The 57,671-nt window shown below is 67.5% G+C and carries 46 protein-coding genes and 1 tRNA gene (2 of these 47 running past the window's edge); 14 read left to right on the top strand and 33 right to left on the bottom strand.

The window, feature by feature from the left end; translation table 11 throughout:
• The 3 genes in view from HWY45_RS01000 to HWY45_RS01010 are tightly spaced (each overlapping or abutting the next) and all read left to right on the top strand, a layout consistent with a single transcriptional unit that may run on beyond the window.
• Nucleotides 1–3,206 carry the 3' portion of an efflux RND transporter permease subunit gene (locus HWY45_RS01000; protein WP_059884259.1) on the top strand. It extends 55 nt beyond the left edge of the window, so 3,206 of the gene's 3,261 nt are visible here — the last part of the coding sequence; its start codon lies beyond the left edge, outside the window; its stop codon occupies nucleotides 3,204–3,206.
• The gene (gene irlR / locus HWY45_RS01005; protein WP_059563553.1) at nucleotides 3,187–3,870 is read left to right on the top strand and encodes a heavy metal response regulator transcription factor IrlR; all 684 of its coding nucleotides are present in this window, start codon (nucleotides 3,187–3,189) and stop codon (nucleotides 3,868–3,870) included. The genes HWY45_RS01000 and irlR overlap by 20 nt, the downstream gene beginning before the upstream one ends.
• On the top strand, nucleotides 3,867–5,261 hold the full coding sequence (locus HWY45_RS01010; protein ID WP_059884260.1) for a heavy metal sensor histidine kinase: 1,395 nt from the start codon (nucleotides 3,867–3,869) through the stop codon (nucleotides 5,259–5,261). Before irlR ends, HWY45_RS01010 begins: the two co-directional genes overlap by 4 nt.
• Before the next feature lie 28 nt (nucleotides 5,262–5,289).
• Here the strand turns inward: HWY45_RS01010 and HWY45_RS01015 are convergent, their stop codons facing one another.
• Complete coding sequence (locus HWY45_RS01015; protein ID WP_059884261.1) at nucleotides 5,290–5,565, bottom strand: DUF4148 domain-containing protein; 276 nt, start codon at nucleotides 5,563–5,565, stop codon at nucleotides 5,290–5,292.
• Nucleotides 5,566–5,882: 317 nt separating this feature from the next.
• On the opposite strand from HWY45_RS01015, the gene HWY45_RS01020 reads away from it, so the two are divergent.
• The 3 genes from HWY45_RS01020 to HWY45_RS01030 all read left to right on the top strand — a co-directional run bounded on the left by HWY45_RS01020 (nucleotide 5,883) and on the right by HWY45_RS01030 (nucleotide 8,138).
• Entirely contained in the window at nucleotides 5,883–6,083 is a 201-nt protein-coding gene (locus HWY45_RS01020; protein WP_059563550.1) for a hypothetical protein, read from the top strand.
• A 64-nt stretch (nucleotides 6,084–6,147) separates the two neighbouring features.
• Nucleotides 6,148–6,615 carry a cupin domain-containing protein gene (locus HWY45_RS01025; protein ID WP_059884262.1) on the top strand — a complete coding sequence of 156 codons (468 nt, stop codon included), beginning with the start codon at nucleotides 6,148–6,150 and terminating at the stop codon, nucleotides 6,613–6,615.
• Between the two features lie 134 nt (nucleotides 6,616–6,749).
• A complete protein-coding gene (locus tag HWY45_RS01030; RefSeq protein WP_059884263.1) occupies nucleotides 6,750–8,138 on the top strand; it encodes a uracil-xanthine permease family protein in 1,389 nt (462 codons plus the stop codon).
• 128 nt (nucleotides 8,139–8,266) lie between these two features.
• Here HWY45_RS01030 and HWY45_RS01035 read toward each other — a convergent pair whose 3' ends face one another.
• Entirely contained in the window at nucleotides 8,267–11,272 is a 3,006-nt protein-coding gene (locus HWY45_RS01035) for a GH92 family glycosyl hydrolase (protein ID WP_230946919.1), read from the bottom strand.
• 68 nt (nucleotides 11,273–11,340) lie between these two features.
• Nucleotides 11,341–13,776, bottom strand: coding sequence for a GH92 family glycosyl hydrolase (locus HWY45_RS01040; RefSeq protein ID WP_059884487.1), 2,436 nt, complete (start codon nucleotides 13,774–13,776; stop codon nucleotides 11,341–11,343).
• Between HWY45_RS01040 and HWY45_RS01045 the strand changes: the two genes are divergently transcribed.
• Nucleotides 13,760–14,062 carry a hypothetical protein gene (locus tag HWY45_RS01045; protein WP_150998208.1) on the top strand — a complete coding sequence of 101 codons (303 nt, stop codon included), beginning with the start codon at nucleotides 13,760–13,762 and terminating at the stop codon, nucleotides 14,060–14,062. The genes HWY45_RS01040 and HWY45_RS01045 overlap by 17 nt on opposite strands.
• Nucleotides 14,063–14,186: 124 nt before the next feature.
• Here the strand turns inward: HWY45_RS01045 and HWY45_RS01050 are convergent, their stop codons facing one another.
• From HWY45_RS01050 to fdnG, 11 genes are all read right to left on the bottom strand, one after another.
• Nucleotides 14,187–15,116 (bottom strand): catalase family peroxidase, encoded by a 930-nt coding sequence (locus tag HWY45_RS01050; protein WP_063895658.1) that lies wholly within the window; start codon nucleotides 15,114–15,116, stop codon nucleotides 14,187–14,189.
• A gap of 118 nt (nucleotides 15,117–15,234) precedes the next feature.
• A complete protein-coding gene (locus HWY45_RS01055) occupies nucleotides 15,235–16,692 on the bottom strand; it encodes an aldehyde dehydrogenase family protein (protein ID WP_059884265.1) in 1,458 nt (485 codons plus the stop codon).
• Between the two features lie 12 nt (nucleotides 16,693–16,704).
• On the bottom strand, nucleotides 16,705–18,360 hold the full coding sequence (locus HWY45_RS01060) for a GMC family oxidoreductase (protein WP_059884266.1): 1,656 nt from the start codon (nucleotides 18,358–18,360) through the stop codon (nucleotides 16,705–16,707).
• A gap of 150 nt (nucleotides 18,361–18,510) precedes the next feature.
• Nucleotides 18,511–19,554, bottom strand: coding sequence for a LysR family transcriptional regulator (locus HWY45_RS01065; RefSeq protein WP_230946918.1), 1,044 nt, complete (start codon nucleotides 19,552–19,554; stop codon nucleotides 18,511–18,513).
• A gap of 148 nt (nucleotides 19,555–19,702) precedes the next feature.
• A tRNA-Sec gene (locus HWY45_RS01070) sits at nucleotides 19,703–19,798 on the bottom strand.
• A gap of 19 nt (nucleotides 19,799–19,817) precedes the next feature.
• Nucleotides 19,818–21,743 carry a selenocysteine-specific translation elongation factor gene (gene selB, locus HWY45_RS01075; protein ID WP_059884268.1) on the bottom strand — a complete coding sequence of 642 codons (1,926 nt, stop codon included), beginning with the start codon at nucleotides 21,741–21,743 and terminating at the stop codon, nucleotides 19,818–19,820.
• Nucleotides 21,740–23,179 carry an L-seryl-tRNA(Sec) selenium transferase gene (gene selA, locus HWY45_RS01080; RefSeq protein WP_059884269.1) on the bottom strand — a complete coding sequence of 480 codons (1,440 nt, stop codon included), beginning with the start codon at nucleotides 23,177–23,179 and terminating at the stop codon, nucleotides 21,740–21,742. The genes selB and selA overlap by 4 nt, the downstream gene beginning before the upstream one ends.
• A 66-nt stretch (nucleotides 23,180–23,245) precedes the next feature.
• Complete coding sequence (gene fdhE / locus HWY45_RS01085) at nucleotides 23,246–24,178, bottom strand: formate dehydrogenase accessory protein FdhE (protein WP_175038303.1); 933 nt, start codon at nucleotides 24,176–24,178, stop codon at nucleotides 23,246–23,248.
• A 108-nt stretch (nucleotides 24,179–24,286) separates the two neighbouring features.
• Nucleotides 24,287–24,913 carry a formate dehydrogenase subunit gamma gene (locus tag HWY45_RS01090; protein ID WP_059808447.1) on the bottom strand — a complete coding sequence of 209 codons (627 nt, stop codon included), beginning with the start codon at nucleotides 24,911–24,913 and terminating at the stop codon, nucleotides 24,287–24,289.
• Nucleotides 24,910–25,824, bottom strand: coding sequence for a formate dehydrogenase subunit beta (gene fdxH, locus HWY45_RS01095; RefSeq protein WP_059808450.1), 915 nt, complete (start codon nucleotides 25,822–25,824; stop codon nucleotides 24,910–24,912). The genes HWY45_RS01090 and fdxH overlap by 4 nt, the downstream gene beginning before the upstream one ends.
• A gap of 10 nt (nucleotides 25,825–25,834) precedes the next feature.
• On the bottom strand, nucleotides 25,835–28,906 hold the full coding sequence (gene fdnG, locus HWY45_RS01100) for a formate dehydrogenase-N subunit alpha (protein ID WP_081069873.1): 3,072 nt from the start codon (nucleotides 28,904–28,906) through the stop codon (nucleotides 25,835–25,837).
• Nucleotides 28,907–29,057: 151 nt separating this feature from the next.
• Between fdnG and HWY45_RS01105 the strand changes: the two genes are divergently transcribed.
• A complete protein-coding gene (locus tag HWY45_RS01105; protein WP_059884488.1) occupies nucleotides 29,058–29,978 on the top strand; it encodes a YihY/virulence factor BrkB family protein in 921 nt (306 codons plus the stop codon).
• Between the two features lie 420 nt (nucleotides 29,979–30,398).
• On the top strand, nucleotides 30,399–31,574 hold the full coding sequence (locus tag HWY45_RS01110; RefSeq protein ID WP_059884271.1) for a porin: 1,176 nt from the start codon (nucleotides 30,399–30,401) through the stop codon (nucleotides 31,572–31,574).
• 818 nt (nucleotides 31,575–32,392) lie between these two features.
• Here the strand turns inward: HWY45_RS01110 and HWY45_RS01115 are convergent.
• Nucleotides 32,393–32,839 carry an HU family DNA-binding protein gene (locus HWY45_RS01115; RefSeq protein ID WP_059563534.1) on the bottom strand — a complete coding sequence of 149 codons (447 nt, stop codon included), beginning with the start codon at nucleotides 32,837–32,839 and terminating at the stop codon, nucleotides 32,393–32,395.
• Between the two features lie 257 nt (nucleotides 32,840–33,096).
• Between HWY45_RS01115 and HWY45_RS01120 the strand changes: the two genes are divergently transcribed.
• Nucleotides 33,097–34,215 carry an acyltransferase family protein gene (locus tag HWY45_RS01120; RefSeq protein WP_059884272.1) on the top strand — a complete coding sequence of 373 codons (1,119 nt, stop codon included), beginning with the start codon at nucleotides 33,097–33,099 and terminating at the stop codon, nucleotides 34,213–34,215.
• A 59-nt stretch (nucleotides 34,216–34,274) separates the two neighbouring features.
• On the opposite strand, the gene HWY45_RS01125 is transcribed toward HWY45_RS01120, so the two are convergent.
• The 3 genes from HWY45_RS01125 to HWY45_RS36575 form a co-directional block, all read right to left on the bottom strand.
• Nucleotides 34,275–34,430: a hypothetical protein gene (locus HWY45_RS01125; RefSeq protein WP_155631923.1), complete on the bottom strand. Its 156-nt coding sequence runs from the start codon at nucleotides 34,428–34,430 to the stop codon at nucleotides 34,275–34,277.
• A gap of 130 nt (nucleotides 34,431–34,560) precedes the next feature.
• Nucleotides 34,561–35,448, bottom strand: coding sequence for a UTP--glucose-1-phosphate uridylyltransferase GalU (gene galU / locus HWY45_RS01130; protein WP_059884489.1), 888 nt, complete (start codon nucleotides 35,446–35,448; stop codon nucleotides 34,561–34,563).
• A gap of 231 nt (nucleotides 35,449–35,679) precedes the next feature.
• A complete protein-coding gene (locus tag HWY45_RS36575; protein ID WP_017329973.1) occupies nucleotides 35,680–35,823 on the bottom strand; it encodes a hypothetical protein in 144 nt (47 codons plus the stop codon).
• 216 nt (nucleotides 35,824–36,039) lie between these two features.
• Here HWY45_RS36575 and HWY45_RS01140 point away from each other — a divergent pair, with 216 nt between their 5' ends.
• A complete protein-coding gene (locus HWY45_RS01140) occupies nucleotides 36,040–37,221 on the top strand; it encodes an acyltransferase family protein (protein WP_059884273.1) in 1,182 nt (393 codons plus the stop codon).
• A gap of 251 nt (nucleotides 37,222–37,472) precedes the next feature.
• Here HWY45_RS01140 and HWY45_RS01145 read toward each other — a convergent pair whose 3' ends face one another.
• The 4 genes from HWY45_RS01145 to HWY45_RS01160 all read right to left on the bottom strand — a co-directional run bounded on the left by HWY45_RS01145 (nucleotide 37,473) and on the right by HWY45_RS01160 (nucleotide 44,079).
• Nucleotides 37,473–39,938: a glycosyltransferase family 4 protein gene (locus HWY45_RS01145; RefSeq protein WP_059884274.1), complete on the bottom strand. Its 2,466-nt coding sequence runs from the start codon at nucleotides 39,936–39,938 to the stop codon at nucleotides 37,473–37,475.
• Complete coding sequence (locus HWY45_RS01150; protein WP_059884275.1) at nucleotides 39,935–41,404, bottom strand: oligosaccharide flippase family protein; 1,470 nt, start codon at nucleotides 41,402–41,404, stop codon at nucleotides 39,935–39,937. Before HWY45_RS01150 ends, HWY45_RS01145 begins: the two co-directional genes overlap by 4 nt.
• Before the next feature lie 36 nt (nucleotides 41,405–41,440).
• Complete coding sequence (locus HWY45_RS01155; RefSeq protein ID WP_059884276.1) at nucleotides 41,441–43,633, bottom strand: NHL repeat-containing protein; 2,193 nt, start codon at nucleotides 43,631–43,633, stop codon at nucleotides 41,441–41,443.
• 101 nt (nucleotides 43,634–43,734) lie between these two features.
• On the bottom strand, nucleotides 43,735–44,079 hold the full coding sequence (locus tag HWY45_RS01160; protein WP_170304013.1) for a hypothetical protein: 345 nt from the start codon (nucleotides 44,077–44,079) through the stop codon (nucleotides 43,735–43,737).
• Between HWY45_RS01160 and HWY45_RS01165 the strand changes: the two genes are divergently transcribed.
• The 3 genes from HWY45_RS01165 to HWY45_RS01175 are packed head-to-tail and all read left to right on the top strand — an operon-like array spanning nucleotide 44,065 to nucleotide 47,158.
• Complete coding sequence (locus HWY45_RS01165) at nucleotides 44,065–45,144, top strand: acyltransferase family protein (RefSeq protein ID WP_059884277.1); 1,080 nt, start codon at nucleotides 44,065–44,067, stop codon at nucleotides 45,142–45,144. The two genes, HWY45_RS01160 and HWY45_RS01165, sit on opposite strands and share 15 nt — an antisense overlap.
• 30 nt (nucleotides 45,145–45,174) lie before the next feature.
• Nucleotides 45,175–46,218 (top strand): GDP-mannose 4,6-dehydratase, encoded by a 1,044-nt coding sequence (gene gmd / locus HWY45_RS01170; RefSeq protein WP_059884278.1) that lies wholly within the window; start codon nucleotides 45,175–45,177, stop codon nucleotides 46,216–46,218.
• Nucleotides 46,205–47,158, top strand: a complete 954-nt coding sequence (locus HWY45_RS01175; protein ID WP_059884279.1) for an NAD-dependent epimerase/dehydratase family protein — start codon at nucleotides 46,205–46,207, stop codon at nucleotides 47,156–47,158. Before gmd ends, HWY45_RS01175 begins: the two co-directional genes overlap by 14 nt.
• A gap of 41 nt (nucleotides 47,159–47,199) precedes the next feature.
• Here the strand turns inward: HWY45_RS01175 and HWY45_RS01180 are convergent, their stop codons facing one another.
• The 11 genes from HWY45_RS01180 to truA form a co-directional block, all read right to left on the bottom strand.
• On the bottom strand, nucleotides 47,200–48,390 hold the full coding sequence (locus tag HWY45_RS01180; protein WP_059884280.1) for an O-succinylhomoserine sulfhydrylase: 1,191 nt from the start codon (nucleotides 48,388–48,390) through the stop codon (nucleotides 47,200–47,202).
• 234 nt (nucleotides 48,391–48,624) lie between these two features.
• Complete coding sequence (purF, locus tag HWY45_RS01185) at nucleotides 48,625–50,157, bottom strand: amidophosphoribosyltransferase (RefSeq protein WP_059563523.1); 1,533 nt, start codon at nucleotides 50,155–50,157, stop codon at nucleotides 48,625–48,627.
• A gap of 55 nt (nucleotides 50,158–50,212) precedes the next feature.
• Nucleotides 50,213–50,707, bottom strand: coding sequence for a CvpA family protein (locus HWY45_RS01190; RefSeq protein ID WP_059563522.1), 495 nt, complete (start codon nucleotides 50,705–50,707; stop codon nucleotides 50,213–50,215).
• A 6-nt stretch (nucleotides 50,708–50,713) separates the two neighbouring features.
• Nucleotides 50,714–51,559, bottom strand: a complete 846-nt coding sequence (locus HWY45_RS01195) for an SPOR domain-containing protein (RefSeq protein ID WP_059884281.1) — start codon at nucleotides 51,557–51,559, stop codon at nucleotides 50,714–50,716.
• A 29-nt stretch (nucleotides 51,560–51,588) separates the two neighbouring features.
• Complete coding sequence (gene folC / locus HWY45_RS01200) at nucleotides 51,589–52,899, bottom strand: bifunctional tetrahydrofolate synthase/dihydrofolate synthase (protein ID WP_059884282.1); 1,311 nt, start codon at nucleotides 52,897–52,899, stop codon at nucleotides 51,589–51,591.
• Nucleotides 52,900–53,006: 107 nt separating this feature from the next.
• Nucleotides 53,007–53,879: an acetyl-CoA carboxylase, carboxyltransferase subunit beta gene (gene accD / locus HWY45_RS01205; RefSeq protein WP_059563519.1), complete on the bottom strand. Its 873-nt coding sequence runs from the start codon at nucleotides 53,877–53,879 to the stop codon at nucleotides 53,007–53,009.
• A 63-nt stretch (nucleotides 53,880–53,942) separates the two neighbouring features.
• Nucleotides 53,943–54,758: a tryptophan synthase subunit alpha gene (gene trpA / locus HWY45_RS01210; protein ID WP_059884283.1), complete on the bottom strand. Its 816-nt coding sequence runs from the start codon at nucleotides 54,756–54,758 to the stop codon at nucleotides 53,943–53,945.
• Nucleotides 54,759–54,799: 41 nt separating this feature from the next.
• Nucleotides 54,800–55,651, bottom strand: a complete 852-nt coding sequence (locus tag HWY45_RS01215; RefSeq protein WP_017329989.1) for a DNA-methyltransferase — start codon at nucleotides 55,649–55,651, stop codon at nucleotides 54,800–54,802.
• 9 nt (nucleotides 55,652–55,660) lie between these two features.
• Nucleotides 55,661–56,854, bottom strand: coding sequence for a tryptophan synthase subunit beta (trpB, locus tag HWY45_RS01220; RefSeq protein ID WP_059884284.1), 1,194 nt, complete (start codon nucleotides 56,852–56,854; stop codon nucleotides 55,661–55,663).
• A 57-nt stretch (nucleotides 56,855–56,911) separates the two neighbouring features.
• Entirely contained in the window at nucleotides 56,912–57,604 is a 693-nt protein-coding gene (locus HWY45_RS01225; protein WP_059884285.1) for a phosphoribosylanthranilate isomerase, read from the bottom strand.
• A protein-coding gene (gene truA, locus HWY45_RS01230; protein ID WP_059563515.1) for a tRNA pseudouridine(38-40) synthase TruA crosses the window boundary here: on the bottom strand, nucleotides 57,601–57,671 show its end. The gene runs 742 nt beyond the window's last position; 71 of the gene's 813 nt are visible here — the last part of the coding sequence; its start codon lies beyond the right edge, outside the window; the stop codon is at nucleotides 57,601–57,603. Before truA ends, HWY45_RS01225 begins: the two co-directional genes overlap by 4 nt.

The raw sequence follows: 57,671 nt of genomic DNA on the forward strand, positions 1-57,671 counted from the left end.
CGATCGCCGCCGCGGCGGCACTTGGCGTGTTCAGCTACCAGAAGCTGCCGATCGACGCCGTGCCCGACATCACCAACGTGCAGGTGCAGATCAACACGTCCGCGCCCGGCTATTCGCCGCTCGAGGCCGAGCAGCGCATCACCTACCCCGTCGAGACCGCGATGGCCGGGCTGCCGAACCTCGAGCAGACGCGCTCGATCTCGCGCTACGGCCTGTCGCAGGTCACGGTGATCTTCAAGGACGGCACCGACATCTACTTCGCGCGCCAGCTCGTCAACGAGCGGATCCAGGAGGCGAAGGACAAGCTGCCGCCCGGCGTGTCGCCGGCGATGGGGCCGACGTCGACCGGGCTCGGCGAAATCTACCTGTGGACCGTCGAGGCCGAGCCGGCCGCGCGCAAGCCGGACGGCACGCGCTACACGCCGGCCGACCTGCGCGAGCTGCAGGACTGGGTGATCAAGCCGCAGCTGCGCAACGTGCCGGGCGTCACCGAGGTCAACTCGATCGGCGGCTACGTGAAGGAATTCCGGGTCGCGCCGAACCCCGCGAAGCTGATGTCGTACGGGCTGACGCTCGCCGACGTCGTGCGCGCGCTCGAGCGCAACAACGACAACGTCGGCGCCGGCTACATCGAGAAGCGCGGCGAGCAATACCTGGTGCGCGTGCCGGGGCAGGCGCGCACGGTCGACGACATCGCCAACGTCGTGCTCGCCAACGTCGGCGGCGTGCCGGTGCGCATGAAGGATCTGGGCGAGGTCGACGTCGGCCGCGAGCTGCGCACCGGCGCGGCCACCGCGAACGGCGAGGAAGTCGTGCTCGGCACGGTGTTCATGCTGATGGGCGAGAACAGCCGCACCGTCGCGAAGGCCGTGGCCGCGCGGATGGACGACGTGAACCGCACGCTGCCGGCCGGCGTGCGCGCGGTGCCCGTATACGACCGCACCGTGCTCGTCGAGAAGGCCGTCGCGACGGTCAGGAAAAACCTGCTCGAAGGCGCGATCCTCGTGATCGCGATCCTGTTCCTGTTTCTCGGCAACATCCGCGCGGCACTGATCACCGCGCTCGTGATCCCGCTGTCGATGCTGATGACGTTCACCGGCATGGTCAACGCGAAGGTCAGCGCGAACCTGATGAGCCTCGGCGCGCTCGATTTCGGGATCATCGTCGACGGCGCGGTGGTGATCGTCGAGAACTGCATCCGCCGCCTCGCGCACGCGCAGGCCGCGGCCGGCCGGCCGCTCACGCGCGACGAACGCTACGCCGAGGTGTTCGCCGCGTCGCAGGAGGCCCGCCGCGCGCTGATCTTCGGCCAGCTGATCATCATGGTCGTGTACCTGCCGATCTTCGCGCTGACGGGGGTCGAAGGGAAGATGTTCCACCCGATGGCGATCACGGTCGTGATGGCGCTCGCCGCCGCGATGGTGCTGACCGTCACCTTCATCCCGGCCGCCGTCGCGCTGTTCATCGGCAATCGCGTGCAGGAAAAGGAAAACCGCCTGATGGGCTGGGCGAAGCGGCTCTACGCGCCCGCGCTCGACCGCTTCATGACGCGCCCCGCGCGCGTGCTCGCCGGCGCGGTCGCGATCGTCGCGGCGACGCTGCTGCTCGCCGCCCGGCTCGGCAGCGAGTTCATCCCGAGCCTGAACGAAGGCGATCTCGCGGTGGCCGCGCTGCGGATTCCCGGCACGAGCCTGTCGCAATCCGTCGCGATGCAGCGGGCGATCGAGAAGACGCTGAAGCAGCGCTTCCCCGAGATCGACCGCGTGTTCGCGCGCACCGGCACTGCCGAGATCGCCGCGGACCCGATGCCGCCCAACCTGTCGGACGGCTACATCATGCTGAAGCCGGTCGACCAGTGGCCGGACCCGAAGAAATCGCGCGACATGCTGAAGGAGGAAATCGAGGCCGCGCTCGCCGACCTGCCCGGCAACGCGTACGAGTTCTCGCAACCGATCCAGCTGCGTTTCAACGAGCTGATTTCCGGCGTGCGCAGCGACGTCGCGGTGAAGATCTTCGGCGACGACATGGCGCAGCTCAACGATACCGGCACGCGCATCGCGGCCGCGCTGCAGAAGGTGCCGGGCGCATCCGAGGTGAAGGTCGAGCAGACCAGCGGCCTGCCCGTGCTGACGATCCAGCTCGACCGCGAGAAGCTCGCGCGCTACGGCGTGAGCGTCGGCGACGTGCAGGACGCGGTGGCCGCGGCGGTCGGCGGGCAAAAGGCCGGCACGCTGTTCCAGGGCGATCGCCGCTTCGACATCGTCGTGCGGCTGCCGGACGCGCTGCGCTCGGACGTCGAGGCGATCAAGCGCCTGCCGATCGCGCTGCCGTTCCAGGCCGCCGGCGGCGCGGCCGGCGCGATCGGCGCGAGCGGCCCGCTGGTGCAGGCGCCCTACGTGCCGCTCGCCGAGCTCGCGACGGTCGACGTCGCGCCGGGCCCGAACCAGATCAGCCGCGAGGACGGCAAGCGCCGCGTGGTGGTCAGCGCGAACGTGCGCGGCCGCGACATCGGCTCGTTCGTCGCCGACGCGAAGGCGCAGATCGGCCAGGACGTGCAGGTGCCGGCCGGCTACTGGCTGTCGTGGGGCGGGCAGTTCGAGCAATTGCAGAGCGCCAGCGAGCGGCTCAAGATCGTCGTGCCCGTCGCGCTGCTGATGGTGTTCGTGCTGCTGTTCGTGATGTTCAACAACGTGAAGGACGGCCTGCTGGTGTTCACCGGCATTCCGTTCGCGCTGAGCGGCGGCGTCGTGTCGCTGTGGCTGCGCGGCATCCCGCTGTCGATCACCGCGGCAGTCGGCTTCATCGCGCTGTCGGGCGTCGCGGTGCTGAACGGCCTCGTGATGATCTCGTTCATCCGCAACCTGCGCGACGAGGGCGTCGAGCTCGGCACGGCCGTGCGCGAAGGCGCGCTCACGCGCCTGCGGCCGGTGCTGATGACCGCGCTCGTCGCGTCGCTGGGCTTCCTGCCGATGGCGTTCGCGACCGGAACCGGCGCCGAAGTGCAGCGGCCGCTTGCAACCGTCGTGATTGGTGGCATCCTGTCGTCCACGGCGCTGACGCTGCTCGTCCTGCCCGTCCTGTACCGCGTCGCGTATTCGGTATCGATCCGGACGGCGCTCGGCGGCTGGCTGGCGCGACTGACACGCGGCGGCGCCGCACCTTCCGGGCAACCCAAGGCAACTCCCGATGCGAATCCTGATCGTTGAAGACGAACCCAAGACCGGCACCTACCTGCGCAAGGGCCTGACCGAAGCCGGCTTCGTCGCCGACTGGGTCGAGGACGGCATCACCGGCCTGCACCAGGCCACCACCGAGGATTACGACCTCGTGATCCTCGACGTGATGCTGCCCGGCAAGGACGGCTGGACCGTGCTGGAACACCTGCGCCGCACGCGCGAGACGCCGGTGCTGTTCCTCACCGCGCGCGACGACGTCGGCGATCGCGTGAAGGGGCTCGAGCTCGGCGCGGACGACTATCTCGCGAAGCCGTTCGATTTCGTCGAGCTGGTGGCCCGCGTGCGCTCGATCCTGCGGCGCGGGCAGCCGCGCGAATCGACGGTGCTGAAGGTGGCCGACCTCGAGCTCGACCTCACGCGGCGCAAGGCGACCCGCCAGGGCGACACGATCCTGCTGACCGCGAAGGAGTTCTCGCTGCTGTGGCTGCTGATGCGCCGCGAGGGCGAGATCCTGCCGCGCGCGACGATCGCGTCGCAGGTGTGGGACATGAACTTCAACAGCGACACCAACGTGGTGGATGCCGCGATCCGGCGGCTGCGCGTGAAGGTGGACGATCCGTACGAACCCAAGCTGATCCATACCGTGCGCGGCATGGGCTACGTGCTCGAACTGCGCGGCGCCGGCGGCCGATGATCGCGCGCGCCCTGCCCCGCACGCTGCGCGCGCGCCTGACGCTGCTGATCGTGCTGTCGACGTCGGCGGTGCTCGCGCTGAGCGGGTTCGCGCTGTACCGCGCGCTGTACAACCGGATCGAGAGTTCGTCCGCGCAGGAAATGGCCGTCACGATGAGCGCGCTGCAGGCGCATCTGGCCGCGATCCGCTTCGTCGACGAGATCCCGCGCCATGCCGACATCTGGATCGACCAGCTGCACGGCCACCAGAACATGGATCTCGCGATGTACGACGCGGCCGGCGCGCTGCTGCTGGCCACGTCCGGCTACGTGCCCGGCGCGCGCGCGACGGGCGGGCCGGCCTCGCAGACGCCCGTCGCGATCGCCGCGCCGGATTCGACGCTGCACTATCTCGTCGCGAGCGCGCCGCTCGACGGGCCCGGCGGCCTGCGCGTGCGCGTCGTGATCCAGCGCGACGCGCGAAGCGATCGCGCGCTGCTGCACGCGTATGCGTGGACGATCGTCGTGATCGAGGTGCTCGGCGTGGTGCTCGCCGCCGCGCTGGCGTACGGCATCGCGATGCTCGGGCTGAGCCCGCTGCGGCGGCTCGTCCGGCGCGCGGAGGAGATGTCGACGAGCCGCCTCGCTCAGCCGCTGCAGGGCCTCGATACGGCCGGCGAGCTGAAGGAGCTGGAGCATGCGTTCAACGGCATGCTCGCGCGGCTCGATGAGTCGTTTACGCGGCTGAGCCAGTTCTCGTCGAATCTCGCGCACGACATGCGCACCCCGCTCACGAACCTGGTTGCCGAGGCGCAGGTGGCGCTGTCGCGGCCGCGCAGCGCCGGGGAATACCGCGAGGTGATCGAGTCGGCGATCGACGAATACCAGCGGCTGTCGCGGATGATCGAGGACATGCTGTTCCTCGCGCGCGCGGACAACGCGGAAAGCCATCTGGCGATCCGCACGCTCGACGCGTTCGACGAGACCGAGCGCGTCGCCGGCTACTACGAGCCGATGGCGGACGATGCGGGGGTCACGATCCGGGTCGACGGCGCGGGCACCGTGCGCGCCGACGTGCTGCTGTTCCAGCGTGCGCTCAGCAACCTGCTGAGCAACGCGATCGCGCATGCGCCGCGCGACACGACGATCCATATCGATTGCACGCAGACCGACGACGCGACCACGATCACCGTATCGGACGCGGGGCCCGGCATCGCCGAAGCGCACCGCGAACGGATCTTCGAGCGCTTCTACCGGGTCGATCCGGCGCGGCACAACTCGGCGTCCGGCACCGGCCTCGGCCTCGCGATCGTCAGGTCGATCATGCAGAGCCACGGCGGCGAGTGCGGCGTCGAAAGCGAGCCGCACGTGCGCACCGCGTTCTGGCTGCGGTTTCCGGCGGCCGCGCGCTGAGCGCGCGCCGCCGCTCGCACGACCGGGCTCAGCGCGTCGCGAGCCGGCCGTCGTGCGCGTCCAGGCCCGCCGCCTTCTCGTTCCCGTGGACGGATATCCCGTGCAGCACCTTGTTGCGGTCGACCTGCTGCGGGCCGGGCGGATAGTCGTGCTTGTTGGACGGGATCGTGCCGTCGTGCTGCGCCTGCACGAGTTCCTGGCGCACGTCGGCGCGCGTCTTGCCCTGCGCGAAGGCGTTCGGCGCGATGCCGCCCGCGGCCAGGATCGCGGCGACGAGACAGGTCGATAGTTTTGCGACGTTCATCTGGAGTGCTCCTTGTGAGAAGACTGCCGGTCGGCAGGTGCTTCCAGTCTCGTTCAGCGACGGTACGCGCCCGTGAGCACGGGATGACAAATCCGTCATCGACGGCGCGCGGCCGCCGGGCGCGCAGATGACGGATTTGTCATGCGCCGATCACGGCGGCGATGCGGCCGCTGCCTAAGATCGCTGCCTGAGTGGCCCGCTCCGGGCCCTCGACCACGCGACGCGCACGGGCGGCGAGTAGCCCGGCTGCGCCTTGTCCCGGACACCTTGCGTGTCCGGGGCTCTTTTCCCTTCCATGTGTACGCACCGCCAGGATCTTGAAAGCACGCCTCGTCACCTTCGCCGTTCCGTTCCTGCTCGCCGGCTGCGCGCTGGGCAATGCGGACCCGGCCGCCTCGCCGGATCAGCCGCGCGCCGCGCCAGCATCGAGCAGCCGGTTGGTCGACTATGCGGGGCATCCGTGCGGCAACCAGAACCTGCACGTGAAGACGCATCCTTGCGTCTTTCCGCGGCGATAAAGGCGCGCGGCACGCCTACAATCGACGTCGTGCGCATTGCCCGCGCGACCTCGAGGAGCCGCCCATGCCCAGGATCGACATCGCCCACGTCCCCGAACGCAAAGGCACGGGCTATCCGGCGCCGTTCGATGCGCGTTGCGCCGAGCGCATACGCCAGCGGCTCGGCGATGCGGGCGGGCTCACCGATTTCGGCGTCAACCTGATGCGCCTGCCGCCCGGCAACTGGTCGAGCCAGCGTCACTGGCATTCGGCCGAGGACGAATTCGTGTTTATCCTCGAAGGCGAAGTGACGCTGATCGAGGACGGCGGCGAAACGGTGCTGCGCGCCGGCGACTGCGCGGCCTTCCCGAAAAACAGCGGCAACGGCCATCACCTGGTCAACCGCTCGGCGGCGACGGCCGTCTATCTCGAAGTCGGCTCGCGCTCGCCCGCCGACGTCATCACCTGCTCCGACGTCGACATGATGAGCCCCAGCGCCGACGGCCGCTTCCTGCACAAGGACGGCACGCCGTATCCGGCGCCCGGCGCGTGACGGAGGGCACCCGGCGCCGGTGCGCCGGAGCGCCTGTCGCCCCCTTCCGACCCCGCTTCAGACTCGCCGGCGGCGGCGGCGGCCGCGTCTTCCCGTAAAATTCCGCACTTTCCATCCCGACCGGCCCTTTCGTCATGCAACCCGCCTCCGCCACCCAACCCGCCGCCCATGGCGCCGACGACGCCGACACCGCCCGCGACCTGGTCTACGGCCCCGACGACCGGCCCGCGCCGACGGTCGCCTTCGTCGCGGCCCTGCAGCACCTGCTGGCGATCCTGGTGCCGATCGTCACGCCCGGCCTGCTGATCTGCCAGGCGCTGGGCGTGCCCAGCCGCGACACCACGCTGATCGTGTCGATGTCGCTGGTGATCTCCGGCATCGCCACGTTCGTCCAGTGCCGCCGCTTCGGCCCGCTGGGCGCCGGCCTGCTGATCGTCCAGGGCACCAGCTTCAACTTCGTCGGCCCGCTGATCGCCGGCGGCAGCCTGATGGTCAAGCAAGGCACGCCGGTCGAGACCGTGATGGCCGCGATCTTCGGCGTCGTCATCGCCGGCTCGTTCGTCGAGATGGGCGTGTCGCGCATCCTGCCGTTCGTCAAGCGGCTCATCACGCCGCTCGTCACCGGCATCGTGGTGCTGCTGATCGGCCTCACCCTCATCAAGGTCGGCCTCGTCAGCATGGGCGGCGGCTACGGCGCGATGGCCAAGGGCAGCTTCGCGAGCGTCGAGAACCTCACGCTGTCCGGGCTGGTGCTCGGCACGATCATCCTGCTCAACCGCGTGCCGGTCGTGTGGGTGCGCAGCACCGCGCTGGTGATCGCGCTGGCGATCGGCTATCTCGCGGCCGCGTTCCTCGGCCGCCTGGATTTCACCGGCGCGCGCGAGGCCGCGCTGTTCCAGATCCCGACGCCGCTGCACTTCGGCCTCGGTTTCTCGTGGTCGCTGTTCGTGCCGATGCTGATCATCTACCTGGTCACGTCGCTGGAGGCGATCGGCGACGTCACCGCGACCAGCAAGATCTCGAAGCAGCCGGTCGAGGGGCCGCTGTGGATGCAGCGCATCAAGGGCGGCGTGCTGGTCAACGGCGCCAACTCGCTGCTGGCCGGCGTGTTCAACACCTTCCCGAGCTCCGTGTTCGCGCAGAACAACGGCGTGATCCAGCTCACCGGCATCGCGAGCCGCCACGTCGGCCTGTGGATCGCGGGCATGCTCGTGGTGCTGGGCCTGTTCCCGCCGGTCGCCGGCGTGCTGCAGGCCGTGCCCGAGCCCGTGCTCGGCGGCGCGGCGATGGTGATGTTCGGCGCGGTGGCCGCGTCCGGCATCAACATCCTCGCCGGCATCCGGCTGGATCGCCGCGCGCTGCTGATCATCGCCGTTTCGCTGGCGCTCGGCCTCGGCGTGTCGCAGGTGCCGGACATCCTGACCCACCTGCCGCATGCGCTCAAGAACGTGCTGGAATCGGGCGTCGCGACGGGCGGCATCTGCGCGCTGGTGATGAACTGGTTTTTGCCGGAAAGGCATTGATGCGGGCGTGATCCGGCATGCATGTTCCGACAGCACCGGGACAGCACAAAGAAACCGGGAGGCCGATGCCTCCCGTCGCCCGGCTAAAGTCCGGATGAATCGTCGCTAGCCGCAACGAAACACAGCGATCAACCGCCCACGGCCATCGCAAACACATGCTGACGCCCGCTGCTGACCTGATACGGGAACGTGACGCTCTTCACGGCCCGGGTCGGATCGATGGCCTGCGTCCACTGGAACACCTTGGCCGGGACGTTATCCGCGCTGCCATCCATCTGCACGCGCGTCGGCGTCGACAGCGCAACCGTGTTGTAGGCGCCCGGCTGCCTGCTGCCGCCGTTCAGCGTCCAGTCGTCGAAGGTCAGATCGTACACCGCCTGCGTGCCGTCGACATAGGTGACGGTCAACCTGCCGGTGGACGGGCCATTGGTCGCGCTACCGAGCAGCGACAGCGACCTGCCGCGCACCGGTGTCGAAAACGTGATCGTCTGCCCCTGGACGACCATGTTGTCCAGCCCCATCCTGCCGTCCGGCCACGCGAACGTCAGACCGTTGAACGCGAGCTGCGCACCCGGCGCCGCGCCGGCCGCGGCGAGCGCCTCCCGTGAATATCGCCATCCCGATCCGTCGAACGTATAGCCTTCGGCGGCGAGGTCCGGCCTCGAACCGTTCGCGCCGACGCCGGTGTTGTTGAGCGCATCGGCGATGCCGGCGAATCCGTCGAGGCCATAGGACGGCAATTTCCCGGTGCCGGACGCGCCCCATTTCGACGGCTCGCTGCCCATCGCGACATCGAGTCTCGCCACCTTGCGAAGATCGTCCTGCAGCCAGACCCACGGCACGTCGAGCACGGCGCCGTTCAGCGAAGCGCTCTGGATATAGCGCGAGTCGGGGCCGGCGCCGCTCGCGTTGATGACCAGTTGCTTCGTGCCGTCCGCCCAGCGCACGACGGCCTTCGGAAACACGGGCGCGTGCAGTGCGAGCCCGCCGACGGACGGGATGGCCGGGTACGCCCCGAGCGCGGCCCATACGTACCACGACGATACCGCGCCGAGATCGTCGTTGCCGGGCAGCCCGCCGGGGCCGTCGCTGAACACGGCGGCGATGTTCTCGCCCGGATTGCCGTTGACGATGTCGCGCACCACCTTCTGCGTGCGCCACGGGGCGCCGGCCCAGTTGTAGTGCCACGGCGACGCGAAGCTCGGCTCGTTGCCGATATAGAAATTCGGCGGCGACATGCCGGCGTTCAGGTTGGAAAAGTACGCATCCAGCCGCTTCACGACAGCGTCGTTGCCGCCCATCAGCGCATATAGTTCGCGCGTGTCGTGCAGCGTCATCCACGTATATTGCTCGGCGTTGCCCTCGACCATGTCCTGGTTCGCGATCGGCGCAAGTTTCCAGCTGCCGTCATCGAAGCGCGGCAGGATCTGCTTCTGCTGCGCGTTGAACATGTTCTTCCACTGCGCGGCGCGCGCGAGGAACTGGCGATAGGCCGGTTCGTTGCCGAGCGATTTCGCGAACGACGCAATCGCGAAGTCGACGGCGCTGAATTCGGGGGTCAGCGAGCCGGCCCACCACCCCCGGTTGAGCGACACGAAGCCGCGCGTCAGGTGATCGCTCATCCGGTCGTCGCCGTCGCGCGGAATCGTGTTGCCGCAGCGCGCCACGCGCTTGTTGCCGGCCAGCCTCATGTACTTCAGTGCGCCCGCGGTATCGAAGGCCGTGGCGCCGAACGCATGGCCGCCGACGATCACGGGCACGCCGGAGTCGCCCGGCATGATGCCCTGGTCGACGTTGATCGGCGACCAGCGCGGAATCGCGCCGCACTGGTCGGCGTCGGTCACCAGCGACTGCAGCATGTCGCTGGTCTCGCGCGGGAACAGCATGCCGAGCAGCGGCATCAGGCTTCGATACGTGTCCCAGTTCGAATAGTTCACGTATTGCGTACGGCCGCTCTCGACCCGGTGAACCTTTCTGTCGAAGCCGATGTAATCCCCGGTGACGTCGCTGTTGACGTTCGGCGACAGCATCGAGTGATACAGCGCCGTATAGAACTTGCGCTTGTCGACGAGCGATCCGCCCTCCACCTGGATCGTATTCAGCCGATCGTTCCAGGTGTCGTCGGCGGCCTTGCGCACGGCGTCGAAATCCCAGTTGGGCGAGGGATTCTCCGCGTCCAGGTTCCGCTTCGCGTTGTCGATGCTGACGTACGACAACGCCACCTTCATCTGGATCGGCGCGTTTGTCGCGGCAAAGCGCACTTTCGCGTTGCCGTTGCCGAGGTCGGTCGCCGTCTTGTCGATGTTGCGGTCGAACCGAATGTAGAAATAGACCGTGTAGTTCGGCGCGCCGCAGAAGCCACCGCCCACCGTCGAGCCCTGCAGCGCGTCGTTGCCCGCATAGCCGATGCTGCCCGCCGTCGACGCCTTGGTGTTCGTGCGCGTGGCGTCGATCACGAGCGCCGGCGCCCGCGCGCTGTCGGGAAAGGTGAAACGCCCGAAGCCGGTGCGCGTCGTCGCGGTCAGTTCCACCTTGATGCCGTCGTTCAGCGCGACGCGGTAGTAGCCCGGCGACGCGGTTTCGTTCTCATGCCTGAAGTTCGGCACCGGCTTGACGAGGTTCGAGGCCACGGTGGCCGGATCGAGCGCCGGCATGACCGGGAGTTCGCCGGAATTGCCGTCGCAGCCCGCGCCGCTCATCTGCGTGAGCGGGAAGCCGATGATCGTGTTCTCCGTATAGACATAGCCGACCGGCGTGTCCTTGCCGCCGCCGGGCTTGATGCTGGGCGTCATCGGCGTCCACTGCACCATGCCGAACGGCATGGTGGCGCCGGGGAACGTGCCGCCGCGCTCGCCGGCCGGCACCGGGTCGGTCGCCCGGACACTGGCGTTGGCCGTGCCGATGAACGGATTGACGTACTGGGTCAACGACGCCCGCACGTATGATTCCTCGGGGACGACGGTCGTGTCGGCCGATGGGCGGATCGTGCTGCCCGGGCTTCCCGTCCCGGGCCGCGCGGCAGCCGCGGCCGCCGACGAAACCCTGGACGACGACATGCCGTCGTCCCCGTTGCAGCCGACGAGCAGCACGCTCGTCAGGAGTGCAGTCAATCCGGCGTTGTATCGTCTCTTCATGCGTCCTCCTTTGATGTGCAGTAGCGGAATCCGACCGCGTCGCGCAGCCGCCTCGACTTGCGACAGGATCAACGCGACGGTTTCGCGACGGCCTTCGTGTAGTCCGCGCCGGGGCCGGACGGCGGCGCCAGCGCGGCGCCCGTTGCCCAGTCGGTCGGCGTGGACGACAACGTGTAGGTCAGCGTGCCGCCGTCGGCAATGGCCGCGAGCGGCAGCCACGATCCCGGGTAGGCCTTTCCGTTGAGCTGCACGGACTTGATGTACGGCTTGCCGTTCAGCAGCGCCTCGTCGTCGGACTCGATGCGCAGCTTCTTCGTGCCGTCGGCGAGCCAGACCGTCATGCCCTTGAACTGCGGCGTCGACATCGCGAGGCCGGGCGCCGACGGCACGACCGGATAGAGGCCGAGGCTCGCCCACAGGTAGAAGCCGGACGTCGCGCCGAAGTCGTCGTTGCCGGGCAGGCCGCCGGGTGCGTTGAAGAAGGTCTTCGTCATCACGATCGGGATTACGCGCTGCGTGAGCTGCGGCCTGCCGGTCCAGTTGTACGCCCACGGCGTCTGCAGCGACGGCTCGTTGCCGATATACAGCGTGCTGCCCGATTCGCCGCTGTTGAGCGTCGACGCGCTCGGCAACGGGCCGTCGAACGGATCGGCCTGGCTGAGGCCGAACAACGTGTTCAGGCGCGCGATGGCCGCGGCGTTGCCGCCCAGTTGGCTGATCAGCTCCGTGTAGTCATGGCCGATCGTCCAGATGTAGTTCGGCTCGGTCGATTCATGGAAGCCGCGATTGTTGTTGAGACTGAAGTCCCATTGTCCGCTCGAGTTCTTCGTGACGAGCCCCTTCGTTTCACCGTAGTAGTCGTTTCCGGGCGGAATGTTCGCGTTGAAGATGTTGAGCCAGTTGCGGCCGCGCTTGCGCAGCGCAGCGACGGTGCTTGCGTCGTCGGCACGGCCGAGCGCGGCGAGGAAGTTGCCGATCGACGTGTCCGTCGCGGTCAGTTCCAGCGTCATCGAGCCCGCGTGATGGTTCCCGGCAACCTCGGTCGACACATAGCCGTTCTTCAGATAGAAGTCGCCGACCGTGTTCACGCCGGCGCCGTCGTCGACGCTGCCCATGTCGTTGCAGGCGCCCTCGACGAACGGGCTGCCCGGCCCGCCCGTGCCGAACGCGGATTGCAGCATGTACTTGCGCGCGCTGCCGGTATCGAAGCCGCGTGCGCCGAACGCATAGGCACCCGCGATTACGTTCGGTGCGTGGTCGCCTTCCATCGGCTTGGTGTCGTCGCTGCCGTCCACCCAGTGCGGAAACGCGCCGCACTGCTTCGCATCGGCCACGAGCGATTGCATCATGTCGCCCGTCTCGCCCGGGAACATCAGCGCCTGCAATTGCGTCAGCGAGCGGTACGTATCCCACAGCGAGAATCCCGAATAATGCGTACGGTACGCATTCGGATTGCCGGGCACCGGATACTGCGACACGTTGGCCGTGTCGCGCCGGGGCGCGGTGTTCGGCGGATCGGCGAGATTGGCCTGGCGCATGCCGCGATAATCGCCGTTGACGTCGCTGTAGACCGTCGGTCCTGCCATCGCGTGATAAAGCGCCGTGTAGAACTGCGTGACGTAATCCTTCGCAGTCCTGGCTTGCGCATCCCCAAGGCTTCCCGTCGCGCCCGGCTGGGCGAGATCGAGCTGGATCGTGTTGAGCCGGCTGTTCCAGGCTGCATCCAGCTTGCCCCTGACCTTGTCGAACGACCAGCCGGGGTTTTCCGTCGTCAGGTTCAGCCTGGCATTCGCCACGCTGACGGATGAAATGCCGGCCTTCAGCTGCACGGTCGTCTTGCCGCCACCGGCCTTGGGCACGAACACGAGCGTTGCAACACCGTTGGCGACTTGGGTTGCCTTCGGATCGAGCGGGGTATCGAACGTGATGTAGAAGTTCACCGGCTTGTACCAGGTGCCGCCGCAGAACGCGCCGACCACCGCCGTGCCGGACACGACGCCCGCCCGCGCATCGACAGCGATGTTGACCGGGTCCGGTATCAGCGTGGTCGGCACGCCCGACTTCATGCCGTTGCTGCGCAGCGCATTGATGACGAGGGTCGGCGCCGAACCGGACGGATAGGTGAGGCGCGCCATCCCGGTACGCGTCGTTGCCGTGAACTCGCTGAGAATGCCATTGCCGGTCCTCACGCCGTAATAACCGGGCGACGCCACCTCGTCATCGTGCGAGAACGACAGCGAACCGCCGCCTGGAATCATTGCAACCGCGCCCTGCCCGCGGCAACCGGGGCCCGCCAGATGGGTCAGGCTGAAAAAGTCGATGGTCGTATCGGAGTAGTAATAGCCGCCGGAACCGTTACCCCATGGCGCCCTGCTGCCGGGCGTATCGGGACCGAAGCTGACCATGCCGAACGGCGCTTGCGCCGCCGGATTCAGGTTGCCGGGGAAAAGGCCGCCCGCCTTGGGCGCGCCCGTGCCGATGAATACGTTGACGAACTTCGTCAAGCCGGCGATATCGGTTCGCTTCACGACGGCGGACGCGTTGGCGCCGTCGCCGGTCGTCGCGGGATTCATGCCGGCAGATTCGCCATTTCCTGGAGGACTGGCCACGGCTTCCGAAACGGCAGGCGTGGCGGGTGCGGACTCCACCGAATCGCCGCCGCATCCTGAAGTCATCAACGCTGCCGTGATGGCGGCGGCCGCAGCCCAATGCGCCCTTCCATTCATTCAGGCCTCCATATCGTGGATTTCGCGAACATGGCACTTCATTGTTCGCGTCAGTTTGCCCTGAAGAAACGCGTGCCTGCCATCAGGAAGTTTCCCTCATTTTTATTGTTTTTATCTAAACAGCCTATATTCAAAGCAACTGTTCCGATCAAGCCGATATCGTCGACGCGCATCGCGCGTCATTCGCGCTATTCCACCCCACTATCCCCACGCGCCAACGCGCGGCGTCGCGCGAACGAATTGGCATAGGCCCGGTGTCGAACCGCCAGCATCGGATCGCCCGCGTGTTCAATGCCGGTCGTCAGGCGTGCGGGATCGAAAGCGACGCGCTCCTGGGCCGTCTCGTCCGTCGTCACGTCGGTCAATGCGATTTCTCCAAGATCAACGCGCGGCCGGTCGTCCGGCCAGGCGGCCGAGATATCGTCGAGCCGATCGCCCGGGCCGGCGACCTGCAGCGTTAATTTCATGCGCGCCTGTCCGCGCGCGACGCGCGTTCGAATATCCCGTTTCAGAAAATCCGCCGGCAACGCCGCTGCCCTTTCGTCGCTCCAGTGCTCGACCTCGGTTTCCGGTTCCACGATGTAGCGGCCCGCCGTCCTGCCCCCGTCGAGGCCAGTGAAGACAAACGCGTGCATTGCATGAAATTGCTCGGTCAAATAGCTGCGCGGGGTCGCCAGCGGCAGCGCGACAAAGCGCCTCGCCGCTTCGTGCGCGACGAGATGGCGTTCAAGGAACTCGGGCTGGGTGTCGGCCCGATTGACCGCGTGCAGGAACGCGAGAAATTCGGCCGGTGTGCGGGCGGGAAACCCGTTCGCGGAATGAGCGACGAGATCGGTCGTCGCGCCGCCCGGCAGCATGAAGCGAATCGCGAGTCCGCGCGGATTCGCGTGCGGCGCGTTGTCGGGGACATCGGGTGCGCCGCCGAAATTGGAAAACCGAATCAGGATCGGAATCCGTTGCCCCTGAAAGTGCGACGCGACGCTCAGCCGCGCGGCGTGCCGGGTGGCGACGAAGTGGCCTCGCAGCAATATCCCTTTTGCATGGTTGACGCGACGAGGCGGCGGGGTAGCTGCGCCGCCATATAACGCATCGACGAGTTGCTCCGGTTCGACGGACATCGAGTGTTCCAGTTGATGGATGGATTCGGACGCGGGCCGGCGCGACGCAGCGGCACGCGATGCATGCCGCTGCAACGCTGTCGCAGGGGGCGCCACACCCATGCGCGCGTTCCGGCCGCTATTGAATGGCCCCGGTTTTCAGGGTGACGTGCTTGTATTCGATGAAGTCGTCGATCGCGGCGGCGCCGTTCAGGCGACCGAGCCCGGATTGGCGGTAGCCGCCCTCCTCGAACTCGTCGTAAACCTTCGCCCAGTCGTTGATCCAAACCGTGCCGACCTGCAGCGCCTGCGCGACGCGCAGCGAGCGCTGCACGTCGCGTGTCCATACCGCGGCGGCCAGCCCGTATTCGCTGTCGTTGGCGAGCATGACGCCTTGTGCCTCGGCTTCGAATACCTGCATCGTCATCACCGGCCCGAACACTTCCTGTTGCACGATGTCGAGCTTCGGGTCGTCGACTTCCAGCAGCGTCGGGCGATAGAACGCACCGCGCGCCAGGTCGCCGTCGGTCACGGGGCCGCCGCGCACCACCACCTGCGCGCCGGCCGCGATTGCCCGGTCGACCGCGCGGTTGACGCGTTCGACGTTGGCCTTGTCGATGAGGGGCCCCATGTCGCTGCGCGGATCGGCGGCGGGTCCGACACGCACGGCGCGAAGGCGTTCGGCGAGGCGCGTGCGCAGCGCATCCGCGATGCCGCGCTGCACGAGCACGCGCGAGCCGGTCATGCAGAACTGGCCGGCGAACACGGTCAGCGATTTTTCGAGGATGGGCAGCGCCTCGTCAAGGTCCGCATCGTCGAATACGACATGCGGCGTCTTGCCACCGAGTTCGAGTCCGAAGCGCTTCAGCCGCTGCGCACCCACGCTGGAGATGGCCCGGCCGGTGGCGGTCGATCCGGTGAAGCTGATGACCGGCACATCGGGAGATGCAACGAGAAATTTCGAGCCGTCCGCGCCCGATTCGCTGAACAGGTTGATGACGCCGCGCGGCAGCGACCGGGCTTCCGAAAGCACGTCGGCAACCAGCGCGTTGGTCTGGGCAGTCTGCCCGGGCATCTTGATCACGGCGGTCGCACCGGCGGCAAGCGCGGGCGCAAGCGAGCGAATCATCAGCACGACCGGCGAATTCCACGGCACGATGATGCCGGCGACGCCCATCGGCTCGCGCAGCACGAACGAGACCACATCGGGTTTCGGCGTGCCGCTGTGCCCTCGTTCGGCCCGCGCCAGCGCGGCGTAATAGCGGAGCTTCGATGGCACCATCGAGATCTCGAAGCGCGCTTCGGGCTTGACCTTGCCGTTCTCGAGCGACAGCAGGTCGATCAACGCTTCGGCGCGTCGTTCGAACGCGGCCGCCAGTTCGTCGAGCACCGTGGCGCGCAATGCGGCGTCACGTTTCCAGCGCGTGCCTTCAAACGCGCTCAGCGCCGCGGCGACGGCCGCCCGCGCCTCGGGTTCTCCGCCGTCGGCGTAGCGGCCGATCACCGCGCCGGTGGCAGGATCGATGGAATCGCGGTGGAGGGGGGAATCGACGCGCTCTCCGTCGATCCAGTGCAGGGCATGAAGCTTGGACATCATGGTGTTCCTCGATCAGATGTAGCGATGGGCGATGTGCTCGGCCGTCGCGATCGTGGTGATGTTGGTGGCGACGGAGATCGCCTCCGGGAAAATCGACGCGTCGACGACGCGCAGATTGCGCACGCCGTGCACGCGTGCGTCGAGATCGACGACAGCGTGCGGATCGTTGATCGCGCCCATCGGCGCCGTCGACGTTGGATGGTGATAGGTATCGAGCGTCGACCGGGCCGACGCGAGGATCTGCGCGTCGGTCAGGGCGAGCGGCCCCGGATTCAGTTCCTCGTGAATCAGGTCGGACAAAGGCGCGGTGCGGCCGATGCGGCGTGACAATCTGATTCCATCCAGGAGGCGCGCACGATCCCGCTCGTCGGCGAGGAAGTTCAGGTCGATGAGCGGTGCGTCGGCGGGGCGGCGGCTCGCGAGCTTCAGACTGCCGACGGACAGCGGGCGCGTCAACGCCACCGCAAGCACGAAGCCGACCCCGGTCGGGCTCTGGTCGTGCGGAAACAGATGGGTCGCCGTGATGTGCAGATCGAGATCGCCTTCCTGCGCGGTCGAACTGTTCGTCCAGAGGAATGCGCCGATGACCGGCGACGGGTCGCCGATTCGGTCGGGGCGAGCCGCGTACGCGTTGTAATAGAACGGATGATCCTGCAGGCGCTGGCCGACGGGGAGCGCCGCGACCTCGGGGATCGACAGTGCGCGCAGGTCGGCGCCCGGACCGATGCCCGAGCGCAGCAGGATCGCGGCGCTGCCGTATGCGCCCGCACTGAGGATCACTTCGTTTGCATGGATTTCTTCGCCGCTGTCGAGCCTGACGCCGATCGCGCGATCCCCGTCGAACAGCACGCGATCGACGAGCGCATCGCCGCGAATCCGCAGGTTCTGTCTGGCGCGAACTTCGTTGGTCAGGTAAGCGATCCCGGTGTTGACGCGCACGCCGTTGACGATGTTCATCGGATACGGCCCGACGCCGTTCGCGTCCGGCCCGTCGAAGTCGTCGACGGCGCGGTAGCCGTTCGCGACGGCCGCGTCGATGAAGGCACGCTGCATCGGCGTGACGTCGTCGCGGGTCAGTTGTCGCACCGGCAGCGGTCCCGCATGGCCGTGCAGTGCGGCGCTGCCGGAATCGCGGTGTTCGAGGCGCTTGAATGACGGCAGCATGTCCGCATACGACCAGCCCGGCAGGTTCCAGTGCTTCAGGTCCTGCGGCCGCGCGCGGATCGCGACGGCGCCGTTGATCGCGGAGCTCCCGCCGAGCACCTTGCCGCGCAGCGCGCCGATCGGATGATCGACGTAGCCGGCTTGCGTGCGATATCCCCATTCGTGCGGCGCGTCGCCGCCGACGCGGTCGCTGCTGGCGATCACACGCGGATAGTCCCACGCGGCGTAGTTGCGGCCGGCTTCGAGCAGCAGCACGTTGCGGCTCGCCTTCTCGCTCAGGCGCGCCGCCATCACCGCGCCGGCCGAGCCGCCGCCGACGATCAGCACGTCGACCGTCTGCCGGCCGCTTCGGGCAGGGCGCCGAGCCGATGCATCGGCCGTGGCCGAGGGTGCCGCGAGCGCGTCGCTGCCGAGCAGCGAGCCGGCGGCAAGCGCCGCGGAATGCGCGACGGCTCGCGCGAGCATGGCGCGTCGCGCCGGATGTTTGAGCGTGGTTTCGTTCATGTCGGCCTTTCCTCGATGGAGTGCGGCCGCCAGCTTACGAACGGGAGGCACGCCGGCATAGCCGGCGGCGGGCGAACCGGCAGTTCGGTTTTTCCGAACGGCGCGGTTCGATCGCACGCGGCGTGCCGGCCGGCGCGATCGAGGAGGTCGTCAGGCCGGTTTGGCGCGCGGCAGGATCCCGCGTTCGATCAGCGGAACATCCCAGCTCGCGGGACGGCCGATCGCATCGGTCAGGAAGTCGAGCAGCGCGTGAATCCTGGGTGACGTGCGGATGCTCTTGCGATATACGACGGAAACGTGGCCGCCCGGCGGCGCGTAGCCGGACAGCACCGGAACCAGTTCGCCGGAGAGCAGCGCATCGGACGCGAGGAAGGTCGGCAGGATCGCGAGGCCGAGGCCGGCGATCGCGCCGGCGAGCAATTGATGGCCCGAGTCGGTCCGCATGCGCGTGCCGATGCGAAACGATTTCGGCTCGCCGTCGACCGGCAGGCACCACATGCCGTTCGGCTCGCGATTCAGATAGATCAGTCCATCGTGCCGCGCCAGGTCGTCGGGGTGCGCCGGCACGCCGCGCTGGGCGAGATAGGCAGGACTCGCGCACACCAAATGATGATTTCCGGCGAGCGAGCGCGCCACGAGACTGGAGTCGGCAAGCGGCCCGATGCGGATCGCCGCGTCGAATCGACCGTCGTGGAGATTGGACAGCCGGTCGTCCGCTTCGACGTCGATGCATAGCGCCGGGTACTTCGCGGAGAAGCGCGACAGCAGCGGCGCGAGCTGGCGCGTGATGAAGGTCACGGGCACCGCGAGCCTGAGCGTTCCACTCAGGCTCGAGCCGGCTTCGTGTACGTCGTCCTCGATGCGTTCGAGTTCCTGCAGAAGATGCCGTGACCGCTCGAAGAAACGCGCGCCCGGTTCAGTGAGCTGCAACGGGCGGCCGCGCTTGAGCAGCGGACAGTCGAGGCGTTTCTCGAGACGCTGGACACGCTGGCTGACGATTGATTTGGTGGTGCCGAGACGCCGCGCTGCTTCGGAGAAACTGCCCGATTCGACGACGGCCACGAACGTGCTCATGTCGGAGAATTTGTTCATGCGCTTGACATGGGTGACGGAGGCTGCCCGAACCCTGCGTCCGCGCGCGCCAGCGCAGCATTCTAACGTCGTCCTGCCATGTCGCCCGCCGTTCCTGCCCACAAAGCCCGGCTCGCTACCCCTACTTCATGGGGAGATCGTGCGGAGCCTCGATGGATGCCGCAAGCATGCCGTTACCCACAAATCGCTTTGAAATCAGCGATCTACGGGGTATTCACGGAAGCCGTCGGAATAGCCGGGAAGCGTTGAATGGCGGAAGGCAGCCGGAGTCGAACCGACCAGGGAGCGTCTGACGCCCCCTACCGGGTTTGAAGCCCGGCCGCACCACCGGATACGGATGCCTTCCTTGGGGAAAAAACGCGGGTCTACGCCGTCATACCGAGCCAGTCGCTATCTGGGCGCAAGAGGTGTAAATCGCGGTGGAAGCGAGTATACCCAACCCGATCGAAGAATTCGAGGATCTGGATCGCGCGCTTGCGGCCAAGCCCCGTCGCGTCGCGAAACGTCGCGGCGTCGAGCCCGCCCTCGCGCGCGCGCACGAGCTGCGCGACGAGCATCGCGAGATCCCGCACCACGTCCGCGTGATAGAACAGGTCGCGCACGACCTGATGCACATCGCCGCGCCGCGCGAGCTTGCGCAGCAGCGCACGCACCGCCTCCTCGGCCGCCCCCGTTTCGCGCGCGAGATCGCGCACCCACGGCGGATCGAAACGCCCCGCGCGAATCAGCGGCAGCAGCGTCTGCGCGAGCGCCTCCTCGCGCGCGTCGAGATTCACCGTATGCGACGGCAGATGCAGCCACGGGCCGCTTCTCGCAGCATCGCCGCCCTCCACCAGCGCATCGACCAGCGCGCGCCACAGCGCATCGCCGGCGAGCGGCGCCGCCATCCGGCGCAGGCGCGCCGCATCGATCCCCTGCTCGTCCGGCATGCGCTCGTGATACGCGCGCAGCGTATCGACCGTCTTCGCCTGCAGCGCGCGCCAATGCGCGCGGGCAATCACCCAGCCGTCGTTCGCCGCGCTGCCGTGCTGGCCGATCGCCAGCGCGTCGTCGGGCAACGTCAGCGCGCCCGGCGCGAAGCCGGTCAGGTGCGTGAGCGTCGCGCGCGGAATGCCGAGCGGCGCCTCGCCGAGCAGCGCATCGAGCCGCCCTTCGTCGAGCCATATCGCCAGCGCGTCGAGCCATGCGCGGCGCGCCGGCGTCCGGCGCTTGCGCACGGGCCCGAACGGATCGAGCACGCGCCCGCCGCCGACGGTGCGCGTCGCCTGCGGATTGCGCACGATGAAGCGGTCGCCCGGCAGCGCGAACACGGGCTCGTCGAACACCAGTTGCACGCGCATCCGTTGGCCGGCCGCGAGCGATTCGCCATCGAGCAGCGCGACGTGCGCAACGCGGTGCAGCGTGCCGAGATGCACATGCAGCGGCGCCCAGTGCGTAAGCGTCAGCCCCGCATCGGCGAGCAGCGTCAGCTCGACGTCGATGCGCGGCGACGTCGCGACGAGCCGCGCATCCGCGACCGTATCGCCGCGTTCCACGTCGGCCTTGTCGACCCCGGCCAGATTCAGCGCGCATCGCTCGCCCGCATGCCCGACGTCGACCGGCCGGTTCTGCGCATGGATGCTGCGCACGCGCGCCGCGCCGCCCGTGCGCACGATCGCGAGCGTGTCGCCGGCCTTCGCCTGGCCGGCGAACGCAGTGCCGGTCACGACCGTGCCCTGCCCCGCCAGCGTGAATACGCGGTCGACCGCGAGCCGGAACAGCCCGTCGTCGCGGCGCGCGCGCCACGCGATCGCCGCGTCGCCGAGATGACGCTTGAGCGCCGCGACGCCCGCATCGTCCGCGTCGGTCGCGCGCGTCTCGAACACCGGCGCATCGGCGAGCGTCGAATCGTGCAGCCAGGCGGCGATCTCGTCGCGCACCTGCGCGCGGCGCGCGCTGTCGACGCGGTCGCATTTCGTCAGCGCGATCGCGCCGTGCGTGACGCCGAGCAGTTGCAGGATCGCCAGATGCTCGCGGGTCTGCGGCATCACGCCGTCGTCGGCGGCGATCACGAGCAGCGCGAAGTCGATGCCGCATGCGCCGGCCGCCATCGTATGGATCAGCTTCTCGTGGCCCGGCACGTCGATCAGGCCGAGCACGTCGCCGTTGTCGAGCGGCGTGTATGCATACCCGAGCTCGATCGAGATGCCGCGCGCCTTCTCTTCCTTCAGGCGATCGGTGTCGACGCCCGTCAGCGCGCGCACGAGCGTCGTCTTGCCGTGATCGATGTGTCCCGCGGTACCGACGATCATGCAGCCGGCTCCGCGAATCGCGCGCACTGCGCGACGAGGGCCGCCTCGTCGTCGGCTTCGAGGCAGCGCAGGTCGAGCCGCAGCGCGCCGTCGGCGATGCGCCCGATCACCGGGCGCGGCCAGCCGCGCAGCTGCTTCTCGAGCTGCGCGAGCGCGCGGCCGCCGCGCTTGCCGTCCGGCGTGCGCACGACGAGCCCGACGCTCGGCAACTGGTCGACCGGCAGCGCGCCGCTGCCGATCTGGCTGAACATCGGCTCGACGCTCACCGTGTAGCCGCTGCCGATTGCCGCCTGCAGCGCGGGCTGCACGCGCGCGGCCGCCGCGGCGATGTCCGCTTGCGGGCGCGTCAGCAGCCGCAGCGTCGTCAGCCGCTCGCGCAGGAATTCCGGCGCCTGGTACAGGCGCAGCACGGGTTCGAGCGCGGCCAGCGTGAGCTTGCCGACGCGCAGCGCGCGCTTGAGCGGATGTTTCTTGATCTTGCCGATCAGCGCGCGATCGCCGACGATCAGGCCGGCCTGCGGCCCGCCCAGCAATTTGTCGCCGCTGAACGTGACAACGTTTGCGCCGCCGGCCACGGTTTCGCGCACCGTCGTCTCGTGCGGCAGCCCCCATTGCGTGAGGTCGGCGAGCGTGCCGCTGCCGAGATCGACGGCCACCGGCACGCCGTGCGCGCGCGCAAGCGGCGCGAGTTCGGGCAGCGTCACTTCCTTCGTGAAGCCCGAGATCGCGTAGTTGCTGCAATGCACCTTCATCAGCAGCGCGGTGCGCGGGCCGATCGCTTCTTCGTAGTCGCGCAGGTGCGTGCGATTGGTGGTGCCGACCTCGCGCAGGCGCGCGCCCGCGCGGCTCATGATGTCGGGAATGCGGAACGCGCCGCCGATCTCGACCAGCTCGCCGCGCGACACGATCACCTCGCGCTTCGGCGCGAGCGCCGACAGCGTCAGCAGCACCGCGGCCGCGTTGTTGTTGACGACGGTCGCCGCCTCGGCGCCGGTCAGTTCGCACAGCAGATCGTCGATCAGGTCGTCGCGGTCGCCGCGGCGGCCGGTCGCGAGGTCGAATTCGAGATTCACCGGCTGGGTGAGCGCCGCGACCACCGCGCGCACCGCGTCGTCGGGCAGCAGCGCACGGCCGAGATTGGTGTGCAGCACGGTGCCCGTCAGGTTGAAGACGGTGCGCACCGCGCCGGCGCTTTGCGCGGCCAGCGCGCGGGCGACGGCCGCGGCAATGCGCGCTTCGTCGAGCGGCCCGGCCGCCGCCGGATCGTGCTGCGCCGCAGCGCGCCAGCGTTCGAGCTCCGCGCGCACCGCGTTCAGCACACGGGTGCGGCCGTACGTGTCGAGCACCGGCTGCAGCGGCGCCGACGACAGTACGCGCTCCACCGACGGCACGCGCGCGAGCACCGCGTTCAGTTCGTTCAATGCAGGTTCAGTCACGTGTGTGTGGTCTCCTGTGGACCGGGGCGAGCGCTCAGGCGCAGGCCCCGGCCCCGGGCAAGGCGGTCATTCTTCCCGCGACACGTCCGGCCACAGCAGCGGGTTCGGCGAACTGCGCTGATAGCCGGCCTCGTTCATCAGCAGGTCGAGCGTGAGGCTCGCGAGATCGTCCGCGAGCGGCTCGAAATCGTAATCCTTGTTCTGGTAGCCGATCTTGCGGTACGTCTTGCATTCGTCGCACGATTCGGCCTTCACGGCTTCGCTGCCGCCCTCGATGCCGTGGTACGCGATGCCCTTCGTCGAATCGCAGTGCGAGCACTTGGTGCGCACCATGTGCCACTCGGTCGTGCACAGCCCGCATTGCAGGAACCGATAGCCTTCGTACTGGCCGCCCACGCGCACCACGCTCGCGACCGGGTGCGTGCCGCACACCGGGCACAGCCCCGGCTGGTCGAGGAACGGCACGTCGGCCGGCGGCGTGCGGCTCGCGAGGTCGGTCCACACCACCTGCAGCGCGGCCATCAGGAACGGCGCGGTGGCCGGTTCGACTTCGGCGAAGCGCAGCGCGAGGATCGCATCGGCCTGCGCGTCGAGCTCGGCCGGCGCCATCAGGCGGAGCCGGTCGAGCAGCTTCGCGAGCGCCGGATTGACGAGCCCGGCGCCTTCGACGCGGTCGAGCAGTTCATACAGCACGGCCCGCCATTGCGGATCGCGCTCGCCGCCGAGCGCCGGCACGAGCGGCATCGAATGCTGCTGCGCGCGCGCGATCGCGTCCGGCGACGGCATCTGCGCGGCGAAATCCTGCAGCACCGCGTGCTGCGCGTCGGCGAGCACCGCCATCAGCCGCAGGTAGCCGCCGATCGGGTTCAGGTCGGCCAGCTGGCGCAGGCGCGCGGCGCGCGCCGAGAAAACCGTGGCGCGTTCCGGCAGGCGGAAGCGCGGAATCGCCGAATGATCGAGCGCCGAGATCTCGGTCGGCTCAAGAATGCGTTGTGTCACGAGAGTGTCTTCCAAAAAAACAAGCGCCGACGCGTCGGCGCTTCAGGCAAGTTCCGGCAATGGCCGGAGCCGCGCGCCGCAACCGGCGCGCCGCCCCGTTCCGGTGCGCTACTTCACGCTTTCACGGAACCACTTCGGATGGTGCTTGCGCGCCCAGCCGAGGGTTACCGTGCCGCGCACCATCGCCCGGATCGAGCCCTTGATCCACAGCGCCGCATAGATATGCGTGACGATGCCGACGATCAGCACGAACGCCGCGACGGCGTGGACGACTGCCGCGATCCGGATCACCCCGATCGGGAAGTAGAACGAGAAATACCGCCGCCAGATGACGATGCCCGACAGCAGCAACAGCGCGAGACACGCCACCATCGCGAAGAATAGCAGTTTCTGTCCGGCGTTATAGCGCCCGATCTCCGGCAGCTTGTCCTCGCGGTTCGCGAGCACGTCGTCGATCTGGCGCAGCCACTGCACGTCGTCGCGGTCGAGCACGTTGTGATGCCAGTAGCGCACGGCCATCACCGCGAACGACACGAACATCACGAGGCCGACGAACGGGTGCAGGATCCGCGTCCACTGGCCGCCGCCGAACAGCGCGGTGAGCCAGAACATCGACGGATGGAACAGCGCGAGCCCCGACAGCGCGAGCAGCACGAACGTGATCGCGGTGATCCAGTGGTTCGTCCGCTCGTTCGCCGTGTAGCGGACGATCAGGTTGGGGTCGTCGTGCTTCATTTCGCGTCCTCCTTGATGCGTCGCGCTTCGTCGCGGGCGGCGGCTTCCTCCTCGTCGCTCACCTCGTTCGGGCCGACCCGGGTGTAGTGGAAGAAGCCGGCCAGCGCCGTGAGCGCAATGCCCGCGACCGCGAGCGGCTTCGCGATGCCCTTCCACAGCTTCACCATCGGGCTGATCGACGGGTTGTCCGGCAGGCCGTGGTACAGCGACGGCTTGTCGGCATGGTGCAGCACATACATCACGTGCGTGCCGCCGACGCCCTGCGGATCGTACAGCCCCGCGTGCTCGAAGCCGCGCTCCTTCAGGTCCTCGATCCGCTCGGCCGCGTGCTGCTTCATGTCCTCCTTGGTGCCGAACACGATCGCGCCCGTCGGGCAGGTCTTCACGCAGGCCGGCTCCTGGCCGACCGCGACGCGGTCGGAGCAGAGCGTGCACTTGTACGCGCGATGATCCTTCTTCGAGATCCGCGGGACGTTGAACGGGCAACCGGTCACGCAATAGCCGCAGCCGATGCAGTTCTCCTCGTGGAAATCGACGATCCCGTTGTTGTACTGCACGATCGCGCCCGGCGACGGGCACGCCTTCAGGCAGCCCGGATCCTCGCAGTGCATGCAGCCGTCCTTGCGGATCAGCCATTCGAGGTCGCCCGCCGGGTTCTCGTATTCGGCGAAGCGCATCACCGTCCACGAGTGCTCCGACAGGTCGGCCGGGTTGTCGTAGACGCCGACGTTGGTGCCGACTTCGTCGCGCAGGTCGTTCCATTCCATGCACGCTGTCTGGCACGCCTTGCAGCCGATGCACTTCGACACGTCGATCAGTTTCGCGACGCTCCCGGTCACCGGCTCGCGCGCCGTGGGCGGCGGCGTGGTGGTGGCCGACACGCGCTTGATATCCAGCGATTGCAATGCCATCTCTTTCCCCTTACGCCTTTTCGACCTTCACCAGGAACGACTTGAATTCCGGTGTGTACGAGTTGCCGTCACCCACGGACGGAGTCAGGGTATTCGCGAGATAGCCGGGCTTCGTCAACCCCTTGAAGCCCCAGTGCAACGGGATACCGACCGTCTGGACCTTCTTGCCGTCGACCGTCAGCGGCTTGATCCGCTTCGTGACGAGCGCCACCGCGACGATATGGCCGCGCTTGGACGACACCCTCACGCGATCGCCGTGCGCGACGCCGACTTCCTTCGCGAGGTCTTCGCCGATCTCGACGAATTGCTCGGGCTGGATGATCGAGTTCAGCCGCGCATGCTTGGTCCAGTAGTGGAAATGCTCGGTCAGACGATAGGTCGTCGCGACGTGCGGGAACTCCGCGACCTTGCCGAACGACGCGCGATCGTCCGGGAACACGCGGGCGGCCGGGTTGTTCAGCGCCTGCGGGTTGTTCGGATGGAACGGGTTCGCAGCGAGCGGCGTCTCGAACGGCTCGTAGTGCTCGGGGAACGGGCCTTCGTTCATCCCGGCGCGCGCGAAGAAGCGTGCGACGCCTTCCGGGTTCATGATGAATGGGCCCATGCCGGTCTCGGGCGACTCGTCGGCCTTGTAGTCGGGAATGTCCGGGCCCGACCACGCGCTGCCGTTCCAGCCGATCAGTTTCCGGGTCGGGTCGAACGGCTTGCCGCCGACGTCGCACGATGCGCGGTTGTACAGGATCCGCCGGTTCGCGGGCCATGCCCACGCCCAGCCGAGCGTCTGGCCGATGCCGGTCGGATCCGAGTTGTCGCGCCGCCCCATCTGGTTGCCGGCCTGCGTCCACGATCCGCAGAAGATCCAGCAGCCGCTCGCCGTCGTGCCGTCGTCCTTGAGCTGCGCGAACGCGGCGAGCTGCTCGCCCTTCTTCACGAGCGTCTTGGCCGGATCCTTCGGATCGGGCAGGTCGGCCAGCGCCTTGCCGTTGAACTCCTTCGCGAGCTCTTCGGGCGTCGGGCTTTCCGGGTTCGCGTACGGCCAGGTCAGGTTGACGATCGGGTCGGGGAACTTGCCGCCGTCCTTCTTGTACGCATCGCGCATGCGCTGGAACAGTCCCGACATGATCTCGAGATCGCTGCGCGCCTCGCCCGGCGGCTCCGCGCCCTTCCAGTGCCATTGCAGCACGCGGCTCGAACTGACGAGCGAGCCGTTTTCCTCCGCGAAGCACGTGGTGGGCAAACGGAACACCTCGGTCTGGATCTTCGACGAATCGACGTCGTTGTAGTCGCCGTGGTTCTTCCAGAACTCCGACGTCTCGGTCGCGAGCGGATCCATGATCACGAGCCACTTCAGCTTCGCGAGCCCCGCGGCCGTCTTCACCTTCGACGGCGCGGCCGCAAGCGGGTTGAAGCCCTGGCAGATGTAGCCGTTCATCTTGCCGGCATTCATCAGCTCGATCGTCTGCAGCAGGTCGTACTGCTTGTCGAGCTTCGGCAGGTAGTCGTAGCCCCAGTTGTTCTCGGCGGTCGCCGCATCGCCCCACCACGACTTCATGAAGCTGACGTGGAAGGCCTTGTAGTTCTTCCAGTAGCTGAGCTGGTTCGGCCGCAGCGGCTGCTGCGCGCGCTTCTTGATGTAGCCGTCGAAGTCCTGCTCGGACTGCATCGGCAGCGTCATGTAGCCCGGCAGCAGGTTCGACATCAGCCCGAGGTCGGTCAGCCCCTGGATGTTCGAGTGGCCGCGCAGCGCGTTCATGCCGCCGCCGGCGATGCCGATGTTGCCGAGCAGCAGCTGCACCATCGCGCCGGTGCGGATCATCTGCGCGCCGATCGAGTGGTGGGTCCAGCCGAGCGCGTACAGGATCGTGCCGGCGCGGCCGGGCACGGCGGTGGTCGCGAGCATCTCGCAGACCTTCAGGAACTTGTCCTTCGGCGTGCCGCACACCTGCTCGACCATCTCGGCCGTATAGCGCGCGTAGTGCTGCTTCAGCAGGTTGTAGACGCAGCGCGGGTGCGCGAGCGTCGGGTCGACCTTCACGAAGCCGTCGTCGCCGCGCTCGTAGTCCCAGCTCGACTTGTCCGGGTACGCGTGCTTCTCGGCGTCGTAGCCGGAATAGATGCCGTCGTTGAACGCGAAATCCTCGCGCACGATGAACGAGAAGTCCGTGTAGTTCTTCACGTACTCATGCTGGATCTTGTCGTTCGTCAGCAGATAGTTGATGACGCCGCCCAGGAAGGCGATGTCGGTGCCGGTGCGAATCGGCGCGTAGTAGTCCGCCACCGAGGCGGTGCGCGTAAAGCGCGGGTCGACGACGATCAGCCGCGCCTTGCGGTGCGCCTTCGCCTCCGTTACCCACTTGAATCCGCACGGATGGGCCTCGGCTGCATTGCCGCCCATCACGAGAATCACGTCCGCGTTCTTGATGTCGACCCAATGGTTCGTCATCGCTCCACGGCCAAACGTCGGGGCAAGACCTGCCACCGTCGGGCCATGTCAGACACGCGCCTGATTGTCGAACGCGAGCATCCCCGTGCTGCGGATGACCTTGTGCGTCAGGTAGCCGACCTCGTTGCTGCCCGCCGATGCGGCCAGCATGCCGGTCGTGAGCCAGCGGTTGACCTTCGCGCCGTCGTCGGTCGTCTCGACGAAGTTCGCGTCGCGGTCGGCTTTCATCAGCTTCGCGATGCGGTCGAGCGCGTCGTTCCACGAAATGCGCTCCCACTTGTCCGAACCCGGTGCGCGGTATTCCGGATGCATCAGGCGGCTCGGGCTGTGGATGAAGTCGATCAGGCTCGCGCCCTTCGGGCACAGCGTGCCGCGATTGACCGGGTGGTCGGGGTCGCCTTCGATATGGATGATGCTCGACTGCGCATTCTTCGCGCCGTCGCCCAGGCTGTACATCAGGATGCCGCAGCCGACGGAGCAGTATGGGCAGGTGTTGCGTGTTTCGACGGTTCGCGCCAGCTTGTACTGACGGACCTCCGCGAGCGCTTCGGTCGGCGAGAAGCCCATGAGGGCAAGACTCGATCCGGCGAGCGACGTGGCGGTCACTTTCAGGAACTGGCGCCGGGACATTTGTAGCATGATGGTCTCGGCTTTATTGTGGGGGGATCGAAAGGAATTATAGACAGTTCACGCAACTATGTTCGAATCTTCGTATCAATATTGAATTGTCCGGTATGCACAAATGGAGCTTTACGTGGCGTCGCCCTCCCGCGTCACGACCCGATACGCGATGAAACCACATATTCCCGCTGATGCGACCCGCCTGGCAAGACGGCAGGCCAACTGGGCGCTGGCCGCGTTCCAGCGTTTTTCGTCGGACCGCTGCACGACGATGGCCGCGAGCATCGCGTTCTATTCGGCGTTCTCGCTCGCGCCGATGCTCGTGATGGTGATCGCGGTGGCCGGCTGGTTCTACGGCGACGATGCCGCGCGCGGCCAGGTGTTCGAGCAGGCGCGCCAGCTGATCGGCGACGACGCGGCGGCGAGCGTGCAGACCATCGTCCAGAACGCGCACCGCAGCGGCCAGCGCGGCGGCCTCGCGACGCTGATCTCGTTCGCCGCGCTGGCGGTCGGTGCGTCGGCAACGTTCGCGTCGCTCAACACCGCGCTGAGCGTGATCTGGCCGGCGGCCGAGAGGCGCTGGTCGAACGTGCTCGGCCTCGTGCGGGTGCGGCTGGTCTCGTTCGGGCTCGTGCTCGGCGTCGCGTTCCTGCTGATCGTCTCGCTCGTGCTCGACACGGCGATCACGTTCGTCGGCATGTGGCTATGGGGCGATTCGCCGTATATCGCGATCACCAACGTCGTGCAGTTCTTCGCCGGCATCGCGGTGCTCGCGGCCGCGTTCGCCACGCTGATGAAGTTCCTGCCGGACGCGCGCGTCGCGTGGCGCGACGCGACCATCGGCGGCAGCGTGTCCGCCATCCTGTTCTCCGGCGGCAAGAAGCTGTTCGCGCTGTATCTCGCGCATGCCGGCACCGCGAGCGCGTTCGGCGCGGCCGGGTCGTTCGCGGTGCTGCTGATGTGGCTGTACTTCTCCGCCGCCGTGCTGCTGCTCGGCGCGGAATTCGCGGCGGCGAGGGGCGCCGCGCATGGGGATCCGGCCGGCCCGCCGACGAAAACATCCGAAGCCAGCCGGCCGCGCGAGTCGTGACGCCGCGACGCGATTTCACTGTCTGGCGATTCGCTTACGCGAGTAGCACAATTTGCGCAACTGAGTCTTTTCCGGAGGTCCCGGCGCATGACGCGCCGCCCCGGACACGCCCACGCGCCCAAAACGCTCGCCGCGGCATGCGCAAACGTTTGCAACCCGCATTTTCATCGCACCATTGCAGGGAATCAAAGGGTCGCTCGTGGTGCATGCCGAGCGTCACAACAATCGCGCCGCAGCAATTGTCAACTATTTCAAAAATAGGAATAGTGCTTGATGTCCTTGATCTATATGGATTTTTCTCCGGTGTGATGTTTTGGAGACACTTTATTTTTTGAGCTTTCTTGCGCGTATGGCACTGAGCTATTCTGCAATCCGCAACAAATAACGACTCACGAATTACTCGCGTGGAGAAACTCAACGATGAAGAAACTCGCACTGTCTACCCTCTCGCTCGCGCTGCTCGGCGCTGCCGGCGCTGCCCAAGCTCAATCGAGCGTGACGCTGTACGGCTTGATCGATACGTCGATCACGTATGTTCACGGCAATAACGGCCAGGGCAACAACTCGTGGCAAATGCTGTCGGGCAACCTGCAGGGCAGCCGCTGGGGCCTGAAGGGCTCCGAAGACCTGGGCGGTGGCCTGAAGACGATTTTCCAATTGGAAAACGGCTTTGATCCGGGCACCGGCAAGCTCAACCAAGGCGGCCGCATGTTCGGTCGTCAGGCTTACGTCGGTCTCGAGCACGCCCAGTACGGTACGCTGACGTTGGGCCGCCAGTACGACCCGACGGTCGACCTGGTTCAGGCAGTGACGAACGACAACTACTTCGGCTCGTACTTCGCGACCCCGGGTGACGTCGACAACAACGACAACAGCATCCGCGTCAGCAACGCAGTCAAGTACACGTCGCCGGTCTTCGCCGGCCTCCAGTTCGAAGCCCTGTACGCGCTGAGCGGCATCGCCGGCCGTCCGGGCACGGGCCAGACGTGGAGCGCCGCGGCTGCCTACAACAACGGCCCGCTCGGCATCGCAGCCGGCTTCCTGCGCGTGCAGAACGGCGACGATCGCACGATTACGGACGGCGCAGGCGGCTGGACGAGCCCGACGGCCACCGGCCTCGACGTCTCGAACAACCCGATCGTCGGCGCATACGCAACGGCACGCTCGATCAACATCGCGCAAGTTGCCGGCCAATACGGCATCGGCCCGGTGACGTTCGGCCTCGGCTACAGCTTCTCGCAGTACAAGCCGGACACCCGTTCGGCATTCACCGCGCAAGAGAAGTTCAACACTGGCCGCGCGTTCGTGAACTACCAAGCCTCGCCGGCACTGCTGCTGGGTCTCGGCTACGCTTACACGAAGGCGAGCGGCGACACGGACGCGAAGTACCACCAGGTCTCGCTCGGCGCGGATTACTCGCTGTCGAAGCGCACGGACATCTACCTGCTCGGTGCGTACCAGCACGCGAGCGGCAAGCAGCGCTTCGCCGCCGGCGCCAACGGGACCCAGGAGGCGCAAGCATCGATCGGTTCGTACGGCTTCGCCGGCAAGAACGCGCAGGAAATGGTCTCCCTGGGCCTGCGCCACAAGTTCTAAAAACAATGTTCCCGGCACGCGGCGTCTTCGGATGCCGTGTCGCCGGCCTGCAAAGCCAGTCATCGGTTTCGGCCATGGCTGGCTTTTTTCTTGCCTGCGGCCGGCGAGGCATGACCGTTTGCGCATCGCGCAGGCGTGTTCGAGCATTCGGGTTCAGCACTCGGCGCGGCCGTGCGCCGTATGTCATTCAGCGTGCTGATAAGGCGATAGACGCCCCTTCCCGATACCGCCGACATCACCTGCTCGCCCCCCTCCCAAGCAGGCGACAGGGCCCGCTCCAGCAGAATGCAGACCCACGGCAGTCGATTCGATTGCCGGGCGCCTCAAGCGCTCGCTGCTGCCGCTGCGGCTGCACGGATGCAGCAACCCTCCACTTCGATCTTGCAGCCCGAACACGGCGCGTTTGGCGCAGCCTCCGGCTCGCATCGCCACCGGGCACGAACCGCCATCGACGGCAAGCCGCTGCGACACCGGCAACGCATGCGTCGATGCGAACGGAGATGCAGACGCATCCGCTGCGTCGCATGCAGCCGCAGAAACGACGCCCAAGCATCCCGCTCCGTTCGCGCTCCCTGCATCGACCCGCGCCGAATTGACGAACGTGCGCCGCAACCGAGGACATCACGAACGCGTTACGCCGATATCCGCCGCATATCCCGCACGCGCACGCGCTTCGCCTCGTCGCTTCAACGCGACTTCATCCACTCGCCCGCCACGCCCACGCCACAAAAAAAGAATCCCCGTACGCTTTCGCGTACGGGGATCGTCGGACACCGCCACAGCCGCCGGCCCACGGGCCGGCGCCTGTCGCGCCGCACTTATGCAGCCGCGTCCTTCAGCTTCTTCAGCGCACGTGCCTTCACGCGCACGCTGGCCGGCTTTGCCGGGAACCAACGCTCTTCGCCCGTGAACGGATCCTTGCCGAAGCGCTTCTTCTTCGCCGGCACAGCTTGCGCCGTGATCTTCAGCAGACCCGGCAGCGTGAACTCGCCTGCGCCCTTCTTGTGGACCGAGCCCAGCACGACGTTCTCGAGTGCGGCCAGCACTGCCTTGACGGCCTTCACTTCGACGGCTGCGCGCTCAGCGATGTGCGTCGCGAGCGAAGCCTTCGTGAACTTGTCCTTCAGCGGCGTCGGAGCGGCGGGAGCCTTCGCGACGACGGCCTTCTTGGCCGCTACTTTCTTCGCGGGCTCGGCTTTTTTGGCAGCCACTTTCTTGGCCGGTGCGGCAGCCTTCTTGGCCACCTTTTTTGCGGAAGTCGCCATGTTTCTCCTACCAGGTGTGGTCGTTGGATACACGAAGCACGCAACACGCGCGCTTCAACGCCGGATTCTACAAGCGCCATGACGCTTCGTGCAGTACTTTTGTGTGTTTTCCGCGGGTTTCCAGCAGGTTTTGTTGCGCGCTGCTGACTACGACACCGCGCGAAACGCAAAAAACGCCTATACGTATGCGTCGTTTCGCGAATTACGTTCGACATTTGCGCGCCTATACTGCCCTCGCCCAATGCTCGGATGCCCTCATGCGCGAAGTCAGATACGTCAAGGGACTCGACGGCCTGCGCGCCATCGCGGTCATCCTCGTCTTCCTGTCCCACAAGGGCCACGTCCTCGCGATCGACGTCGGCAAGCTCGGCGTGTGGACGTTTTTCCTGATCAGCGGATTCCTGATCGTCGGCGAGCTGCATCGCAGCCGCCAGGCGATCGAGCGCGGCACGTTGACGCAGCGCCACGCATTCAGCCTGTTCCTCGCGAAGCGCGCGCTGCGGATCTTCCCCGTCTACTACCTGCTGCTCGCCGCGCTCGCGCTCGCGCATGCGCTGTTCTACCAGCGCGACGTCGATCTCGGTCTCGCGTGGCACGCGCTGTTCCTGTCGAACGTATGGATCGGCGTGGTCAAGAACGGCTGGCCCGGCTCGACGTCGCACTTCTGGAGCCTCGCCGTCGAACAGCAGTTCTACCTGATCGCGCCGCTTGCGCTGCTCGCCACGCCGTCCGCACGGCACATCGCGCTCGGCATCGCCGCGATCGCGCTGTGTGCGGCCGCGCATCTCGGCCTCTATCTGGCCGGTGCGTCGCCGGTGCTGATCTATGCGTTTTCGCCGTGGAATTTCGCGCTGATCGCGCTCGGCGGTGTCGGCGCGATGGCGCTGGCCAGCCACGGCCCCGTCGTGTCGCACCGCCTGCCGCCCGGCTGGCTCGCGGCGGCAGGCGTCGTGTTCTTCCTCGTGCTGCCCGCGTGCGCCACGCTGCCGAACGCGCTGGCGGGCATCGCGGACCTCGGCCTGTCCGCGTCGCTCGGCGCGCTGCTGCTCTGGATCGTCGGCGCCCCCGACCATCCCGCCGTCGCACTGCTGGACCGCGCGCCGCTCGTCTACCTCGGCACGATCAGCTACGGCTTCTACCTGTTCCACAACCTGATCCCCGCGCGCTTCGGCGTGATGCCGGCGCGCTTCCAGCACGCGCACGTGCCGCAGATCGTCCAGGACGTCGTGCCCGAAATGCTGCAGTTCGGGCTCGCGGTGCTGCTCGCGCATCTTTCCTGGCGCTATCTCGAAAAAAGGCTGCTCGACTGCAAGAAGCCGATCGCCGCGCGGCTCGCACGGCATTTCGCGGCGCCGCAACGCACGTCCGCGCGCTGACGGCGGCGCGGCCCTGCATCGCGCGGCCTCCGGCACGCTTGCAAGCGGCCGGCGACGAGCTACGCTTGCAGCAGCAGGACGTCGCCGATACGCGGTGAAACGTCGCCATGCTTGCGCCTGAAAAATGCCATCGTGCATTGATGCAATGCCGCGCGCGATTCCAGCGGATGCACGCCGTATCCGCGGCCCGCTTCGCCACGTACGCCGCGTTCCACCCCGGCTGCTCGGCTGCATACCGCGACGACGAGGACATCCCCGCCCGGCCCACCCGCAAAAAAGCCCCGGACGCAATGCGTACCGGGGCCAACGGAACAACCACCACCTGAAACGTGACGCGCAGGGCTGCTAAGCGACGGCAGCCAGCGCGGGCAAACAGGTCCGCAGATACGCCTCGAACTCGCGGCTCACTTCCGGATGCTGGAGCGCCAGCTCGACGGTCGCCTTCAGGTAGCCGATCTTGCTGCCGCAGTCGAAGCGCGTGCCGTAGTAGCGGTACGCGAGCACCTGCTCGTGCGCGAGCAGCGACTGCACGGCGTCGGTCAGCTGCAGTTCGCCGCCCGCGCCCGGCTTGATCTTGCGCAGATGATCGAACAGCGTCGGCATGAACACGTAGCGGCCGACCACGCCGAGGTTCGACGGCGCATCCTCGGGCGACGGCTTCTCGATGATGCCCGACAGCTTGATGATGTCCTCCTCCCACTCGCGGCCCTCGATGACGCCGTACGAACGGCTGTCCTCGCGCGCGATCGTCTCCACGCCGATCACCGAGCTGTGATAGTGGTTGAACACGTCGACGAGCTGCTTGAGCACCGGCTGCTCGCCGTGCAGCAGGTCGTCGGCGAGGATCACCGCGAACGGCTCGCCGTGCACCAGCTTCTCCGCGCACAGCACCGCATGGCCGAGGCCGAGCGCTTCCGGCTGGCGCACGTAGAAGCAGTTGACGTGGCTCGGCTTGATGCCGCGCACCAGCTCGAGCAGCTTATCCTTGCCGCGCGCCTCGAGCTCCGCCTCGATTTCATAGGACTTGTCGAAGTGATCCTCGATCGCGCGCTTGCTGCGCCCGGTGACGAAGATCATCTCGGTGATGCCCGCATTGATCGCCTCCTCGACCGCGTACTGGATCAGCGGTTTGTCGACGACGGGCAGCATTTCCTTCGGGCTCGCCTTCGTCGCCGGGAGGAACCGTGTGCCGAGACCGGCAACGGGGAACACGGCCTTGGTAACTTTCAGCATGATCGCATCCTGATTGCGTTGATTGCGCCGCGTCGTTTCACGACAGGGCGCATTGATTTTCCGGACGGCGCGGCACGATTCGGCCGCATTTCGAAATCGATCCGCCACCATTTTCCGACAAGGTCTTTCGCCTCGTCACTTCGATTAACGGATAATCGTCGCGAGCCGGTCGATATTGCCGGTGCATTACCCCGGCCGGCGACAATTTACCGATTTTCCGGATACAAATTCTTACGATTCGAATTCCTCGGCATAGGGCGCGCCGCCCCATTCGAAGGCCGGTCGAATCGGCTCGTTCTTCAGCGCCTCGCGGTACGCCGACAGTACGGCCATGATCACCAATACTGCTGCGCTCGCGATCCAGTGCATGTCCATCTTGCCGCTCCTTGCATCTATCAACTGGAGCTTCAAACTATCAGAAAAAAATCGACAAATAATTGGCCGCACGCTGAAACCGATATCGGGACTGAATAAATCCGCGAGATGGAATGTCATTATTTCAGTGCGCGATTTTTTTATTCATTGAGCGATTTCTTGCGGATTACGATGGAGCGCAACTTCCCCTCCATTCGTCGCAAGGAACCGAATCGCATGCAAGCATTCAGCGGATCGACTGTGAATGCGCCGCCCGCCGCCGATCACAAGGAGCACGTGATCGACGCGATGCGCGGCTTCGCGGCGCTGCTCGTCGCCTATTTCCACTGCCGGCAGGTCGTCTGGGTCGGGATGCAAGGCTTTCATCGCGCCTACGGCCATGCGCTCGACCCGAGCGTGCTCGTCGGCTACCTGACCTTCCCGTTCGCGTGGGGCTCGGCCGGCGTGCCGATCTTCTTCGTGATCAGCGGCTACTGCATCCACCGCAACGCGTCGCTCAAGCTCGCCGCCGACCCGTCGTACCGGCTGAACGCGCCGAACTTCTGGGCGCGCCGCTTCGCGCGCATCTATCCGGTGCTGCTCGCCGCGCTGCTGTTCACGCTCGCGCTCGACGCGGTCAGCCTGCAGATCGAGCCCGTCAGCCACAAGATCCGCGACGTCGGCCTGACCGCGTTCCTCGTGAACCTGTTCTCGCTGCAGGGCGTCGCCGGCTACACGTACGGCTCGAACGGCGCGCTGTGGACGCTGTCGCTCGAAGTGCAGTTCTACGCGATCTATCCGCTGCTGTTCGCCGTGCGGCGGCGCATCGGCATGCCGGCCGTCGTGGCCGCGGTGGCGCTCGTCAACGTCGCATCGGCCTGGCTGCTCGAACGGCACGACCTGCAGTTCTTCACGTCGTACTGGCTGTCGTGGACGATCGGCGCGTGGATCGCCGACGTGCGCGCGCAGCAGTTGCGCCGCGCGGCGCCCGCCGCCGCGCCGTCGCGCGCGTGGTACGCGGCGGCCGCCGTGCTGCTGGCCGCCGGCTGCGCCGCGTTCCACTTCGGCCAGTACGGCGCGTTCCAGCTGTGGGCGGCCGGCTTCGCGTGCTTCCTGTACCGTGCGCTCGCCTGTCCGCCGCGCCCGACGCGGCCGCTGAGCGTGCTCGGCTGGTTCGGCGATTTCAGCTATTCGCTATACCTGATCCACCTGCCGCTGTTCGTCTGCCTCGGCTCGGTGCTGTTCCACTCCGAACTGCAGCTGTCGATCTGGCCGTCGTTCGCGTTCATGGCGCTCGCGATTCCGGTCGCCTACCTGTTCTACCGGCTGTTCGAGCTGCCCGCGATGCGCTGGTCGGCGAGCTTCAAGCCGTCGCGCGGCGCGCGCGTCGTCACGCCGACGCCCGAACGCGCCGCCTGAGCGCCCGGCGCGGCACCGAAACCCTCGCACGGCGGATGGCCGTGCGGGGGTTTTTGCTTGTGCGCCGTCACGGCCTGCCGATTTCGCTTTCTTCGACCAAGCGCCCTTTCGATGCATCGCCGTGCAGCATCGTCAGGCGCGACGCGCACCGACCTTCCCGGCCGTAAGCGGACAAAGACAAAGCCCCCGGAACGGCGCATTGCCGCCCGGGGGCCGATCCGGCATGCCGCATTCATGCGGCCATGCGGGCTTTACCGCCTCTTCTTCGCCGCGCGCGCGGTATCCGCCAGGATCTTCTCGACACGCTCCACGTAGGTCTTCGTGCCGAAGCGGCGCAGCGCCGTTACGTGGCCGCTCGCGACGAGCCGCTCGCGCAGCTGGCGATCCGACTGCAGCGCGGCCAGCGCCGCGCCCAGCGCGTGCGCATCGCCCGGCTCGCACAGCAGGCCGTTGTCGTCGTGCTCGATGATCTCGACCACGCCGCCCGCGCGCGCCGCGACCACCGGCCGCCGCGCGAGCATCCCCTCGACGATCACGCGGCCGAACGGCTCGGGCGTGATCGACGTGTGCGCGACGACGTCGACCGCCTTCATGCACGCGGCCACGTCGCGCTGGAAGCCGAGGAAGTGCACGCGGTCGCCCATCCCGTGCCGAGCGACAATGTCATGCAGCTGCGCCGCATAGTCGTCCTCGCCGAACAGCGGCGCGCCGACCAGCACGACATGCAGCTCCGGGTGGCGCGCGGCGGCTTCCAGCAGCACGTGCTGGCCCTTCCAGCGCGCGAGCCGGCTGAACGAGCCGACCAGCCACGCATGCTCGGGCAGGCCGAAGCGCGCGCGCAGCGCGGCCTGGCTGACGCCCGCCAGCGCGTCGAACGGCTCGGCCGAGATGCCGTTGAACACGACGTCGACATGCTGCGGCGTGAAGCCCGTCAGCGCACGGAACGCCTGCGCGGACGCGTCGGAGTTCGCGATCACCCGCGTCACGCCGAGCCGCGCGCAATGCTTGATCGCGAGCAGCTGCTTGCGGCCGAAATGGTCGTCGCTGACGATGTCGCGCAGATGCCAGACCACCGGCTTGCGCGCAAGCCGCCCGGCCAGCGCGGCGACCACCATCGCGCGCTGGGTGTTCGCGTAGATCACCTCGGCGCGGCGCGCGCGGCGCGCGACGTCGCGCACCAGCCGGATCAGCTCCTTCACCGCGCCGGCCGACACGCCGCCCTGCTTGCGCACGCCCGCCAGCGCGCCCTGCTCGACGACGTCGACGCGCGCGCCGATCTCGTCGAGCGCCGCGCGGAACGGCCCGTCGGCGAACAGCAGCACGTCGGCGTTCGCGCGCATGTGCTTCATGATCTCCAGCAGCGACAGCTCGGCGCCGCCCAGCACGCCGCTCTGGTCGAGCACCAGCGTCGCCGGGCCGTGCGCGGCGGGCGGCGGCATCGCGCCGGCGCGCGGCTGCGCGGTCGCGCCGGGCAGCGCGGCCTCGACGTAGTCGAGGAAGCGCTGCCGAAACGTCTGGGCGGAGAACCGCTCGGCATTCGTGCGGCACGCCTGCGGCGTGAACCGCTGCGGCGCGCGCTCGAAATCGTCGACCGCCGCCACGATCGCGCGCGCCGTCTGCTCGTCGAAGAACAGCCCGGTCGGCTGCGCGCCCGACTGCGGGTCGCACACCGTCTCGAGCGCGCCGCCCTTGCCGTACGCGATGACGGGCGTGCCGCACGCCTGCGCCTCGACCACCGAGATGCCGAAATCCTCCTCGGCCGCGAACACGAACGCCTTCGCGCGGCGCATCCGGTCGTGCAGCACCGCGAACGGCTGGTAGCCCATGATCTCGACGTTCGGGCCGGCCTTCGCGCGGACCTTCTGCATTTCCGGGCCGTCGCCGATCACGACCAGCTTGCGCTCGGGCGTCTGCGAGAACGCTTCGACGATCAGGTCGATCTTCTTGTACGGCACCATCCGCGACGCGGTCAGGTAGAAATCCTCCTTGACCGGGTTCAGCGAGAACGCGTCGACGTCCACCGGCGGAAAGATCACGTCGGCGTCGCGCTGGTAGACCTTCTTGATGCGCCGCGCGATGAACGCGGAATTCGCGACGAAGCCGTCGACCGCGTTCGCGGTGCGCGTGTCCCAGTTGCGGATGTAGTGCAGGATCATCCGCGCGAGCAGCGATTTCGGCCCATGCGTGAGGTTCGACTGTTCCAGGTACTGGTGCTGCAGGTCCCACGCATAGCGGATCGGCGAATGCACGTAGCTGATGTGCACCTGGTCGGGCCCGGTCAGCACGCCCTTCGCGACCGCATGGCTGCTCGAGATCACGAGATCGTAGCCCGACACGTCGAGCTGCTCGATCGCGAGCGGCATCAGCGGCAGGTAGCTGCGGTACTTGGTGCGCGCGAACGGCAGCTTCTGGATGAACGACGTCGTGACCGGCTTGCCGCGCACGAACGCGCGATCGTCGAGGAAATCGACGAGGCTGAACAGGTCCGCGTCCGGAAAGCACGCGACGATCTGCTCGAGCACCCGCTCGGCGCCCGCGTACGTGACGAGCCAGTCGTGCACGATCGCCACGCGCAGCGGCCGGGCCGCATGGCGCGCGGCCGCGGGTTCGGCCGGCGCGGTGCGGCGCAGCGCGGCGGCGTCACGGGGTTCGGCGACGGCGGCGGCATCGGCCGCGGCCAGATTCACTAAGGCGTGTTCCGCCAGATCGCGATTCATGATGCGGTTCTCCTCGCATTGAGACGGACAAAAAGATCGCGCACGAGCGCGCGCAGGCCCGGCGTCATCGTGAGCGACCACGCGACGTTCAGCACCAGCACGACCGCGCAGAGGCCGATCGACTCGACGAGCCCCGGCCACGCCTGCGCGAGAAACAGGCTCGCGAGCAGGAAGGCGAGATGCGCGGCCATGTCGAGCACGATCGCGCGCATGCGGATCGCCGACAGGTAAAGCAGCACGCCGTAATCGACGAGCGCGCGCGCCGCGACGACCACCGCCGCGCCGGTCAGCCCGAAGTGATGGATGCCGAACCACAGGCCGCCGACGAAGAACGGCATCTGGACGAGCCCGGCGAACGCCGCGCGGGACGGATTGACCTGCGACTGGATCAGGATCCGCGTGACGCTCGCCTGCCCGACGAGCCACACGCTGATCACCAGCACGCGGCCGACCGGCGCCGAATGCGCGGCGAGATCGGGGCCGACCCACAGCGTCAGGAACGGCGCGAGCGCGAAGATCGCGACGATGCCGACCGGCGTGAACACGCCGTTCAGGAATTCGAGCGACTGCCGCGCGAGCGTATCGGCGTGCTCGCGGCCGACCGCCGACAGGCGCGGGAACAGCGTGCGCACGAGCGCGTTCGGCAGCATGTTCAGGCGCGTGACGAGGTTCTGCGGCACCGTGTAATAGGTGACGAACTTCGCGCCCATGCCCGCGCCGAGCATCACGCGGTCGAGCGTGTCGGCGATCATGCTGGTCGTGCTCGCGATCAGCATCCAGCCGCCGAAGTTGAACAGCCCCTTCGCGGTGCCCCACTGCGGCGGATCGATGCGGCGGATGCCGAGCACCTTCAGGCTCGCGTGGCCGAGCATCACCGCCGCGACCAGCCGCGCGACCACCGCGGCGGCCAGCACCGTCTGCAGGTTCGGCGCGATCCACCACGCGGCGCCGAGCGGCAGCAGCTGGAACAGGAACGTGCCGATCGTCTGGTTCGTGTTGAACACGCCGAAGCGCTCGGCGCCGTTGATCGCGCCGGCGAACACCCACGACACGTTCGCGAGCGGAATCGCGAGCGCGAGCCACGGCAGCGCGAGATACACCTCGTGCTGCATCTCGGCCGACACCTTCGTGAAATACGCGGTGTAGACGAACGCGCCGAAGTAGATCAGCAGCCCGCCCACGATGCCGGTGCCGAGGTTCAGCCAGAACGCGCTCCAGAACACGCGCGCGCTTTCGGCGTCGTTGCCGCTCGCGAGCGCCTTCGAGATGTGGTTCTGCGCGGCCATGCTCATCCCGAGATCGAGGATCCCGAAATAGCCGATCAGCGTCCACACGAGGCTGACCACGCCGTAGCGCTCGACGCCGAGCGCGTGGATATACGCAGGCACCGTCACCAGCGACACGAAGGTCGGCAGGATCAGCCCGATGAAATTGATCGAAACGTTCTTGAGAATGCCTTTGTCCATGCTTCCGCCTTGTGCCGGGTGACGACGCGCCGCCCGTCACGGTTTCCAGCGATACATCAGCACCTTGCCGCGCGCGTCTTCCTCGACGAACACGAGGTACTCGCCGTTCTCGCGCCGGTACGCGCTGATGCCGAACGGCACGTCGACCCAGCCGGATGCCCGGCCGACCTCCGGCCCCGGGTTCATCACGCCGAGCTCCTTGCCGCTTTCCTTGTCGTACACGTGGATCTTGCCGACCGGTTCCACCGCGAACAGGTAGCGGCCCTCGACCGTGATCCCGGCCAGCGTGAGGATCGGCTTCGCGTCCGGCTGCCACGGCAGCGCGATCGTGTAGCGCGCGACCGGCGAGCCGGTCGACCACTTGTCGAAGCGGGTCAGCACGCGCCCCACTTCCTTGTTGATGCCGGGCTGCGGCGGCGCGTCCGGCGTGTAGCCGGTCACGTACAGCGTGTCCGTCTGCGGCTCGTAGAGCGCGCGGCGCAGCTGCGTGAACGGCTGCGGCATCGGGTAGGTCGTGACCTTGTCGTACGCATAGATCGGGTTGCCGGCCTTGTCGACGCCGCCGTAACGGAACCGGTGGATGCCGCGCACGTCGCTCGTGCGCCAGATGTCGCCCTTCGTGTCGACCCACCAGCCCCAGCCGCCCGCCTTCGCCTTGCCCGTCGTGTTGATGTCGAACTCGTCGGCGTCGAGCCGGCCGTTGCCGTTCGCGTCGCGCCACATCCAGTCGCCGCCCGGCGGCTTGTTCGGCACCTTGTCGACCGGCCGCGCGCGGCCGGCGATCAGCCCCGACGGAATCGCCACCTCGCCGTCGCGCTTCGCGTCGAAGCGGTAGATCTTCAGGTGATCCGCGTACATGTCGGTCAGGTACAGGAACGTGCGGCCGTCGAGGCGGCGCGCCATCGGCGTGCCCGGCCACTGGTCGACGTGGAACACCGGATCGTCCGGATACTTGAAGCGGTTCGACAGGAAGCCCGCGTATTTCCATTCCTGGCCGGCCGGCTTCGACAGGTCGAGCTCGAAGCGCTTGTTGCCCGTGTAGACGCTGTTCGGCCGCGCGGGGTCGACCCACGCGCCGTCGACGAACAGCAGCCCCTGCACCTGCCAGCGCAGCTTGCCGTCCGGCGCATAGCTCTCGAGCACCGCGCCGAGCCCCGCGCCGATCGTGTCGTGGCGCGGCCCGATGCCGTTGGTCGCGACGTAGAGATTGCCGGCGCGGTCGACGCCGACGCCGGTCAGTCCGTTGAAGCGCTGCGGCCCCGGCCGGCCCGGCACCGGGCCCGCGAAGATGCCGCCGCGCTCGCCGAACGTGCTGGCCAGCGCATAGCCCTTGTCGCCTTTCGCGAAGATCAGGATCTGCTGGCGCGGGCCGTTGTCGGCAACCAGCACGCGGCCCTTCGCATCGACCGTCACGTCGACCGCTTCGGCGTTCTCCGGCAGCGCGGGCGCGTCGTCGATCCGGCGGCCGTCCGCGCGGACGTGCGCGAGACGCGCGGGCCCGCTCACCGTATCCGTGAGCAGCCACAGCGTGCCGTCGCCCGCGAGCGCGATGCGGCCCGGCTCGTGCGCGTTCCACGCGCCCTTCTTCTGCATCGTCTCGGCGTCGTACACGACGACTTCGTCATGCGACGGATTGGTCGCGAACAGCGTCCGGTCGTCGGCCGCGAGGCCGCCGACTTCCGCCTTCAGCTCGCCCGCATCCGGCTTCGCGGCGGCCGGCACTTCGTTGAGCATCATGAAGCTCGCGGCCATCCGCGCGCGGCCGGCGTCCGCCCGGCCGCCCGCCGCCACCTGCGGCGCGGAGCGAAACGGCGCGGCCTGCTTCGTGTCGCCGAGCGTGCGCCGCGAGATGCCGAACCATTGCTTGCCCTTCTCCGGCCAGATGCCGGGCGACACGAGATGGCCGCGCTCGTTGCCGACGCCGATCGCGACATACGCATACTTGCCGTTCACCGCGACCGCATTGCCGCCGAGATTGCCCCAGCCGTGCGTGCCGCCGGCGAAGCCGAGCATCTTGCCGTCCTGGTAGACGCTCGCTTCCGCGCCGCTCTCGTCCCACGGCGCATTCGTATACACCTTGCCGTCGGGCGTCACCGCGATCGCGCGGATGTCGATCTGCGTCCAGGTGCCGTCGCCATAGCCGAACGTGTTGCCGATCCACGAGGTCGTCGCGGGCAACACCGTTTCGGCCGGCGCGGCGCACGTCAGCAGCGCCGCGCACACCGCCATGCCAGCCAGTATCAGACGTCGCAATGCGTTTCTCCATCGATGCTTCAACGACCCGGCGCCGCGGTGCAAAGCCATGCGAATGCCGTGTCGCTAAATGGGTTTCAAACGACGCGATGCAGGTTACAAGCAAAAATAATCACAAGAAATTTGGAAATATTTGGGGATGTTTCCGCGTGAAATATCGAACCGGAACCCGTCCACCAAGCGGCGGCAAAGCGGCAAGAACGACCGCCCCGCATGGCCCGGGCTGTAGAAAATGCCGCACCGAGGCAGCCGATCCGGGCCGATCCACGCCAATCGGGCGGATATTTTTTCTTTACGTGATCGATGCGACCGGAAATCGAATGTTTTTCTGCGCGCGATTGACGCGCGTTTTTTTGCCGATTTCTTTTCCCTAGAATCGATTTCGCTTCGATATTCCACTTAATCGCATGGATTACATTCACGCATCGAATGCGCGACGCGTCGCCGACACGCCGCTCCCGCAACACGGCCGCATCGTCCAGCTCGACGGGCTGCGCGCGATCGCCGTGGGCGCCGTGTTCCTGCAGCACGCGCTGAAGGCGCCGCTGTGGATGGGCGTCGACCTGTTCTTCGTGCTGAGCGGCCTGCTGATCACCGGCATCCTGCTCGAACGCAAGGCGCGCGGGCAGTCGTACTTCGGCCACTTCTACGCGCGCCGCGTGCGCCGCATCCTGCCGCCGTACGTGCTGCTGCTCGTCGTGTCGGCGCTGCTGTTCGGCGCGACCTGGCTGCCGCACTGGCCGTGGTTCGCGTTCTTCTCGACCAACATCGGGCTGTCGCTCGGCAGCATCGGCCACGACAGCCTCAACGTGCTGTGGTCGCTCGCGGTCGAGGAGCAGTTCTACATCTTCTGGCCGTTCGTCGTGCTGTGGTGCTCCGAGCGCGCGCTGCTGTGGATCGCGGCCGCGCTGATCGTCGCCGCGCCCGTGCTGCGCGCGATCGCGACGCCGTGGTTCGACGCGTTCTGGCCGATCTACTACCTGACGCCGTTCCGCATGGACCTGCTCGCCGCGGGCGCGCTGCTCGCGATCGTGCTGCGCCGCGACCGCCGCGCGCTGGAGCCGTTCTACCCGCTCGCGATCGCCGGCGTGCTGGTGTCGCTCGCGATCCTCGGCTGGCTGCACCTGTCGTTCCCGCGCTTCCGCGCGGCGAACACGCCGCTGTCGAATGCGGCGCTGTACAGCGTGTCGCTGCTGCTGTGCACGTCGATCGTCGTGATCGCGCTGCGCGGCCGCGGCCTCGTGCAGCGCGTGCTGACGCACCCCGCGCTCGTCTACGTGGGCACCGTCAGCTACACCGTGTACCTGATCCATCTCAGCGTGCTGTACGCATTGTGGCCGCTGCACCTGAACCGCTACGTGACCGCCGCGCTCGCGCTCGCGATCACGCTCGCGTACGCCACCGCCTGCTGGTACGGCTTCGAGCGCCGTCTCACGCGCGGCCCCGCGCGCGGCGCGCTCCCGGCGGCGGCACGCACCACCGCTTGACCATTTCATCGTTTCGACTAGGACATCGCCATGAGCCAAACTCGCAAGGCCATCATTACCGGGGTGACGGGGCAAGACGGCGCCTACCTGACCAAGCTGCTGCTGGACAAGGGCTACCAGGTCACGGGCACCTACCGCCGCACCAGCTCGGTCAATTTCTGGCGCATCGCCGAGCTCGGCGTCGACACGCACCCGAACCTCACGCTCGTCGAGCACGACCTGACCGATGCCGGTTCGAGCCTGCGCCTGCTCGAGCGCACGCAGGCGGACGAGCTGTACAACCTGGCCGCGCAGAGCTTCGTCGGCGTGTCGTTCGACCAGCCGTCGACCACCGCCGAAGTGACGGGCCTCGGCACGCTGAACCTGCTCGAGGCGATCCGCGTCGTCAGCCCGAAGACGCGCTTCTACCAGGCTTCGACCTCCGAAATGTTCGGCAAGGTGCAGGCGATCCCGCAGACGGAAACCACGACCTTCTACCCGCGCAGCCCGTACGGCGTCGCGAAGCTGTTCGCGCACTGGACGACGGTGAACTACCGCGAGTCGTACGGCCTGTTCGGCAGCAGCGGGATTCTGTTCAACCACGAGTCGCCGCTGCGCGGCCGCGAGTTCGTCACGCGCAAGATCACCGACACCGTCGCGAAGATCAAGCTCGGCAAGGCGAAGCACCTCGAGCTCGGCAATCTCGACGCGAAGCGCGACTGGGGCTTCGCGCTCGAATATGTCGAAGGGATGTGGCGGATGCTGCAGGCCGACGAGCCCGATACCTACGTGCTCGCGACCAACCGCACCGAGACCGTGCGCGACTTCGTGCGGATGGCATTCGCGGCCGCCGGCTACCAGATCGAATGGACCGGCAAGGCCGAGCAGGAGCGCGGCCTCGACGCGGCGACGGGCGACGTGCTCGTCGAAGTGAACCCGAAGTTCTACCGGCCGGCCGAAGTCGACCTGCTGATCGGCTGCGCGGACAAGGCCAAATCCAAGCTCGGCTGGCAGCCGAAGACGACGCTCGAACAGCTTTGCCAGATGATGGTCGAAGCGGATTTGACGCGGAACCAGCACCATGACACGTTTTGAACACCGGTCGCGCCGTGCGCTCGTCACGGGCCTGACCGGCTTCACCGGCCGCTACATGGCGGAACGCCTCGAAGCGGCCGGCTATGAAGTGTGGGGCACGATCGCGCCCGGCACGCCGCCGCCCGACGATCCGGCGCTCGCGAACTGCACACTGCTGCCCGCCGACCTGCTCGACGCGGACGCGCTGCGCGCCGCGGCGGCCGACGCGCGGCCCGACGCGGTCGTGCACCTTGCCGCCCGCGCGCACGTCGCGCAGGATGCGCCGGCGCAGACCTACCAGGTCAACATCGTCGGCACGCGCAACCTGCTGGCTGCCGTCGCGGGCCTCGACCGCCGCCCGTCCGCGGTGCTGCTCGCGAGCAGCGCGAACGTCTACGGCAACGCGACGCCCGGCGTGCTCGACGAGAGCGTCGCGCCCGCGCCCGCGAACGACTACGCGGTGAGCAAGCTCGCAATGGAATACGCGGCGAAGCTGTGGCTCGACCGGCTGCCGATCGTGATCGCGCGCCCGTTCAACTACACGGGCGTCGGCCAGAGCGACGCGTACCTGCTGCCGAAGCTCGCCGCGCATTTTGCGCGCGGCGAACCGCGCATCTCGCTCGGCAATCTCGACGTGAGCCGCGATTTCTCCGACGTGCGCGACGTGACGGCCGCATACCTGCGGCTGATCGAAGCGGCGCCGGCCGGCGAGACGTTCAACGTCTGCTCGGAGCGCGCATATGCATTGAAGGAAGTGCTGGCGATGCTGTCGCGCATCGCGGGCTACGTGATCGACGTGACGGTCGACCCGCGTTTCGTGCGGCAGAACGAGGTGAAAAGCCTGAGCGGCTCGCGCGACAAGCTGCGTCGCGCGGTGGGCGAATGGCCCGTCACGCCGCTCGACGATACGCTGCGCTGGATGGTGGACGCGCTGCGCGGCACACCGGCCGCGCGCACCTGACGCGTTCGCGCCAGGCCGCGGCGGCCGGTGCGCCGCCGCGTTCAGCCTTCGAGGCCGCGCGCGAGATCGTTGCGCACGTCGGTCGCATCCTCCAGGCCGACCGCGAGACGGATCAGCCCTTCGGTGATCCCCGCGGCCGCGCGCGCTTCCGGCGTGATGCGCGCGTGCGTCGTGGTGGCCGGATGGGTGATCGTCGTGCGCGTGTCGCCGAGGTTGCCGGTGATCGAGATCAGCTTCGTGCCGTCGATCACGCGCCACGCGTTCGCACGCTGCTGCTCCGGCGTGTCGCCCTTCAGCTCGAACGACACGACTGCCCCGCCCGCCTTCTGCTGGCGCTTCGCGAGTTCATATTGCGGATGCGATGCGAGGCCCGGATAGAACACGCGCGCGACAGCCGGATGCGTATCGAGCCATTGCGCGAGTTCCAGCGCGTTCGCCGACTGGCGCTCGACGCGCAGCGACAGCGTCTCCATCCCCTTCAGCAGCACCCACGCGTTGAACGCCGACAGCGTCGGGCCCGCGCTGCGCACGAACGGGAACACCTTGCCCATGATGAATTCCCTGGAGCCGACGAGCGCGCCGCCGAGCACGCGCCCCTGGCCGTCGAGGAACTTCGTCGCCGAGTGCATCACGACGTCCGCGCCGAGCTTCAGCGGCTGCTGCAACACCGGGCTGCAGAAACAGTTGTCGACGACGAACAGCGCGTTCGCGGCCTTCGCGATCTTGCCGATCGCTTCGATGTCGGCGAGTTCGGTCAGCGGGTTCGACGGCGTCTCGAGGAAGAACATCCTGGTTTCCGGACGCACCGCTTCCTTCCATGCATTCAGGTCGGTCGGATCGACGAAGGTCGTCGTGATGCCGAACTTGCTGAAGATCTGCGAGAACATGCCGAGCGTCGAGCCGAACAGGCTGCGCGAGCTGACGATATGGTCGCCCGCCTGCAGTGCGGCCATCACGACCGACATGATCGCGGCCATCCCCGACGCGGTCGCGATGCACGCCTCGCCGCCCTCGAGCGCCGCGAGACGTTCCTGGAACATCGTCACGGTCGGGTTCGTGAAGCGCGAATAGGTGAAGTAGTCTTCCGAATTCGCGAAGCGCTCCGCCGCTTCGGCCGCGCTCTTGAAGCAGAAGCTCGACGTGAGGAACAGCGCTTCCGAGTGCTCGTTGAAATCGCTGCGCAGCGTGCCCGCGCGCACGGCCAGCGTGTCGAAGTTGAGTGAGTCGTCCATGTTGCGTTTTCCGTTTTCGATGTCCGCGCGGCGTCGCGCGGACCAGACCAAACAAAAAGCCCGCTATGCGTCGGCATCAGCGGGCTTCGGTGCGGTACGACAGCGGTCGACTCGGGCCGGCTGCCGCCGGCCTTCGCTTTAGCTGTTTGGGGAGGAAGCCCCGCGTCCGCAAGCTGAAATCAAATCGACGCAAGGCCACATCCTATCACGCTTGTCCGGCAGCGTGTGCCGGGCTCACTCCACCGACAGTTGCAGGTTCATCTGCGAACGCGCGGTGTCGCCGCTCGCGTCGCGGTCGGCCTGCGACGCCGGCGCGAGACGCGCGCGCTCGATCGCGTCGAGGTACTCGGGCGTGATGTTGCCGGTGATGTAGTTGCCGTCGAAGCACGACGCCTCGAAGCGTTCGAGCTTCGGGTTGATGTCGCGCACCGCGCGGCGCAGGTCGTCGACGTCCTGGTAGATCAGGTGGTCGGCGCCGATGATCTTCGCGACTTCCTCGTCGCTGCGGCCGTGTGCGACCAGTTCGCCGCGCGTCGGCATGTCGATGCCGTACACGTTCGGGAACTTCACGGGCGGCGCGGCCGACGCGAAGATCACCGACTTCGCGCCCGCATCGCGCGCCATCTGCACGATCTCGTGCGAGGTCGTGCCGCGCACGATCGAATCGTCGACGATCAGCACGTGCTTGTCCTTGAACTCGATGCTCATCGCGTTGAGCTTCTGGCGCACCGACTTCTTGCGCACCGCCTGGCCCGGCATGATGAACGTGCGGCCGACGTAGCGGTTCTTGAAGAAGCCCTCGCGATACTCGACGCCGAGCTTCGCGGCGACCTGCATCGCGGCCGGCCGCGACGAATCGGGAATCGGCATCACGACGTCGATCGGCACGTTCGGCAGCTCGCGCTTGATCTTCTCCGCGAGGTAGTCGCCCATGCGCAGGCGCACGTTGTAGACCGGCACGCCGTCGAGGCAGGAATCCGGACGCGCGAGGTACACGTACTCGAACATGCACGGATTGAGGGTCGGCTGCTCCGCGCACTGCTGGCTGTGGAAGTTGCCGGCCTGGTCGATGAAGATCGCCTCGCCCGGCTGCACGTCGCGCACGAACTCGAAGCCGATGCCCTCGACCGCGACCGATTCCGACGCGAGCATCCATTCGGTGCCGTGCTCGGTTTCGAGCTTGCCGATGCAGAGCGGGCGAATGCCGAACGGATCGCGGAACGCGAGCAGGCCGTAGCCGGCGATCAGCGACACGATCGCGTACGAGCCCTGCACGCGGCGATGGACGCCCGCGACCGCCTTGAACAGCGCGGCCGGATCGAGCTCGAGGCCCGTCGTCGACAGCTGCAGCTCGTGCGCGAACACGTTGAGCAGCACCTCGCTGTCGGAGTTGGTGTTGATGTGCCGGCGGTCGATCCGGAACATCTCGTCCTTCAGCTGCTGCCAGTTGGTCAGGTTGCCGTTGTGCGCGAGGATGATCCCGAACGGCGCATTCACGTAGAACGGCTGCGCCTCGGCCTCGCTCGACGCCGAACCGGCGGTCGGGTAGCGGACCTGGCCGATGCCGTACGTGCCGGGCAGGCTGCGCATGTTGCGCGTGCGGAACACGTCGCGCACCATGCCGTTCGCCTTGTACATATGGAAATTGCTGCCGTCCGCCGTCGCGATGCCCGCCGCGTCCTGACCGCGATGCTGCAGGAGCAGCAGACTGTCATAGATCAGCTGGTTGACCGGGGATTGGGAGATAACACCTACGATGCCGCACATGGCATGTCCTTCAGAGGATACAAAAACGGTTCCGTCCTGCCCGGCCGCCGCGTCGTCACACGCGTACGTACTGGGCCATGCCGTCGGGCAGGAGCGACTTCAGCTCATGCACGCCCTGTTCGGCAATCGGACGCAAAAGCGCATTGCGCCAGAATTCCTGTTTCGGCAGCTCGGTCAGCCCGGCTGCCGCGACCAGCAGCACCACCAGCACGCCGCCGCGCACGAGCCCGAACATCATGCCGAGCGACCGGTCGACGCCGCCGAGGCCCGAGGCCTGCGCGATCCGCGACAGCAGCGCGTTCGCGACGCCGGCCACGAACACCACGCCGATCACCAGCAGCGCGAACCCGAGCACCCACTGCGTCAGCGCGCCGCCCGGCCAGTTCGCCGGCATGTACGGCACCACGAGCCCGACGTAGCGGCTCGCGATCACGATCGCCGCAATCCAGCCGATCAGCCCGAAAATCTCCGATACGAAGCCGCGCCACGCACCGCGCAGCGCCGACAACACGATTACCACCAATACAGCGTAGTCGAAAGCGGTCAGCATCGTGCGTTACTGGGTCAACCCGGCTTCGCGCACTTTCGCGATCGCGGCGGACGCCGCCGCGCGATCCGCGAACGGCCCTGCACGCAATTGCGTGGCCATGCTGCCGTCGGCCTGCTTGCGATGTTCGACATATGCGGGCACGCCCGCCGATTTCAATTTGGTGGCCCACGACCGCGCCGTCGCGTCGTCCTTGAACGACCCGAGCTGCACCGCGAACCGCGCGCCGGCCGGCGACGACGGTGTCGCGGCATCGCCGTCCGAACCGGCCGCATCGGCGTTCGCGACGGCAGCCGGCGCCGGCTTCGGCGCTGCCGGCTTCGCGGCGGGCGCAGCCGGCTTCGGCGCGGGTTTCGGCGCCACGCTGGCGGTGGTGGTCGGGGTATCGGGCTTCGCCGCCGGCTTGGCGGCTTCCTTGGCGGGTTCCTTCGCGGCAGGCACGGCCGCGGCGATCGCCGTGTCGGATGCGGGCGGCTCGTCGTGCGCGACGCCGGCCTGCACGTCGGATGCGTCTTCGTCGCTGCGCTGCGCGGCGGCCTGGTGCGCGGGGCGGTTCGGGATGTCGATCGAGATGTCGTCGGTCACCGGCTTCGGGTGCGAGTCGAGCACCATCGGCAGCACGATGACGGCGGCCACCACGAGCGCGATCGCGCCGACGAGGCGGCGGCGCGCGCGTTGCTTTTCTGGAAGGGTCGGATCGAGGAGCAGCGCGTCCGATTCCGGACGCTCGGTGCGGCGCGAGCGGCGCTCGACGCGTTCAGTGCGCTCGCTACGCACGTTCCGGGAGGCCCCGGTACGACCGCCGCGCCGGGTGGGCGCGTCGTCGTCTTTCTTGCCGAACGAGAAAATTCCCATGAATGGCTGAGTCCGAAACTGCCCGTCAGTCAGTGTTGCTGCGATTTACGATAGGCCATCACGCCAGCTACCGTATGGAAACTGCCGAAAACCACGATTCTATCATTCTCCGATGCTCTTTTTAGTGCATCGCGAAACGCATCGGCCGGCGACGTGTAGCGCGTGACGCTCGAATCCGCGCCATCCTCGACGCCCGCGTGGCGCAGCGCGGCTTCCAGCTGCTCGGCGCTCGCCGCGCGCGGCAGCGGCAGATCGGTCACGCACCAGTGGTCGATCTCGCCCTTCAGGTGCTGCAGCACGCCGTCGATGTCCTTGTCGTGCATCGCGCCGAACACCGCGTATGTGTACGGAAAGAAGCCCATGTTGCCGAGATTCTGCGCGAGCACGGCCGCCGCGTGCGGGTTGTGCGCGACGTCGAGCACGATCGCCGGCTTGCCGGGCAGCACCTGGAAGCGGCCCGGCAGCTCGACGTTCGCGAGCCCGAGCCGGATGTCCTGCGCGGACACCGGCAGCACCGCGCGCAGCGACTCGAGCGCGGCGAGCGCGGCCGACGCATTGATCAGCTGGTTTGCGCCGCGCAGCGCCGGGTACGCGAGCGCCGGATAGCGCTTGTCGCGGCCGAGGTAGCTCCACTGCTGGCGTTCCGCGCCCGGCTGCGCCTCGTAGCGGAAATCGCGGCCGACGAGCCACAGGTCCGCGCCGATCGCTTCCGCATGGTCGACCAGCGTCTGCGGCGCGGCCGGGTCGCCGCAGATCGCCGGCTTGCCCGGACGGAAGATCCCGGCCTTCTCGAACGCGATCTGCTCGCGCGTGTCGCCGAGGTATTCGGTGTGGTCGATGTCGATGCTGGTGACGATCGCGCAGTCGGTGTCGATGATGTTGACCGCGTCGAGCCGGCCGCCGAGGCCGACTTCGAGGATCACCGCGTCGAGCCCGCGCGACGCGAACAGGTGCAGGATCGCGAGCGTCGTGAATTCGAAGTACGTGAGCGATACCGGCTCGGGCAGCGACGTGCGCGCCGCCTCGACCGCCTCGAAGTGCGGCAGCAGTTCGTCATCGGTGACCGTCTGGCCGTTCACCCGCGCCCGCTCGTTGAATTCGAGCAGGTGCGGCGACGTGTGGCAGCCGACCTTGTAGCCGGCCCGCACGAGGATCGTCTCGAGGAATGCGCAGGTCGAACCCTTGCCGTTGGTGCCGCCGACGGTGATCACCGGGCACGCGAATTCGAGCCCGAGGGCTGCCTTGACCTGGCCGATGCGGGCCAGGCCCATGTCGATGCCGACCGGGTGCGCGCGTTCGAGATGCGAAAGCCACGCGTCGAGAGTGGGAAAAGTGCTCATCGGGTCTGAACGTGATTCGGTACCGCCACTACGCCAAAAAACGAAGCGCGCCGCCTGGCCGACGAGCCAGGCGACGCGCGCGGTTCAAAGTCCTGCGCCTGCGCCGGTCAGGCCAGCGCGTCGGCCGGCTGGCGCTGCAGCAGCGCGAGCAGTTGCGCGATCTCGTCGCGCATCTTGCGGCGGTCGACGATCATGTCGATCGCGCCCGTCTTCAGCAGGAATTCCGCGCGCTGGAAGCCTTCCGGCAGCTTCTCGCGCACCGTCTGCTCGATCACGCGCGGGCCGGCGAAGCCGATCAGCGCCTTCGGCTCGGCGATCACGACGTCGCCGAGGAACGCGAAGCTCGCCGACACGCCGCCCATCGTCGGGTCGGTCAGCACCGAGATGAACGGCAGCTTCGCTTCGGCGAGCTTGGTCAGCATCGCGGTGGTCTTCGCCATCTGCATCAGCGACAGCAGGCTTTCCTGCATCCGCGCGCCGCCCGAAGCGGTGACGCAGATGAACGGCACGTGCTGCTCGAGCGCATTCTGCGCGCCGCGCGCGAAGCGTTCGCCGACGACCGAGCCCATCGAGCCGCCCATGAACGAGAACTCGAAGCACGCGGCGACGACCGGCAGCGTGTGGATCGCACCGCCCATCACGACCATCGCGTCGGTCTCGCCCGTCTCGTCGATCGCTTCCTTCAGACGATCGGGATACTTGCGGCTGTCCTTGAACTTCAGCGTGTCGACCGGCACGATCTCCTGGCCGATCTCATAGCGGCCTTCCGGATCGAGCAGCCCGTCGAGGCGCTCGCGCGCACCGATCCGCATGTGGTGATCGCATTTCGGGCACACGTGCAGGTTCGCCTCCACGTCGTTGCGATACAGCACGGCCTCGCAGGACGGGCACTTGATCCACAGGCCTTCCGGAATGCCCTTGCGGCTTTTCGGATCGGTCTGCTTGATCTTCGGCGGCAACAGTTTGTCGAGCCAGCTCATCGTATGGTTTCCTGTTCCGTGACAGGCAGGGCGATGCGCGCCCTGCCCGCTTTCCTATGTTGTTTATGCGGCCGTCTTGCCCGCGCCGTCCAGCGCGGCGCGCAACTCGGCCATGAACGCCTTCAGTTCGGCGACGGCGCCTTCCGGCGCGGCGCTCTCGAGGAGCTGCACCAGACGGCTGCCGATCACGACGGCATCCGACACTTCGGCCACCGCGCGCGCCGTCTGGGCGTCGCGAATGCCGAAGCCGACGCCTACCGGAACCGGCACTCGCGACTTGATGGCCGGGATTTTACCCGCAATGCTCGAAACATCCAGATTTCCGGCGCCGGTCACCCCTTTGAGCGACACGTAATACACGTAGCCGCTCGCGATCTTGCCGACTTCCGCGATGCGTTCGTCGGTCGACGTCGGCGCGAGCAGGAAGATCGGATCGATCTGCGCGGCGCGCATCTTCTCGGCGAACACCGCCGCTTCCTCGGGCGGGTAGTCGACGACGAGCACGCCGTCGACGCCGGCCGCCTTCGCTTCGGCGGCGAACGTGTCGACGCCCATCCGCTCGATCGGGTTCGCATAGCCCATCAGCACGACGGGCGTCTTCTGGTCGCGCTCGCGAAAGCGCTTCACGTCGGCGAGCACGCGCTTCATCGTGACGCCGCGCGCGAGCGCCCGCTCGGACGAGCGCTGGATCACGGGGCCGTCGGCCATCGGGTCGGAGAACGGCACGCCGAGCTCGATCACGTCCGCGCCGCCTTCGGCGAGCGCGTGCATGAAGTCGACGGTTTTCGCCGGGTCCGGATCGCCGGCGGTGATGAACGGGATCAGGCCCTTTCGGCCTTGTTCGGCGAGCGCGGCAAAGGTCTGCTGGATACGGGACATGACAATTTTCCTCGATTCGTTCGGCGAAGCGGCGGCGCGACTCACGCGCACGCCGGCGCAGCGAGCGCGGCAACGCGCTCGTGCGCGATCGCGCAATAACTTTCGTTGATCTCGTAGCCGACGAAGTCGCGCCCCTGCCGTGCGCAGGCCACCGCGGTCGTGCCGCTGCCCATGAACGGGTCGAGCACGCGGCCGCCCGGCGGGCAGCTTGCGAGCACCATCCGCTCGATGATTTCCAGCGGCTTCTGGGTCGGATGATCGACGCGCTCCGCGTGCTGCCGGTGCAGGCGCGAGACCGACCAGACGTCCTTCGGGTTGTAGCCCATCTCCAGCCACTTGCTGCCTTCGAACAGCTTGCGCGAGCGGGCCTTCTTCGTATCGGCGTCGTACGGGATGCGGACCGGATCGAGATCGAAGTAATACGCCTTGGACACCGCGAAAAAGCCGATGTTGTCGTGCACCGACGTGAAGCGGCGCGTCGTGCCGCCCATGCTCGGCACGCGCCGGTCCCAGATGATCTCGTTGACCATCGTGAGCTTCGTCTTCAGGAAGCTGAAGATCTCCGGTGCGTACTGCCACGTGCAGAAGATGTACATCGACCCGCTCGGCTTGAGCTTCGGAATCGCGAGCTCGAGCCACTCGCGCGTCCACGCGAGAAACGCGTCGCCCGAGCGCTTGTCCGAGTCGTTGCCGTAGTCCTTGCCGAGGCCGTACGGCGGATCGGCGACGATCAGGTCGATCGACGCGTCCGGCAAACGGGCGGCTTCGGTCATGAAATCGCGGTTGTGCAATTCGATGCCGGCGGGCAGCGCGCGCGCCTCGGCAACGGCGGCTTGCACCGCCTCCGCCTCGCTCGCGGCGCCGCCCGCCGGCTGTTCGATCAGGTCACGCATCGGTCGGGGTCAGAGCGTAATGCCCGATCGCTCGGCGACCGTGTGCATGTCCTTGTCGCCCCGGCCCGACAGGTTGACGAGCAGGATCTTGTCCTTCGGCAGCGTCGGTGCGAGCTTCACGCCATACGCGATCGCGTGGCTCGATTCGAGCGCCGGGATGATCCCTTCGATCCGGCAGCAGTCGTGGAACGCCTTCAGCGCTTCCTCGTCGGTGATGCCGACGTACTGCGCGCGGCCGCTGTCCTTCAGCCATGCGTGCTCGGGGCCGACGCCCGGATAGTCGAGGCCCGCCGACACCGAATGCGTCTCGATGATCTGGCCGTCGTCGTCCTGCAGCAGGTAGGTGCGGTTGCCGTGCAGCACGCCGGGGCTGCCGGCGATCAGCGAGGCCGCGTGATGGCCCGTGTCCAGGCCGTCGCCGGCCGCCTCGACGCCGATCAGCTGCACGGACGCGTCGTCGATGTACGGATAGAAGATGCCCATCGCGTTCGAGCCGCCGCCGACGCAGGCGATCACCGCATCCGGCTGCCGGCCCGCGAGTTCCGGCATCTGCACCTTGCACTCGTCGCCGATCACGCGCTGGAAATCGCGCACCATCATCGGGTACGGGTGCGGGCCCGCGACCGTGCCGATGATGTAGAACGTGTTCTCGATGTTCGTGACCCAGTCGCGCATCGCTTCGTTGAGCGCGTCCTTCAGCGTGCGCGAACCCGATTCGACCGGCACGACCGTCGCGCCGAGCAGCTTCATCCGGTACACGTTCGCGGCCTGGCGGCGCACGTCCTCGGCGCCCATGTAGACGACGCACTCCATCCCGAAGCGCGCGCAGATCGTCGCGGTCGCGACGCCGTGCTGGCCGGCGCCCGTCTCGGCGATCACGCGCTTCTTGCCCATCCGCTTCGCGAGCAGCGCCTGGCCGATCACGTTGTTGATCTTGTGTGCGCCGGTGTGGTTCAGGTCTTCGCGCTTCAGGTAGATCTGCGCGCCGCCCAGCGTGTCGCTCCAGCGCTGCGCGTGGTAGATCGGCGACGGACGGCCGACGAAATGCTTCAGCTCGCGCTCGAATTCGGCGACGAAGTCGGGATCGTTCTGGAATTTCGCATACGCCGCGCGCAGTTCGTCCAGCGCGTGAATCAGCGTCTCGGCGACGAACACGCCGCCATACGGGCCGAAATGGCCGCGATCATCAGGAAGGTTGTACATGGTGTCACTCTCGATCGGTCGGTGCGCGCCCCGCTTGCGGCGCTGCACCGGCTTGCATCACTTGGCGTCCGCTTCGCGCACCGCGCGCACGAACGCCGCCATCCGGGCGTGATCCTTCACGCCCTTCGCGCCCTCCACTTCGATGCCACTGGAGACATCGACCGCGAACGGACGCAACTGGCGAATCGCATCACCGACGTTTTGCGCGTTCAAGCCACCACTCAAAACGGCCCGACGCGCGAGCTCTGCGGGAATAAGTGACCAATCGAAGACCTTGCCGCTGCCGCCGTAGTCCGGCACGAGGGTGTCGAACAGGAGGCCGCGCGCTTTCGAATAATGAAGAGCCGATTCTACCAAATCGGCCGATTGCGTCGAGGGGCCGACGCGCACCGCCCGCAGCCACGGCAGCCGGGCCGCGCGGCCCAGCGCGTCGCATTGTTCAGGCGTTTCGTCGCCGTGGAACTGCAGCAGCGTGAGCGGCACGTCACGCACCACCGCCTCGATCTCGGCGGCACTCGCGTTTACGAACAGGCCGACGACCGACACGAACGGCGGCGCGAGGCGCGCCAGCTCGGCCGCCTGCGCGATCGTGACCGCGCGCGGGCTCTTGGGGTAGAACACGAGGCCGATCGCGTCGGCGCCGAGCGCCGCCGCATGCAGCACGTCCTCGGGGCGCGACAGGCCGCACAGCTTGATGCGCGTGCGCGGCGGCACGGCGGCGGGATCGGGTGGGAGCGCGTGGTCGGTCATGGTTGTGGATCCAGATCAGCCCAGACGCCGCTCCACGGCACGCTGCCGAGCTGCGCGGGCGGGACGG

The organism is Burkholderia stagnalis (assembly GCF_902830275.1).
Classification (GTDB): Bacteria; Pseudomonadota; Gammaproteobacteria; order Burkholderiales; family Burkholderiaceae; genus Burkholderia; species Burkholderia stagnalis.

Bases quoted from the DNA above. Each gene is read 5' to 3' on its own strand.
- irlR (WP_059563553.1), top strand. From the start codon at position 3,187: ATGCGAATCCTGATCGTTGAAGACGAACCCAAGACCGGCACCTACCTG.
- HWY45_RS01010 (WP_059884260.1), top strand. From the start codon at position 3,867: ATGATCGCGCGCGCCCTGCCCCGCACGCTGCGCGCGCGCCTGACGCTG.
- HWY45_RS01015 (WP_059884261.1), bottom strand. From the start codon at position 5,565: ATGAACGTCGCAAAACTATCGACCTGTCTCGTCGCCGCGATCCTGGCC.
- HWY45_RS01025 (WP_059884262.1), top strand. From the start codon at position 6,148: ATGCCCAGGATCGACATCGCCCACGTCCCCGAACGCAAAGGCACGGGC.
- HWY45_RS01030 (WP_059884263.1), top strand. From the start codon at position 6,750: ATGCAACCCGCCTCCGCCACCCAACCCGCCGCCCATGGCGCCGACGAC.
- HWY45_RS01035 (WP_230946919.1), bottom strand. From the start codon at position 11,272: ATGAAGAGACGATACAACGCCGGATTGACTGCACTCCTGACGAGCGTG.
- HWY45_RS01050 (WP_063895658.1), bottom strand. From the start codon at position 15,116: ATGTCCGTCGAACCGGAGCAACTCGTCGATGCGTTATATGGCGGCGCA.
- HWY45_RS01055 (WP_059884265.1), bottom strand. From the start codon at position 16,692: ATGATGTCCAAGCTTCATGCCCTGCACTGGATCGACGGAGAGCGCGTC.
- HWY45_RS01060 (WP_059884266.1), bottom strand. From the start codon at position 18,360: ATGAACGAAACCACGCTCAAACATCCGGCGCGACGCGCCATGCTCGCG.
- selB (WP_059884268.1), bottom strand. From the start codon at position 21,743: ATGATCGTCGGTACCGCGGGACACATCGATCACGGCAAGACGACGCTC.
- HWY45_RS01090 (WP_059808447.1), bottom strand. From the start codon at position 24,913: ATGAAGCACGACGACCCCAACCTGATCGTCCGCTACACGGCGAACGAG.
- fdxH (WP_059808450.1), bottom strand. From the start codon at position 25,824: ATGGCATTGCAATCGCTGGATATCAAGCGCGTGTCGGCCACCACCACG.
- HWY45_RS01105 (WP_059884488.1), top strand. From the start codon at position 29,058: ATGAAACCACATATTCCCGCTGATGCGACCCGCCTGGCAAGACGGCAG.
- HWY45_RS01110 (WP_059884271.1), top strand. From the start codon at position 30,399: ATGAAGAAACTCGCACTGTCTACCCTCTCGCTCGCGCTGCTCGGCGCT.
- HWY45_RS01115 (WP_059563534.1), bottom strand. From the start codon at position 32,839: ATGGCGACTTCCGCAAAAAAGGTGGCCAAGAAGGCTGCCGCACCGGCC.
- HWY45_RS01120 (WP_059884272.1), top strand. From the start codon at position 33,097: ATGCGCGAAGTCAGATACGTCAAGGGACTCGACGGCCTGCGCGCCATC.
- galU (WP_059884489.1), bottom strand. From the start codon at position 35,448: ATGCTGAAAGTTACCAAGGCCGTGTTCCCCGTTGCCGGTCTCGGCACA.
- HWY45_RS36575 (WP_017329973.1), bottom strand. From the start codon at position 35,823: ATGGACATGCACTGGATCGCGAGCGCAGCAGTATTGGTGATCATGGCC.
- HWY45_RS01140 (WP_059884273.1), top strand. From the start codon at position 36,040: ATGCAAGCATTCAGCGGATCGACTGTGAATGCGCCGCCCGCCGCCGAT.
- HWY45_RS01145 (WP_059884274.1), bottom strand. From the start codon at position 39,938: ATGAATCGCGATCTGGCGGAACACGCCTTAGTGAATCTGGCCGCGGCC.
- HWY45_RS01150 (WP_059884275.1), bottom strand. From the start codon at position 41,404: ATGGACAAAGGCATTCTCAAGAACGTTTCGATCAATTTCATCGGGCTG.
- HWY45_RS01155 (WP_059884276.1), bottom strand. From the start codon at position 43,633: ATGGCGGTGTGCGCGGCGCTGCTGACGTGCGCCGCGCCGGCCGAAACG.
- HWY45_RS01165 (WP_059884277.1), top strand. From the start codon at position 44,065: ATGGATTACATTCACGCATCGAATGCGCGACGCGTCGCCGACACGCCG.
- gmd (WP_059884278.1), top strand. From the start codon at position 45,175: ATGAGCCAAACTCGCAAGGCCATCATTACCGGGGTGACGGGGCAAGAC.
- HWY45_RS01175 (WP_059884279.1), top strand. From the start codon at position 46,205: ATGACACGTTTTGAACACCGGTCGCGCCGTGCGCTCGTCACGGGCCTG.
- HWY45_RS01180 (WP_059884280.1), bottom strand. From the start codon at position 48,390: ATGGACGACTCACTCAACTTCGACACGCTGGCCGTGCGCGCGGGCACG.
- purF (WP_059563523.1), bottom strand. From the start codon at position 50,157: ATGTGCGGCATCGTAGGTGTTATCTCCCAATCCCCGGTCAACCAGCTG.
- HWY45_RS01190 (WP_059563522.1), bottom strand. From the start codon at position 50,707: ATGCTGACCGCTTTCGACTACGCTGTATTGGTGGTAATCGTGTTGTCG.
- HWY45_RS01195 (WP_059884281.1), bottom strand. From the start codon at position 51,559: ATGGGAATTTTCTCGTTCGGCAAGAAAGACGACGACGCGCCCACCCGG.
- folC (WP_059884282.1), bottom strand. From the start codon at position 52,899: ATGAGCACTTTTCCCACTCTCGACGCGTGGCTTTCGCATCTCGAACGC.
- accD (WP_059563519.1), bottom strand. From the start codon at position 53,879: ATGAGCTGGCTCGACAAACTGTTGCCGCCGAAGATCAAGCAGACCGAT.
- trpA (WP_059884283.1), bottom strand. From the start codon at position 54,758: ATGTCCCGTATCCAGCAGACCTTTGCCGCGCTCGCCGAACAAGGCCGA.
- HWY45_RS01215 (WP_017329989.1), bottom strand. From the start codon at position 55,651: ATGCGTGACCTGATCGAACAGCCGGCGGGCGGCGCCGCGAGCGAGGCG.
- trpB (WP_059884284.1), bottom strand. From the start codon at position 56,854: ATGTACAACCTTCCTGATGATCGCGGCCATTTCGGCCCGTATGGCGGC.
- HWY45_RS01225 (WP_059884285.1), bottom strand. From the start codon at position 57,604: ATGACCGACCACGCGCTCCCACCCGATCCCGCCGCCGTGCCGCCGCGC.